Annotated in this window: 57 protein-coding genes (1 of these 57 cut by a window edge); 26 read left to right on the forward strand and 31 right to left on the reverse strand. The window is 67.3% G+C overall.

Going from position 1 to position 54,480, the window contains the following annotated elements:
- From BGO20_RS19870 to BGO20_RS19890, 5 genes are all read right to left on the reverse strand, one after another.
- On the reverse strand, positions 1–679 hold the 5' portion of the coding sequence (locus BGO20_RS19870; protein WP_291659202.1) for an OmpW/AlkL family protein. The gene continues 11 nt to the left of window position 1, outside the view; only the first 679 of its 690 coding nucleotides appear in the window; it begins with the start codon at positions 677–679; its stop codon lies beyond the left edge, outside the window.
- 153 nt (positions 680–832) lie between these two features.
- Positions 833–2,452: a peptide chain release factor 3 gene (locus BGO20_RS19875; protein ID WP_291659203.1), complete on the reverse strand. Its 1,620-nt coding sequence runs from the start codon at positions 2,450–2,452 to the stop codon at positions 833–835.
- Between the two features lie 50 nt (positions 2,453–2,502).
- On the reverse strand, positions 2,503–3,309 hold the full coding sequence (locus BGO20_RS19880) for an ABC transporter permease (protein ID WP_291659204.1): 807 nt from the start codon (positions 3,307–3,309) through the stop codon (positions 2,503–2,505).
- On the reverse strand, positions 3,306–4,268 hold the full coding sequence (locus BGO20_RS19885) for an ABC transporter ATP-binding protein (RefSeq protein WP_291659205.1): 963 nt from the start codon (positions 4,266–4,268) through the stop codon (positions 3,306–3,308). The genes BGO20_RS19880 and BGO20_RS19885 overlap by 4 nt, the downstream gene beginning before the upstream one ends.
- Before the next feature lie 269 nt (positions 4,269–4,537).
- Positions 4,538–5,188, reverse strand: a complete 651-nt coding sequence (locus BGO20_RS19890; protein ID WP_291659206.1) for a hypothetical protein — start codon at positions 5,186–5,188, stop codon at positions 4,538–4,540.
- A 203-nt stretch (positions 5,189–5,391) separates the two neighbouring features.
- Between BGO20_RS19890 and BGO20_RS19895 the strand changes: the two genes are divergently transcribed.
- The 3 genes from BGO20_RS19895 to BGO20_RS19905 all read left to right on the forward strand — a co-directional run bounded on the left by BGO20_RS19895 (position 5,392) and on the right by BGO20_RS19905 (position 8,342).
- Positions 5,392–5,760, forward strand: coding sequence for a DMT family transporter (locus BGO20_RS19895; RefSeq protein WP_291659207.1), 369 nt, complete (start codon positions 5,392–5,394; stop codon positions 5,758–5,760).
- Positions 5,761–5,892: 132 nt separating this feature from the next.
- Positions 5,893–6,897 (forward strand): NAD-dependent epimerase/dehydratase family protein, encoded by a 1,005-nt coding sequence (locus BGO20_RS19900; protein ID WP_291659208.1) that lies wholly within the window; start codon positions 5,893–5,895, stop codon positions 6,895–6,897.
- Positions 6,894–8,342, forward strand: a complete 1,449-nt coding sequence (locus BGO20_RS19905) for an aspartate aminotransferase family protein (protein ID WP_291659209.1) — start codon at positions 6,894–6,896, stop codon at positions 8,340–8,342. The genes BGO20_RS19900 and BGO20_RS19905 overlap by 4 nt, the downstream gene beginning before the upstream one ends.
- A 77-nt stretch (positions 8,343–8,419) precedes the next feature.
- Here the strand turns inward: BGO20_RS19905 and BGO20_RS19910 are convergent, their stop codons facing one another.
- The 7 genes from BGO20_RS19910 to BGO20_RS19940 form a co-directional block, all read right to left on the reverse strand.
- Positions 8,420–8,722: a hypothetical protein gene (locus BGO20_RS19910; protein ID WP_291659210.1), complete on the reverse strand. Its 303-nt coding sequence runs from the start codon at positions 8,720–8,722 to the stop codon at positions 8,420–8,422.
- A gap of 110 nt (positions 8,723–8,832) precedes the next feature.
- Positions 8,833–10,146 (reverse strand): FAD-binding oxidoreductase, encoded by a 1,314-nt coding sequence (locus tag BGO20_RS19915; RefSeq protein ID WP_291659211.1) that lies wholly within the window; start codon positions 10,144–10,146, stop codon positions 8,833–8,835.
- Positions 10,143–11,033 carry a UbiA family prenyltransferase gene (locus tag BGO20_RS19920; RefSeq protein WP_291659212.1) on the reverse strand — a complete coding sequence of 297 codons (891 nt, stop codon included), beginning with the start codon at positions 11,031–11,033 and terminating at the stop codon, positions 10,143–10,145. The genes BGO20_RS19915 and BGO20_RS19920 overlap by 4 nt, the downstream gene beginning before the upstream one ends.
- A gap of 225 nt (positions 11,034–11,258) precedes the next feature.
- Entirely contained in the window at positions 11,259–12,143 is an 885-nt protein-coding gene (locus BGO20_RS19925) for a tellurite resistance TerB family protein (RefSeq protein ID WP_291659213.1), read from the reverse strand.
- A 236-nt stretch (positions 12,144–12,379) separates the two neighbouring features.
- Complete coding sequence (locus BGO20_RS19930; RefSeq protein WP_291659214.1) at positions 12,380–13,174, reverse strand: AprI/Inh family metalloprotease inhibitor; 795 nt, start codon at positions 13,172–13,174, stop codon at positions 12,380–12,382.
- The gene (locus BGO20_RS19935) at positions 13,159–14,133 is read right to left on the reverse strand and encodes a 2-hydroxyacid dehydrogenase (protein WP_291659215.1); all 975 of its coding nucleotides are present in this window, start codon (positions 14,131–14,133) and stop codon (positions 13,159–13,161) included. The genes BGO20_RS19930 and BGO20_RS19935 overlap by 16 nt, the downstream gene beginning before the upstream one ends.
- Before the next feature lie 129 nt (positions 14,134–14,262).
- Positions 14,263–15,036: a FadR/GntR family transcriptional regulator gene (locus BGO20_RS19940; protein WP_291659216.1), complete on the reverse strand. Its 774-nt coding sequence runs from the start codon at positions 15,034–15,036 to the stop codon at positions 14,263–14,265.
- A 230-nt stretch (positions 15,037–15,266) separates the two neighbouring features.
- On the opposite strand from BGO20_RS19940, the gene BGO20_RS19945 reads away from it, so the two are divergent.
- The 5 genes from BGO20_RS19945 (at position 15,267) to BGO20_RS19965 (ending at position 20,707) form a co-directional block, all read left to right on the forward strand.
- On the forward strand, positions 15,267–16,334 hold the full coding sequence (locus tag BGO20_RS19945) for an ABC transporter ATP-binding protein (RefSeq protein WP_291659217.1): 1,068 nt from the start codon (positions 15,267–15,269) through the stop codon (positions 16,332–16,334).
- Positions 16,335–16,441: 107 nt separating this feature from the next.
- Positions 16,442–17,746: an ABC transporter substrate-binding protein gene (locus BGO20_RS19950; RefSeq protein WP_291659218.1), complete on the forward strand. Its 1,305-nt coding sequence runs from the start codon at positions 16,442–16,444 to the stop codon at positions 17,744–17,746.
- A 67-nt stretch (positions 17,747–17,813) separates the two neighbouring features.
- Positions 17,814–18,770 (forward strand): carbohydrate ABC transporter permease, encoded by a 957-nt coding sequence (locus BGO20_RS19955; protein WP_291659219.1) that lies wholly within the window; start codon positions 17,814–17,816, stop codon positions 18,768–18,770.
- Positions 18,763–19,665 (forward strand): carbohydrate ABC transporter permease, encoded by a 903-nt coding sequence (locus BGO20_RS19960; RefSeq protein ID WP_291659220.1) that lies wholly within the window; start codon positions 18,763–18,765, stop codon positions 19,663–19,665. Before BGO20_RS19955 ends, BGO20_RS19960 begins: the two co-directional genes overlap by 8 nt.
- Before the next feature lie 136 nt (positions 19,666–19,801).
- Positions 19,802–20,707, forward strand: coding sequence for an NAD(P)-dependent oxidoreductase (locus BGO20_RS19965; RefSeq protein ID WP_291659221.1), 906 nt, complete (start codon positions 19,802–19,804; stop codon positions 20,705–20,707).
- A gap of 4 nt (positions 20,708–20,711) precedes the next feature.
- Here BGO20_RS19965 and BGO20_RS19970 read toward each other — a convergent pair whose 3' ends face one another.
- Complete coding sequence (locus BGO20_RS19970) at positions 20,712–21,770, reverse strand: LacI family DNA-binding transcriptional regulator (protein WP_291659222.1); 1,059 nt, start codon at positions 21,768–21,770, stop codon at positions 20,712–20,714.
- 77 nt (positions 21,771–21,847) lie between these two features.
- Between BGO20_RS19970 and BGO20_RS19975 the strand changes: the two genes are divergently transcribed.
- Positions 21,848–22,783 carry an NAD(P)-dependent oxidoreductase gene (locus tag BGO20_RS19975; protein WP_362890808.1) on the forward strand — a complete coding sequence of 312 codons (936 nt, stop codon included), beginning with the start codon at positions 21,848–21,850 and terminating at the stop codon, positions 22,781–22,783.
- Here the strand turns inward: BGO20_RS19975 and BGO20_RS19980 are convergent.
- Entirely contained in the window at positions 22,773–23,528 is a 756-nt protein-coding gene (locus BGO20_RS19980; RefSeq protein ID WP_291659224.1) for an aspartate/glutamate racemase family protein, read from the reverse strand. The two genes, BGO20_RS19975 and BGO20_RS19980, sit on opposite strands and share 11 nt — an antisense overlap.
- A gap of 151 nt (positions 23,529–23,679) precedes the next feature.
- Between BGO20_RS19980 and BGO20_RS19985 the strand changes: the two genes are divergently transcribed.
- From BGO20_RS19985 to BGO20_RS19995, 3 genes are all read left to right on the forward strand, one after another.
- On the forward strand, positions 23,680–23,991 hold the full coding sequence (locus tag BGO20_RS19985) for a hypothetical protein (protein WP_291659225.1): 312 nt from the start codon (positions 23,680–23,682) through the stop codon (positions 23,989–23,991).
- Between the two features lie 166 nt (positions 23,992–24,157).
- Positions 24,158–24,421, forward strand: coding sequence for a hypothetical protein (locus BGO20_RS19990; protein WP_291659226.1), 264 nt, complete (start codon positions 24,158–24,160; stop codon positions 24,419–24,421).
- A 149-nt stretch (positions 24,422–24,570) separates the two neighbouring features.
- On the forward strand, positions 24,571–25,077 hold the full coding sequence (locus BGO20_RS19995) for a TspO/MBR family protein (protein WP_291659227.1): 507 nt from the start codon (positions 24,571–24,573) through the stop codon (positions 25,075–25,077).
- Between the two features lie 4 nt (positions 25,078–25,081).
- On the opposite strand, the gene BGO20_RS20000 is transcribed toward BGO20_RS19995, so the two are convergent.
- The 3 genes from BGO20_RS20000 to BGO20_RS20010 all read right to left on the reverse strand — a co-directional run bounded on the left by BGO20_RS20000 (position 25,082) and on the right by BGO20_RS20010 (position 26,972).
- Entirely contained in the window at positions 25,082–25,456 is a 375-nt protein-coding gene (locus tag BGO20_RS20000; protein ID WP_291659228.1) for a response regulator, read from the reverse strand.
- A gap of 9 nt (positions 25,457–25,465) precedes the next feature.
- Entirely contained in the window at positions 25,466–26,023 is a 558-nt protein-coding gene (hpt, locus tag BGO20_RS20005) for a hypoxanthine phosphoribosyltransferase (protein ID WP_291659229.1), read from the reverse strand.
- 130 nt (positions 26,024–26,153) lie between these two features.
- Complete coding sequence (locus tag BGO20_RS20010) at positions 26,154–26,972, reverse strand: zinc-ribbon domain-containing protein (RefSeq protein ID WP_291659230.1); 819 nt, start codon at positions 26,970–26,972, stop codon at positions 26,154–26,156.
- Between the two features lie 309 nt (positions 26,973–27,281).
- On the opposite strand from BGO20_RS20010, the gene ftsE reads away from it, so the two are divergent.
- The 5 genes from ftsE to BGO20_RS20035 all read left to right on the forward strand — a co-directional run bounded on the left by ftsE (position 27,282) and on the right by BGO20_RS20035 (position 31,039).
- Positions 27,282–27,905, forward strand: coding sequence for a cell division ATP-binding protein FtsE (gene ftsE / locus BGO20_RS20015; RefSeq protein ID WP_440143155.1), 624 nt, complete (start codon positions 27,282–27,284; stop codon positions 27,903–27,905).
- Positions 27,892–28,857: a cell division protein FtsX gene (locus BGO20_RS20020; protein WP_291659232.1), complete on the forward strand. Its 966-nt coding sequence runs from the start codon at positions 27,892–27,894 to the stop codon at positions 28,855–28,857. The genes ftsE and BGO20_RS20020 overlap by 14 nt, the downstream gene beginning before the upstream one ends.
- Before the next feature lie 70 nt (positions 28,858–28,927).
- Positions 28,928–29,722, forward strand: coding sequence for a YdcF family protein (locus BGO20_RS20025; RefSeq protein WP_291659233.1), 795 nt, complete (start codon positions 28,928–28,930; stop codon positions 29,720–29,722).
- Between the two features lie 47 nt (positions 29,723–29,769).
- Positions 29,770–30,540, forward strand: coding sequence for a lysophospholipid acyltransferase family protein (locus BGO20_RS20030; protein ID WP_291659234.1), 771 nt, complete (start codon positions 29,770–29,772; stop codon positions 30,538–30,540).
- 85 nt (positions 30,541–30,625) lie between these two features.
- On the forward strand, positions 30,626–31,039 hold the full coding sequence (locus BGO20_RS20035; protein ID WP_291659235.1) for a hypothetical protein: 414 nt from the start codon (positions 30,626–30,628) through the stop codon (positions 31,037–31,039).
- Here BGO20_RS20035 and BGO20_RS20040 read toward each other — a convergent pair whose 3' ends face one another.
- Positions 31,040–31,609 carry a gamma-glutamylcyclotransferase gene (locus tag BGO20_RS20040; RefSeq protein WP_291659236.1) on the reverse strand — a complete coding sequence of 190 codons (570 nt, stop codon included), beginning with the start codon at positions 31,607–31,609 and terminating at the stop codon, positions 31,040–31,042.
- Between the two features lie 221 nt (positions 31,610–31,830).
- On the opposite strand from BGO20_RS20040, the gene BGO20_RS20045 reads away from it, so the two are divergent.
- Positions 31,831–32,868: a DUF2125 domain-containing protein gene (locus BGO20_RS20045; protein ID WP_291659237.1), complete on the forward strand. Its 1,038-nt coding sequence runs from the start codon at positions 31,831–31,833 to the stop codon at positions 32,866–32,868.
- A gap of 58 nt (positions 32,869–32,926) precedes the next feature.
- On the opposite strand, the gene rpoH is transcribed toward BGO20_RS20045, so the two are convergent.
- From rpoH to BGO20_RS20065, 4 genes are all read right to left on the reverse strand, one after another.
- Positions 32,927–33,823, reverse strand: coding sequence for an RNA polymerase sigma factor RpoH (gene rpoH, locus BGO20_RS20050; protein WP_291659238.1), 897 nt, complete (start codon positions 33,821–33,823; stop codon positions 32,927–32,929).
- A 218-nt stretch (positions 33,824–34,041) separates the two neighbouring features.
- On the reverse strand, positions 34,042–35,070 hold the full coding sequence (locus tag BGO20_RS20055; RefSeq protein ID WP_291659239.1) for an RluA family pseudouridine synthase: 1,029 nt from the start codon (positions 35,068–35,070) through the stop codon (positions 34,042–34,044).
- A gap of 97 nt (positions 35,071–35,167) precedes the next feature.
- Positions 35,168–36,850, reverse strand: coding sequence for a heme biosynthesis protein HemY (locus BGO20_RS20060; protein ID WP_299858672.1), 1,683 nt, complete (start codon positions 36,848–36,850; stop codon positions 35,168–35,170).
- Between the two features lie 19 nt (positions 36,851–36,869).
- On the reverse strand, positions 36,870–38,732 hold the full coding sequence (locus BGO20_RS20065; RefSeq protein WP_291659241.1) for a uroporphyrinogen-III synthase: 1,863 nt from the start codon (positions 38,730–38,732) through the stop codon (positions 36,870–36,872).
- 269 nt (positions 38,733–39,001) lie between these two features.
- Here BGO20_RS20065 and tsaD point away from each other — a divergent pair, with 269 nt between their 5' ends.
- The 5 genes from tsaD (at position 39,002) to acs (ending at position 43,937) form a co-directional block, all read left to right on the forward strand.
- On the forward strand, positions 39,002–40,057 hold the full coding sequence (tsaD, locus tag BGO20_RS20070; RefSeq protein WP_291659242.1) for a tRNA (adenosine(37)-N6)-threonylcarbamoyltransferase complex transferase subunit TsaD: 1,056 nt from the start codon (positions 39,002–39,004) through the stop codon (positions 40,055–40,057).
- Complete coding sequence (locus tag BGO20_RS20075; protein WP_291659243.1) at positions 40,054–41,049, forward strand: NAD(P)H-dependent glycerol-3-phosphate dehydrogenase; 996 nt, start codon at positions 40,054–40,056, stop codon at positions 41,047–41,049. Before tsaD ends, BGO20_RS20075 begins: the two co-directional genes overlap by 4 nt.
- A gap of 12 nt (positions 41,050–41,061) precedes the next feature.
- Positions 41,062–41,388, forward strand: a complete 327-nt coding sequence (locus tag BGO20_RS20080; protein ID WP_291659244.1) for a hypothetical protein — start codon at positions 41,062–41,064, stop codon at positions 41,386–41,388.
- A complete protein-coding gene (locus tag BGO20_RS20085; RefSeq protein ID WP_291659245.1) occupies positions 41,388–41,798 on the forward strand; it encodes an EVE domain-containing protein in 411 nt (136 codons plus the stop codon). The genes BGO20_RS20080 and BGO20_RS20085 overlap by 1 nt, the downstream gene beginning before the upstream one ends.
- Positions 41,799–41,984: 186 nt before the next feature.
- Complete coding sequence (gene acs / locus BGO20_RS20090; protein ID WP_291659246.1) at positions 41,985–43,937, forward strand: acetate--CoA ligase; 1,953 nt, start codon at positions 41,985–41,987, stop codon at positions 43,935–43,937.
- Positions 43,938–43,959: 22 nt separating this feature from the next.
- Here the strand turns inward: acs and BGO20_RS20095 are convergent, their stop codons facing one another.
- A complete protein-coding gene (locus BGO20_RS20095) occupies positions 43,960–44,352 on the reverse strand; it encodes a RidA family protein (RefSeq protein ID WP_465246060.1) in 393 nt (130 codons plus the stop codon).
- Positions 44,353–44,581: 229 nt separating this feature from the next.
- On the opposite strand from BGO20_RS20095, the gene BGO20_RS20100 reads away from it, so the two are divergent.
- Positions 44,582–45,268 (forward strand): AprI/Inh family metalloprotease inhibitor, encoded by a 687-nt coding sequence (locus BGO20_RS20100; protein ID WP_291659247.1) that lies wholly within the window; start codon positions 44,582–44,584, stop codon positions 45,266–45,268.
- A 9-nt stretch (positions 45,269–45,277) separates the two neighbouring features.
- Here the strand turns inward: BGO20_RS20100 and BGO20_RS20105 are convergent, their stop codons facing one another.
- Positions 45,278–45,892 (reverse strand): GNAT family N-acetyltransferase, encoded by a 615-nt coding sequence (locus tag BGO20_RS20105; protein ID WP_291659248.1) that lies wholly within the window; start codon positions 45,890–45,892, stop codon positions 45,278–45,280.
- A 322-nt stretch (positions 45,893–46,214) separates the two neighbouring features.
- Here BGO20_RS20105 and BGO20_RS20110 point away from each other — a divergent pair, with 322 nt between their 5' ends.
- Positions 46,215–46,823: a cold-shock protein gene (locus BGO20_RS20110; RefSeq protein WP_291659249.1), complete on the forward strand. Its 609-nt coding sequence runs from the start codon at positions 46,215–46,217 to the stop codon at positions 46,821–46,823.
- A 97-nt stretch (positions 46,824–46,920) separates the two neighbouring features.
- Here BGO20_RS20110 and bfr read toward each other — a convergent pair whose 3' ends face one another.
- The 5 genes from bfr to BGO20_RS20135 all read right to left on the reverse strand — a co-directional run bounded on the left by bfr (position 46,921) and on the right by BGO20_RS20135 (position 51,313).
- A complete protein-coding gene (gene bfr / locus BGO20_RS20115) occupies positions 46,921–47,415 on the reverse strand; it encodes a bacterioferritin (protein ID WP_291659250.1) in 495 nt (164 codons plus the stop codon).
- Between the two features lie 113 nt (positions 47,416–47,528).
- Complete coding sequence (locus BGO20_RS20120; protein ID WP_291659251.1) at positions 47,529–47,819, reverse strand: (2Fe-2S)-binding protein; 291 nt, start codon at positions 47,817–47,819, stop codon at positions 47,529–47,531.
- Complete coding sequence (irrA, locus tag BGO20_RS20125; protein WP_291659252.1) at positions 47,816–48,349, reverse strand: iron response transcriptional regulator IrrA; 534 nt, start codon at positions 48,347–48,349, stop codon at positions 47,816–47,818. The genes BGO20_RS20120 and irrA overlap by 4 nt, the downstream gene beginning before the upstream one ends.
- 177 nt (positions 48,350–48,526) lie before the next feature.
- On the reverse strand, positions 48,527–50,107 hold the full coding sequence (locus BGO20_RS20130) for a DHA2 family efflux MFS transporter permease subunit (protein ID WP_291659253.1): 1,581 nt from the start codon (positions 50,105–50,107) through the stop codon (positions 48,527–48,529).
- Between the two features lie 18 nt (positions 50,108–50,125).
- Positions 50,126–51,313, reverse strand: a complete 1,188-nt coding sequence (locus BGO20_RS20135) for an HlyD family secretion protein (RefSeq protein ID WP_291659254.1) — start codon at positions 51,311–51,313, stop codon at positions 50,126–50,128.
- Between the two features lie 150 nt (positions 51,314–51,463).
- Here BGO20_RS20135 and BGO20_RS20140 point away from each other — a divergent pair, with 150 nt between their 5' ends.
- Positions 51,464–52,159: a TetR/AcrR family transcriptional regulator gene (locus BGO20_RS20140; RefSeq protein ID WP_291659255.1), complete on the forward strand. Its 696-nt coding sequence runs from the start codon at positions 51,464–51,466 to the stop codon at positions 52,157–52,159.
- Here the strand turns inward: BGO20_RS20140 and BGO20_RS20145 are convergent.
- Together BGO20_RS20145 and BGO20_RS20150 are read right to left on the reverse strand one after the other, a co-directional pair.
- Positions 52,140–53,090 carry a DMT family transporter gene (locus BGO20_RS20145; protein ID WP_291659256.1) on the reverse strand — a complete coding sequence of 317 codons (951 nt, stop codon included), beginning with the start codon at positions 53,088–53,090 and terminating at the stop codon, positions 52,140–52,142. The two genes, BGO20_RS20140 and BGO20_RS20145, sit on opposite strands and share 20 nt — an antisense overlap.
- 159 nt (positions 53,091–53,249) lie before the next feature.
- Positions 53,250–54,284: an aspartate-semialdehyde dehydrogenase gene (locus BGO20_RS20150; RefSeq protein ID WP_291659257.1), complete on the reverse strand. Its 1,035-nt coding sequence runs from the start codon at positions 54,282–54,284 to the stop codon at positions 53,250–53,252.
- Between the last annotated feature and the right edge of the window lie 196 nt (positions 54,285–54,480).

Here is a 54,480-nt window from a genome sequence, read left to right on the forward strand (position 1 = left end):
AGGTGACGCCGGCGCCGATGAGCCAGGGGTCGATCTTGACCTTGCCGGACACCAGCCCGTTGTTGACCTTGACCTTCGGCTCCAGGAAAATCTTCTTCACGTCGAAGTTCAGGCCCCAGTGCTCGTCGAGCATGTAGTCGAAGCCGGCCTGGAGCGCGACACCGAAGCTGTCCTTGAGATCGAAATCGGTGAAGCCGCCCTTCGCCTTCTCGTTGAAGAAGACGGTGTAGTTTACGCCCACGCCGACATAGGGCTTGAAGGGTCCGAGGTCGGTAAAATGATACTGCAGCATCAGGGTGGGCGGCAGCAGCCAGGCCGAGCCGATGCGCGCGCCGGCGAGCGAGCCCGCACCCTTCACGTTATGGGGGGTCACGCCGAGGACCAGCTCGGCCGCGATGTTCTTTGTGAAGAAGTAGGTGATGTCGAGCTCGGGCACGACCGAGTTGGAGATGTCGACCTTTCCGCCGACCACCGGCGCGCCGCCGAGCCTGAGGCTCGCCTCTTCCTGCGGCACCACGGCCAGCGCGCGGCCGCGGATCATCCAGGGGCTCCACGGCGTGAGAATCGGAGCGGCCGGCGCCGCCTTGCTCGACGGCATGTCGGCTGCAAGCGCGGGCGAGAGAGCGGTCGCACCAAGCAGCGCGGCAGCGAGGGAAAGGCGAAGCGAATGCGAGATCATGGCGGCAGCCCCCGAAGTGGCGAGCCGCAATCCGCTCTGTGCTTGGCGACCGGGCTCGTAGGGCTATCAGCGCCGATTCCGCGCCGGGCGATTTGATCCGGATCAACCCTCCGCCCTGCGGCGAGGCGCTGTCACATTCCTGCCACAGGCCCCTTAGCCCTTGGTGACCTTCTGATAGTCCTTCACGTCGGAGAACGTCACGTCCGGCGCGCGTTCCGAGTCGTATTTCAAGGTGAACTGGCTCGACGCCATGAACACCGGATCGCCGTCGAGGTCATCGGCCATCGCCGAGGGCTTCAGGCCCACGAACTTCTGCAGCGCGGCCTTGTCGTCGGACGAGACCCAGCGCGCGATCGAGAACTGGCACGGCTCGAAGTCGATCGGCAGCGCATACTCCGCCTGCATGCGCTCCTTCAGCACGTCGAGCTGGAGGGCGCCGACGACGCCGACGATGGCGGGCGCGCCGTCATGCGGCAGGAACAGTTGGACGACGCCTTCCTCGGCCATCTGCTGCAGGGCCTCGCGCAGCTTCTTGGCCTTCATCGCGTCCTTCAGCTTGACGCGGCGCAGGATCTCCGGCGCGAAGCTCGGCACGCCCTTGAAGACGATGTCCTCGCCCTCGGTCAGCGTGTCGCCGATGCGCAAGGTGCCGTGGTTCGGCAGGCCGACGATGTCGCCGGCGAAGGCCTCTTCGGCGATCGAGCGGTCGCGCGCGAAGAAGAACTGCGGCGCATTGAGCGGCATCGGCTTGCCGGTGCGGACCAGCTTCGCCTTCATGCCGCGGGTCAGCTTGCCCGAGCAGACGCGCATGAAGGCGATGCGGTCGCGGTGGTTGGGGTCCATGTTCGCCTGGATCTTGAAGACGAAGCCGGTCATCTTCGGCTCGCCCGCCTCGACCGCGCGCTTGTCGGCGACCTGGGCGCGCGGGCTCGGCGCATAGGCGCCGAGCGCGTCGATGAGGTCGCGCACGCCATAGTCGCGCAGCGCCGCGCCCCAGTAGAGCGGAGTCAGATGCCCTTCGCGGAAGGCCTGGAGATCGAAGCGCTTCAGGCCCTCGGTCGCGAGGAAGACCTCCTCGCGCCAGGTCTCCGCACCACCATCGGGCAGCATCTCGTCGAAGAAGGGATCGTCCCAGCCGTTGACGCGCTTGTCCTGGACCGTTTCGTCGCCCTTCTGGTTGCGGCGGAAGGTGTTGGCCTTGAGATCGTAGGTGCCGACGAAATCGCGGCCGCGCCCGACGGGCCAGGTCATCGGCGCCACGTCCAGCGCCAGCGTCGTCTCGATCTCGTTGATCAGGTCGAAGGGGTCGCGCGTCTCGCGGTCGACCTTGTTGATGAAGGTCACGATCGGGATGTCGCGCAGACGGCAGACCTCGAACAGCTTCTTGGTGCGGTCCTCGATGCCCTTGGCCGCGTCGATCACCATGACGGCGGAATCGACGGCAGTCAGGGTGCGGTAGGTATCCTCCGAGAAGTCCTCATGGCCGGGCGTGTCGAGCAGGTTGAAGACATGCCCGCCATATTCGAAGGTCATCACCGAGGTGACGACAGAGATGCCGCGCTGGCGCTCGATCTTCATCCAGTCCGACGAGGTCTGGCGGCGCCCCTGCTTGGCGCGCACCTCGCCGGCGAGCTGAATGGCGCCGCCGAAATAGAGCAGCTTCTCGGTCAGCGTCGTCTTGCCCGCGTCCGGGTGCGAGATGATCGCGAAGGTGCGCCGGCGCGCGTGCGGGGCCTCGGACGCCGGGGCCTGGAGGGACGAGAGATCGGTCATCGCCGGTGTGAAGACAGGATGCGCCCGGCGAAGTCAATCGGCATGCCGCCTCAGTTCTTCAGCCGGTAGCCTGTCTTGAAGATCCAGCCGACGATGCCGATGCACAGCGCGAGGAAGAAGAGCGTCATGCCGAGACTGACGCCGAGGCTGACATCGGCGAGACCGTAGAAGCTCCAGCGGAAGCCGCTGATCAGATAGACGACCGGGTTGAACAGCGTCACCTTCTGCCAGAAGGGCGGCAGCATCGCGATCGAGTAGAACGAGCCGCCGAGGAAGGCGAGCGGCGTCACGATCAGAAGCGGGATCACCTGAAGCTTCTCGAAGCCGTCGGCCCAGATGCCGATGATGAAGCCGAACAGGCTGAAGGTCGTCGCCGTCAGCACCAGGAAGAGCAGCATCATCGCCGGATGCTCGATGCGCAACGGCACGAAGAAGGTCGCCGTCAGCAGGATGATAAGCCCGAGCAGCATCGATTTCGACGCGGCGGCGCCGACATAGCCGATCACCGCCTCCCACCAGGCGACAGGGGCGGAGAGCAATTCGTAGATCGTGCCGGTGAACTTCGGGAAGTAGATCGCGAAGGAGGCGTTGGCGATGCTCTGCGTCAAGAGCGACATCATGATCAGGCCGGGCACGATGAAGGCGCCGTAGGGCACGCCCTCGATCGACTGCATGCGCGAGCCGATGGCGCCGCCGAAGACGATGAAATAGAGCGCGGTCGAGAGCACGGGCGAGACGATGCTCTGCAGCGGCGTGCGCCAGGTGCGTGCCATCTCGAAGCGGTAGATCGCGGCAATCGCGCGCAGATTGAGGCGCATGCCGGTTTCGGCCTCGCGTTCGGTGGTGAGGATGGTCATGCGCGCTCCTTGTCGCCGGCATGCACCAGGCTGACGAAGATGTCCTCGAGCGAGCTCTGGCTGGTGCTGAGGTCGCGGAAGCGGATGCCCGCTTCCGAAAGACCCTGAAGCAAGGTGGTGATGCCGGTGCGGTCGGCCTGGGTGTCGTAGGTGTAGACGATCTCGTCGCCGGCCGGCGACAGGCTGAGGTCGAAAGCCGAAAGTGCGGCCGGCAACGCCGTGATCGGCTGCTGCAGCTGGAGCGAAAGCTGCTTCTTGCCGAGCTTGCGCATCAGCTCGGCCTTCTCCTCGACGAGGATGATCTCGCCGTTGGAGATGACGCCGATCCGGTCGGCCATCTCCTCGGCCTCTTCGATATAGTGCGTCGTCAGGATGATGGTGACGCCGTTGTCCCGCAGCCGGCGCACCATCTGCCACATGTCCTGGCGCAGCTCGACATCGACGCCCGCGGTCGGCTCGTCGAGGAAGAGGATGCGCGGCTCGTGGGCCAATGCCTTGGCGATCAGGACGCGCCGCTTCATGCCGCCGGAAAGCCGGCGGATCTGGGTGTCCTTCTTGTCCCAGAGCGAGAGCTCTCTCAGGATCCGCTCGATGAAGGCGGGGTTCTTCGGCCTGCCGAACAGGCCGCGACTGAAGCTGACCGTGCTCCACACCGTCTCGAAGGCGTCGGTGGTCAGTTCCTGCGGCACGAGACCGATGGTCGAGCGCGCCGCGCGGTAGTCGCGGATGATGTCGTGGCCGTCGGCGAGGACGGTGCCGGTGCTCGGTCGCACCAGCCCGCAGATGATGCTGATCAGCGTGGTCTTGCCGGCGCCGTTGGGACCGAGCAGGGCGAAGATCTCGCCGCGCCGGATCTCGAGATCGACGGATTTGAGCGCACTGAAACCGGTGGAATAGGTCTTGGAGAGCCCCGAGACTGAGATGATGGGCGAGGTCGAGGTCATGAGCATCAGCGCCATATAGGCTCGTTCGATGACGGTTGCGATGGCTGACCGGCCCCGACAGTGAGGATTCCTGCCAGCCCCTGTCGGGACCGACAACGGAAAAGGCCGGGCGACGGGCCCGGCCTCGTGACGCGACGATGCGGTCCAAGCCTATCTCATGAAGAACCACAACAGGATGATGACCGGGATCGGAACGCCCAGAAGCCACAATAAGATCGAACGCATTGGCAGCCCCTCAGTGGAAGGTTGATGCTGCCGCAACGCCCGCCGATGCGGGAAGGTTCCTAGCCGCCGCGCGCCGCGGACGGCTCGAGCGCTTCGGCGCTGGGATGCCAGAGCGGCCGATAGCCATGCGCCAGGGCGGCCAGCGTGGCCGGTGGCGTCAAGACGGTCACGATGCCCGACGGGCGGGCGCACCGGCCTGCATAGCCCGATGGAGACCAGAGCAACGCCGTATCTCCACGCAGCGCGAGAAAGGCGTCTCCCTGCTCGGAAAGCAGCATCGCGCCGTCAGGCAGCTCCGCCGCCGGCAGGCGATGCGTGCGTTTCTCCCGGTCAGAGCGGCGCTCGCCGTCGAGGATGCGATCGATGTCGGGGAAGCGCGGGGTGCGGGCGAGGCCGAGGCCCTGCACCAGCGCATCGCGATAGGCCAGTGCGTCGCGCCGCCGGCATTCCATGCAGGGGCGATGTCCGGCGGCGAAGGCGGTGACCTCGTCGCAGAAAAACAGGTCGGTATAGCCACGCCCCCAGACCTGGTGTCGGCGGCCCTTGAAGGAGAGGACACAGCAGATCCATTGGCGGCTGGCCTGGATCCGGTGCGGCAGCGCCCGCGTCAGCGGATCGTGGAAGCGCCCGCCGCGGTTGCCGAAAAGGATACCGCGCGCAGGGTCGGCGAAGAGCATGCCATCCGGCCGGACGCGATTGGGCAGGGGCATGGGCTCTCCTCGCGCTGGAACGAGGCCAGCATAGGCGGCTACCTGTCAGGCAGCGGCAGGGGCGAGCGTTCCGGGGTTTCGGTGATCCTGGCAGGCTCTTCTTAACGTTAGGAGCAAGTCGGGACCGGTCCCTAAGGCAATTGAAGTATTTTGGGGCGCACTCCGGCAGGCGCAGAAGGCGAGCGGAGTCGGTCGGCGTCACGATGAGTTCCTATATTCCCCTGATCCTGTTCACGGTGCTGACCAATGCGGCGGCACAACTCATGCTGAAGCGCGGCATGAGCGGCCTCGGCGGCTTCGACCTCGCCGGAGACGGCTTCATCGGGACGGTGTTCCGTGTCGTCTTCAATCCCTTCGTCTTCGCCGGGCTGTGCACCTTCGTCATCAGCATGGCCTCTCATCTGGTCGTGCTCTCCAAGGTGCAGATCAGCTACGCCTATCCGTTCCTGAGCCTCGCCTATGTGGTGGTCGCGGCCTATGCCTACTTCGTCTTCCACGAGGATCTGAGCCCGAGCCGGCTCGCCGGCATCGCCTTCATCGTCCTCGGTACCGTTTTCATCGCACAAAGCTGAGGAAGATCATGGACCTGATCGTTCGCCTGTTCCTGCGCCTGGGTGCGTTGCTCGAGCCGAAGCCGGAAGTCCTGCTCAAGCCCGTTCCGGTCAGGGTGCGGCCGCCGCACCGCCCGCAGTGAGGCCGCCGCGATGAAACACGTGATCATCGGCGGCGACGGTTTCGTCGGCTCGCATCTGGCGGCCGATCTCGCCGCACTGGGCGAGGCCGTGCTCGTCGCGGACATCCGGAAGAGCGATCACGCGCATTACGCGACGGTGCCCTTTCACAAGATCGACGTGACGAAGGCGGACAGCGTCGAGAGCCTGCCGCTGGCGCCGGAGGACGTGGTCTACAACCTCTCCGCCAAGATGCTCTCGCCGATCGTGACGCGAGCCGAGCGGCACGACTTCTTCTGGCCGGTCAATTACCATGGCACGCAGAACATCCTGAGCTGGATGGAGAAGAACGGCGCCGACCGGCTGGTCCATTTCACCACCGACATGATCTACGGCCATTCGGTGACGGTGCCGCAGGACGAGACCCATCCCGCCCATCCCCTCGGCGAGTACGGCGAGAGCAAGCTGGCGACGGAGCGCCTGGCCGAGGAGTACCGCGCCAAGGGCTTCAAGATCCCGATCTTCCGGCCGCGCCTCATTATCGGGCCGGGTCGCCTCGGCATCCTGGTCAAGCTGTTCAGGCTGATCGACCTCAACCTGCCGGTCCCGATGATCGGCGGCGGCAACAATCCCTACCAGTTCATCTCCGTCTTCGACTGCGCCAGCGCCTGCATCGCGGCCTGGAAGGCGGGCTTCCCCAACGAGGCCTATAATCTCGGCTCCGACGATCCACCGCCGGTTAGGAAGCTGCTCGGCGACCTTATCCGCCATGCCGGGTCGAAGTCGATCCTGCTGCCGACGCCGGCCTCGCTGGTGAAGCTCACCCTCGATGCGCTCGACGCGGTCAACATGCCGATCATGGACCCGGAGCAGTACAAGATCGCCGACGAGGTCTGTATCCTCGATACCTCCAAGGCCAAGCGCGAGCTCGGCTGGCAGCCGCAACACCGCGACGAAGACATGCTGCTCGCCGCCTATACCGAATACCGCAAGGCCAGGGATGGCCGGAAGCAGGGTGAGAGGAGCCTCGCCGCATGAGCCTGCCCGCCTTCAAGCCCGAGGATGCCCCCATGACCGCCGCCCGGCCGCAGCTGATCAGCGTCGAAGCCGCAAAGCAGCTCGATGCCGGCCAGGTGAAGGAGCTCTTCGCCACCCATATCAATCCGGGCCAGCTGCATTTCCTGAAGCTGCTCGGCTTCGATAGGATCCTCGTCGATCGCGCCGAGGGCATGCATTACGTCACCAAGGATGGCCGCAGGATCCTCGACTTCTTCGGAGGCTTCTGCTCGGTCGCCTTCGGCCACAACCATCCGCGCATCGTCGCGGCCCGGCAGAAATTCCAGGACGAGCAGCGCCATGAGATCTGCATGGCCTTCATGTCGCAATATGCGGCAGCGCTGGCGAAGAACCTCGCCACCATTGCGCCGGGCGACCTCGACATGGTCTTCCTCGGCTCGACCGGCTCGGAGGCGATGGAGGCGGCGCTGAAGGTCGCCGAACAGGCGCAGGGGCCGGGCAAGTCGAAGATCCTGCACGCGGCGAACTCCTTCCACGGCAAGACCAAGGGCGTGCTCTCGATCACGGATTCGACGCTCTACCAGTCCGGATTCAAGCTGGTCGAGAACCGGGTCAAGGTGCCCTTCGGCGATATCGACGCTGTGCGGCAGGCGCTGGAAAGCGACCCGTCGATCGGCATCGTGGTGATGGAGACGATCCAGGGCGGCGGCGGCATCGTCGAGGCGCCGGAGGGCTTCTGGCGTGAATTGCGCGCGCTCTGCGACAAGCACGGCGTGCTCTGGGTCGCCGACGAGGTGCAGTGCGGGCTCGGCCGCACCGGGCAGTTCTTCGCCTTCGAGCGCGACGGGGTGGTGCCGGACGTCACCGCTCTCGCCAAGGCGCTCGGCGGCTCGAAGGCGGCGATGGGTGCGATGATCGCCCGCCGCGAGATCTACATGAAGGCCTATGGCAAGCCGAAGACGGCGCTGATCCATGCGCAGGCGACCTTCGGCGGCATGGGCGAGGCCTGCGTCTCGGCGATCGAGGCCCTCAACGTCCTCTATGACGAGGACCTGATGGGCAATGCCAAGCGGCAGGGCGACTATCTGATCGAGCGGCTGAACGCGCTGCGCGCCAAATATCCGACGCTGCTCAAGGAGATCCGCGGACGCGGGCTGATGATCGGCGTCGAGTTCCAGGACATCAGCGAGACCATGCCCTTCGGCGTGAAGCACATGGTCGCGCTGCTTGACGACAAGCTGAAGGGCTCGCTCTGCGGATTCGTCGGCGCGCTGCTGCTGAAGGAGCACGACGTGCTCGTCGCCTTCACCGAGTACAACCGCAACGTCATCCGGCTGGAGCCGCCGCTGATCGTCACGCGCGAGCAGTGCGACCAGTTCGTCGCCGCTCTCGACGACGTGCTGTCACGCGGTGTCACCGGCATCGTCACCGGCTATCTGCGCAAGGTCGCGACGGCCAAAGGCTGAGCGGCGCCGCGACAGGCAGAAGAGGCCGGCTTGCGCCGGCCTTTCCGTATCGAAACGCGAAACGCTGTCCTCGGAACTCAGTAGTAGCCGCAGACGCGACGATAGCCGACCACGTTGCCCCAGCGGTCGAGGCGTTCGACGAGATCGCAGGAGCGGACCGGGGCGGCGTAATAGCCGTAGCCATAGGCCGGACGGGCGGCGCCGGCGATGAGGGCGCCCGCGGCGATCGCACCGGCCACGCCGGCCCCGACACCCCAGCCGCGATGGCCGTAATAGCCATAGCCCCAGCGCGGGCGGGCTTCCGCACCCGTGGCCATCAGGCTCGCGGCCAGCGTCAGGGCGGCGAGGGCGGCGGTCGTCGTCTTGCGAAACGTCGTCATGATCGGCTCTCCCGAGACTGTCGAGAGCGAACTGCTCGCCCTCCATGCCGGATTGGTCGCGACGAGTGTCCGAAGGGTTCAAGAAGGCCGTGACATTCTTCGCGGCTTTCTCAGCCCTCGGTCACCCGCCGCCAGAAATCCGAGGAGAAGCCGGGGTCGACATGCCTGGCGAAATCGCGCCATTGCGGGAAGGAAGCCCGGAAGGTCTCGGCCGACATGCGAGCATCCTTGTAGGGATTCACGCGGCCGCCTGCCTCGATCGTGATCCGGTCGAGCTCCGCCAGCAGAACCTCCGTGCGTGCGCCGCGATTGGGAAAGTCGAGCGTCAGCGTCGCGCCTTCGATCGGAAACGACATCAGCCCCGGCGAGCGCCTGGCGCCGAAAAGCTTGAGCACCGTCAGGAAGGAGGCTTCCCCGGCGTCGAGCGTCCGGCGCAGCATGTCCTCTACGGCCCGGCGCGCTTCGGCCATGGGAATGGCGCATTGGAACTGCCTCAGCCCCATCGGACCATAGGCGCGGTTCCAATCCCGGATTCGGTCGAGCGGGTAGAAGAAGGGGCGGTACGGCACCCGCCGCGGCGCGGCTCCGCGCGGTTGGCTATGGCGGTAGAGCCAGTTGAAGGCGCGCATCGTCGTCCGGTTGATCAGCGCAAAGGGCGGCGTCACCGGAAAGCGCAGGCTGCGCCCGGCCGATGGCGGCAGGAAGCCGAAATCGGGCGCGTGGTTGGCCCGGAAGAAGACGCCGCGGCCGAGATGACGGCCGCTCGCCAGCGCATCGATCCACGCCACCGTATAGTCGTAGGCCGCGTCGGAGGCGGCGGCGAGCGCGAAGAAGCCGTCGAGATCGTCGAAATGCAGGATCTCCTGCTCCATCGCGGCCGAGCCGATCGGCATCAACTGCAGCGTGACCTGCGTCACCAGCCCGGTCAGCCCGTAGCCTCCGATCGTCGCGGCGAAGAGATCGGCATTGATGTCGGGCGCGCAGAGCAGGCTGCGGCCGTCGGAGCGCATCAGCTCGAAGGCGCGCACGTGAGAACCAAAGGTGCCGGCCCGGTGATGGTTCTTGCCGTGGACATCGTTGGCAAGCGCACCGCCGATCGTCACGAAGCTGGTCCCCGGCGTGACCGGAGGGAACCAGCCGGCAGGCACGACGATGTCCAGCAGGCGGTCGAGCATCAGCCCGGCCTCGCAGGTCAACAGGCCGGTCTCGCGGTCGAAGGCGAGCACCTGGTCGAGACCGCGGGTGTCGAGCAGCGTGCCGCCGCTGTTCAGGCAGGAATCCCCGTAGGAGCGCCCGTTGCCGTAGGCGAGCACCGGACCGCGAGAGGCCGCGCCCTGCTCGATCCATGCCGTCGCATCGACGATCTCGCTGCCCTGTGCAGCGAGGCCTCCCCATGAACGATAGGCGCCCGGCGGCAACGTCACGGCAGGACCGTCGCCGCGACCATGATCAGCACGACGATCACCCCCATGACCTGGCTGCGCCAATCGCGGATCATGAAGACGAGCGGATCGTCAGGCATGCCGCCCCGGCGGGCCAGAAACCAGATTCGCGCCATCTGATAGAGGATGATCGGACAGACCAGCCAGATCAGCTTTGGCTGGCTGTAGAGCTGCTTGACATTGGCGCTGTCGACATAAAGCGCCATGATCAGCGCGCAGGTGCAGCCCGATGCCATGCCCAGCTGCGAGAGAGCCTCGATGTCCTCGGCGTGATAGCCCCGCCCCGCCTTCTTCAGCCCGGAATGATCCTGCGTCAGGCGCAGCTCGGCATAGCGCTTCACCAGGGCGAGGCTGAAGAACAGGAACATCGCGAAGGCGAGCAGCCAGGAGGACAGCGGGATCGCGGCGGCGGCGTTGCCGGCGAGAATGCGCAGCGTATGCATCGCGGCAAGTCCGAGGACGTCGACCAGCAGCTTGCGCTTCAGGACCAGCAGATAGGCCAGTGCGAGAAAGAGATAGGCCAGCAGAGCGAGCAGGAAGTTCGTCGGCTGCGGCACGAGCGGCACGGTCGAGAACGCGGCGATCAGCAGAATGGGAACGGCGGCGTAGGCCTGCCCCGCGGTGATCTCGCCGGCAGCGAGCGGGCGCCGGCATTTCGTCGGATGGCGGCGGTCGGCATCGACGTCCTTGATATCGTTGAGCAGGTAGACCGCCGAGGCGATCAGGCTGAAGGCGATAAAGGCGATGAAGCCGTGCCAGAGGGCGGCCGGGTCGAAAACATCGTGGTTGAGCAGGATCGGGACGAAGACGAGCCCGTTCTTGAGCCAATGATGGGGGCGCATCGCCCTGATCATTGCGGTGACGGACATGTCGAGGCTCCCCCGCGCTCCTGCGGTTTCCATGCGCTCCTTGCCGGCAAGGAGTGACGGCCAGAGATATCGGCGGGGGGCGTTGTCGGCGAAGAACTCCTAAGCAGGGGTGCACATGCCGCGAAAACAGGCAACGAATTCAAAGCCATGCTTAACGAGAGGCTTCCCGCCTCCCGTGGCCTCCGCAGGCTGGACGCGGAGCAGCTGGTTGGCCTTGCCGGCGCGTCAGGCCTTCGCGGCCGCAGCGGCGGCGTCGATATTGGCGACGAGCTCTGCGTCGAGGCCGAGCGAACCGGCCAGGCCCGCCAGGAAATCCTTCTCGGCAGCCGTGTCGGGGTTGATGGCGAGCCGAGCCGCCGCATAGATCTGCGTCGCCATTTCCGGTGTTTCGGCAGCTTCGGCGAGCTGGTCGATGGAAGCCGGCGCGGCGAGTTCCCTGGCCAGCCAGTCATGCGCCTCGGCGTCGAGGCCGGCTTCCTTGAGCCCGCCGAGAATGGCACCGCGCTCCTCGGCGTCGATCGTACCGTCGGCGGCGGCAGCGGCGATCATCGCGCGAATGAAGGTCAGCGCGGTAGCCTCGGTGGCCGCCTGCGGCTCGAAGCCGGTACCGGCCGGTGCCGGCAGGACCTGTTGCTGGTTGCCGTCGAGCAGAGGCTTGCCCGCCTGGTAGTTCTGGTAGGCCTTGTAGGCGAGGCCGCCGATCAGAGCGAGGCCGCCGAGCTTGGCGGCCGAGGCCGCGACGGAGCGGCCGGCGCTCGAGCCGAAGACGAGCGCGCCGAGGCCGCCGAGCACAGCCGTCGCCAGGGCCGGATTGTTGCTCAAGGCGCCTTTCGCCTGCGCCATCAGGTCGCCCACGCTCTGGCCGCCGCTCACCTGCCCGAGTGCATCGGCGGCGCCTTGCTGCACGCCGGTCTGCCGAGCCGCGTCGCCCAGGCCCTGCGTGGCCTGGGTCAGGATCTGGCCGGCAAGCCCCCCGAGTCCGCCCGAACGCTGAACCTGTTCGGCCAGGCCGCCGAGCACGCCGCTCAGACCGCCCTGCTGGCCCGACTGGGCAGCGGCCTGGCTGCCCGCGTTGACCAGGGCGTCGAGCAGCGATTTGGCGTTGAACATGTCGGTTCTCCTCAGGGGTTCCGGCGGATGGCGGACGCGCTCCGGCCGGATCAGCCATGTCATGATGACGCGACGAGGGCGCAGTTTGCACAGCCGCCACGCAATGTCATCGTTAACAATCGGTCACCCGGTTCGCTCGCCGCGAGCTCTCCGGGCCGCTTTCATCGGCATGTCGGTGCGCCATCCCCGCGCTCTCGAGGGCAACGCTGGACGCGCTGCTGGCGCGGCTCTCGCGGCTAGGGACCGAGCTTTCGCATGAGCAACGGTGCTCCGACCGCGGGATCCTTGCGCCACTGTCCCTGCTCGAAGATCAGCTCGACGCTATGTCCGCGCCTGGCGATCAGCGAAAGGCGCCCTGCGGCATAATGCCAGCCGGCGGGGTCGAAGATCGCCAGCCCCGTGTCCCGGCACGGGCCGTCGAATCCGGCCGTTCCGTCGCGTCCACCGGCCGACGGGGACAGGACCAGGCGGCACGCCTCGCGGTTCTGCTGCCGCATCAGCTGGTAGCGGCCGGGCAGCGTGGCCGCAGCCGGGGCGCGTGCCGGATCGACCGGCGTCGGCCTTTGGGCCGCATCGGCGGCCCGGTCCTGCAGAACGCGGACCGTAGCACGGGGACGGCCCTTGCCGGTCAGCCGATAGGGCTTTCCGTCGCTGCCCTTGCCGTCGAGGCCGGCTGCCGGCGTGCCGCTCCCGAAGCTGACGAGCGCCATGCCGCCGGTTTCCAGCAATTGCGGCAGGCCGGCCGGCGACAGGTTCCAGGCCGTCGCCGTATCGAGGATCGGCAGGGCGCGCCGGCATGTCGCTGGAAAGCGAAGCTGACGCAGGTTGCCCTTGGCCTCCGCGCCAAAGGTCACCGTGCAACTGCGCGGCGCATCGGCAAGCGAAAGCTCCCAGGCACCGAGCCAGCGCCTGATCGCCTCCGGCTCCCTGTTCGCGCCGCGCGAAGGCGGCACCGCCTGCCCGGCTGCCGGCAGAACGCCGGCGCCGAGCAGCAGAAGCGGCAGCAGCCGGCGGATCAGCCCTGCTTCCATGGCGTCTCCGACACGGGCGTCAGCGGCCCCTTGCCATCGAACCATGAAGCCAGGTTGTCGACCAGAAGCTGGCCCATCGCCTCGCGGGTGTGGACCGAGGCCGAGCCGACATGGGGCAGCAGCACGGCGTGCTCGATCGCGATCAGCTCGGCCGGGACCCGCGGCTCGTCCTCGAACACGTCGAGACCGGCCGAAAGGATCGTCCCGTCCTGCAGGGCCTTGATCAGCGCCTGCTCGTCGACCACCGTGCCGCGGCCGACATTGACGAGAATGCCCTTGGGGCCGAGCGCCTTCAGCACCTCGGCATTGATGATGTGATGGGTCGAGGCGCCGCCGGGCGCGACCGAGATCAGCGTGTCGACATCGGCGGCCATGTCCACCAGCGAAGGGTAGTAGCGATAGGCCACATCTTCCTGGCGGGTGCGACCATGATAGACCACCGGCAGGCCGAAAGCCTCGATGCGCTGCGCCACTGCCTTGCCGATGCGGCCGAGACCGACGATGCCGACCTTGCGGCCGCGCAGCGAGGTGGTGAGCGGATAATTGCCCTGCAGCCACTTGCCCGCGCGCAGATAGCGATCGACCTGCGGCAGCTGGCGCACCGTGGCGATCAGCAGGCCCAGCGCCAGGTCCGCGACCTCGTCCGTCAGCACGTCCGGCGTATTGGTGACGACGAGGCCACGCCGTCCGGCTTCGGCCGCATCGACATGATCGTAGCCGACGCCGAAGCTGGAGACGATCTCGAGCTTCGGCAGCGCATCGAACAACGCGGCGTCCACCCGGTTATGCCCGCCGCCGGCGGCGACGCCGCGCACGCGGGCAGAGACATCGCGCAGCAGGGCGCTGCGATCCGGCGCCTTCCAGAGTTCGTGGACGACGAAGCGGGCCTTCAGCTGATCGGCGGCGTACGCCATCAGCGGGCCGGTCATAATGATCTCGGTTCGGTCGGAGGCTGTCATCCTGGTCCTGTCCATATCCGTCGTTGCGATGATTCGTGTCTTATGAAACGATTGAAACCATATGCCGTATAGGGCGCGAAACAGCGATCCGCCTTGAAAACGGCACCGCTGCTTCGCGCGGCAGCCTCGTCATTTAGTATGATTTATTCGGGCAATTTTGTCGGGCTCGCCTTGAACGACATTCACCGATGCCAGCGTGGTGTTCAAGCTGTCGATGACCAGACCCGTCATGCGGACCGCAGCGAGATCGCCGTCCCGATCGATGATCGCGAGCAGGATGTTCTCATGGTCGGGCAGCGAATCCGCGAAGGCTTCGTCATCGCCCTTCTTCAGCACGAGCGACCATTGCAGCGTCGCGATGACGGCGCTCGCCAGACATTGCAGCGGCGCGTTCTGGGAGGCGGCGAAGATCGCTTCGTGAAAGGCGAGATCGCCGCGCACGCAAGGGTCCGAATAGGGGGGATTGTCGGTCATCGCGCGCAGGGCGGCCTCGATGCGGGCGATGTCGGCCGCGGTGCGGCGCTGGGCCGCCAGGCGCGCGACGCTGGGCTCGACGAAACGACGTAACTCGAAGAGATCACGGATGAATTTCTCGTTCGGATCGGCCTCGAAATGCCAGGCGAGAACATCGGTGTCGAGCAGGTTCCAGCGCTCGCGCGGCGCGGCCCGCGTACCGCTCTTGGGGCGGGCCTCGACAAGCCCCTTGGCCGTCAGGATTTTGACGGCCTCGCGATAGGCGGTGCGCGAGACCGAGATGTCGGCGCGCAGATCGTCCTCGTTCGGCAGCAAGGCGCCGGCTCCGATATCGCCGCTGATAATGGCGACCGCCAGCTTCTGGGCGACCTGGCCGAAGAGACGGTCGGGATTCAATGTCGTCGGCCGCGAGAAATCGCGCACCCGCATGGATCGCCCCTTCCTCTCGCCGTGCGGCAATTGCGCGTTTCCCTGGTCCCGTTCCCGGCTTGCTCCTGCTTGACAGCTCTCCGGGTATCGTATGACTTTATCGCAGACGCACGGGGATACAACCGCCGGCATGGCGGCGCCCCGGCATCAGTCGGTCACGAGAAGCCGATATCAAGACAGGCGCCCGCGCGACGGCGGGCGTCCGAGGGAACGGTAGCAGGGAGGATGGGATGGCATCAGTCCAGATCGCCGATGTCCGCAAGGCCTATGGTTCGACGCAGGTCATTCATGGCGTCGACATCGACATCGACGACGGCGAATTCGTCATCCTCGTCGGCCCTTCCGGCTGCGGGAAGTCGACGCTGCTGCGCATGATCGCAGGGCTGGAGAACATCTCCGGCGGCGAAATCCGCATCGGACCGAAGGTCGTGAACGACGTTCCGCCGAAGGAACGCGACATCGCCATGGTCTTCCAGAACTATGCGCTCTATCCGCATATGACGGTCGCCGACAACATGGCCTTCTCGATGAAGTTGAGGAAGGCGCCGAAGGCGGAAATCGAGGAGCGGGTCTCGAAGGCGGCGCAGATCCTCGGCCTGTCCAACCTGCTCGAGCGCTATCCGCGCCAGCTCTCCGGCGGCCAGCGCCAGCGCGTCGCGATGGGTCGCGCCATCGTGCGCGATCCCCAGGTCTTCCTGTTCGACGAGCCGCTCTCCAATCTCGACGCCAAGCTGCGCGTGCAGATGCGCACGGAGATCAAGGAACTGCACCAGCGCCTGAAGACGACGACCGTCTACGTCACGCACGATCAGATCGAGGCCATGACCATGGCCGACAAGATCGTGGTGATGCATGACGGCATCGTCGAACAGATGGGTGCGCCGCTCGACCTCTACGACAATCCCGCGAACCTCTTCGTCGCGGCCTTCATCGGCTCGCCCTCGATGAACCTGCTGAAGGGCAGGATCACCGCCGCCGGGTTCGAGGCCGAGAACCCGAAGGGCGGTGCGCCGCTCGTCTGGCCGATCGGCAATCCGCCGGCCGGCTCCGAGGGCAAGGCCGCGGTCTACGGTGTCCGGCCTGAACATTTCCGGCTGGACCCCAACGGCATCAAGGCCGAGGTCGTGGTGATCGAGCCGACCGGCTCGGAAACGCAGGTCGTCGTCCGTTGCGGCGGGCAGGATCTCACTTGCGTCTTCCGCGAGCGGATCATGGCCCAGCCGGGAGAGGCGATCGGGATCTCGCCCGACACCGGCGTGACCCATCTCTTCGACGCTGCCACCGGCAAGCGTCTCTGAGTCGACGCATCGCCCGCTGGCCGGGCGATGCCCCAGTTGCGGCGACAACCACGCATGACGGGGGTCCGATGCAGGCCCGCGCAGCTTTTACGGAGGAGATCACGATCATGGGTATTTCGAGACGCGATGTACTGATCGGCGGCGCAGGGCTTGCCGCCGGCGCAGGCCTGCCCCTCGGCTCCGCCTTCGCGCAGGCCAATATCGAGAAGGGCGCGACGCTGCGCGTGCTGCGCCCGACGAAGTTCGTCGACCTCGACCAGAAGGTCTTCGACGAGAACACGGAAGCATTCACCAAGGCGACCGGCGTCCAGGTCAAGGTCGACTATGCGGGCTGGGAAGATCTTCGCCCGCAGACGGCGGTGACGGCCAATACCGGTGCGGGCCCCGACGTCGTCGTCGGATGGGCGGACGATCCGCACATCTTCTCGGACAAGCTCATCGATCTGACGGAGCTGGCCGAGGATCTCGGCAAGAAGGGCGGCGGCTGGTACCCGATCGCCGAGAAATACGGCAAGAAGGACAAGACCAACCAGTGGGTCTCGATCCCGATGGGTGCCTCGGGCGGACCTGCAGTCTACCGCGAGTCCTGGGTCAAGGAGGCCGGCTTCGACACCTTCCCGAAGGATCTCGACGGCTTCCTGAAGCTCTGCCGCAAGCTCAAGGAGAACGGCCACCCCGCCGGCTTCGCGCTCGGCAACGCGGTGGGCGACGGCAACTCCTTCTGCAACTGGCTCGTCTGGACCCATGGCGGCTACATGGTCGACGAGAACAACAAGGTCGCGATCAACTCCAAGGAGACGATCGAGGCGCTCAAATACGGCAAGGCGCTCTACGAGACCTTCATCCCCGGCACGCTCTCCTGGCTCGACATCAGCAACAACAAGGCGCTGACGGCGGGCGAGATCGGCGTCACGCAGAACGGCGTCTCGCTCTACTTCTCGATCAAGAACTCGAAGGACGAGAAGATCGCGGCGATCGGCAAGGACCTGAACCATTCCACCATGCCGATCGGCCCGCTCGGGCGGCCCTCGGAGCCGGCGCTGATCATCAACGCCATGATCTTCAAGCACACCAAGTTCCCGAACGCCGCCAAGGCCTATCTGCGCTTCATGATGGAGCGGGAGAACTACGACAAGTGGCTGACCGCGAGTTCCGGCTACTGGACACAGCCCCTGAAGGGCTATGCCGACAGCAAGGTCTGGTCCAGCGATCCCAAGATCACGATCTATCGCGATACCTGGGAGCGGGCGCTCTGGAGCGGGTACAAGGGCTCGATCAACGAGGCCGCCGGCACCGTGAACGCCGAATATGTCGTGGTCCAGATGGTCGCCTCCGTCTGCTCCGGCCAGGCGACGGCGGAGGAAGCGGCCAAGGAAGCCGAGCGCCGCGCCAAGCGCTACTACCGGACCTGATCCGGACTCCACATGGCCGCCGGCTTGCCCGGCGGCCACCGACAGCCGACCCCAACGCGAGGGCGCCATGGCCGTTGCTGCCGCCGAATCGCGAACCGTCCACAGCCCGCAGCAAAGCTGGCTGGTGCGCCTGTTCGACCATAAGCCGTTCCTGATCTTTGTGTGCCTGCTGCCCGCAGCAGCCTTCCTGCTGATCTTCCTCAGCTATCCGCTGGGCCTGGGGATCTGGCTCGCCTTCACCGATACGCGTATCGGCCGGGTCGGGCATTTCATCGGCCTCGAGAACTTCGAGTCGCTCTGGTACGATCGGGTGTTCATCACCTCGGTCTGGAACACGCTGCTCTACACGGCCGCGGCGACGGCGGGGAAGTTCGCGCTCGGCCTGTGGCTGGCGCTGCTGCTCAATAACCATCTGCCGTTCAAGTCGCTGCTGCGGGCGATCATCCTGGTCCCGTGGATCGTGCCGACGGTGCTCTCGGCCATCGCCTTCTGGTGGATCTACGACCCGCAGTTCTCGATCATCTCCTACGTGCTGGTCGACGTGCTCGGCTGGCGCGACACCTATATCGACTTCCTGGGCCAGCCCTGGGCGGCGCGCTGGTCGCTGATCGCAGCCAACATCTGGCGCGGCATCCCCTTCGTCGCGATCAGCCTGCTTGCCGGCCTGCAGACGATCTCACCCTCGCTCTATGAGGCTGCGATGCTCGACGGCGCCAATGCCTGGCAGCGCTTCCGGCATGTGACGCTGCCGATGCTGATGCCGATCCTGGCGGTGGTGCTGACCTTCTCGGTGCTGTTCACCTTCACCGACTTCCAGCTCGTCTATGCCATCACCCGCGGCGGCCCGGTCAACGCCACCCATCTGATGGCGACGCTCGCCTTCCAGCGCGGCATCCCCGGCGGGCAGCTCGGCGAGGGCGCGGCGATCGCCGTGGCGATGATCCCGTTCCTCGTGATGGCGACGCTGTTCAGCTATTTCGGCCTCGCCCGTCGCAAATGGCAGCAGGGGGAAGACAATGACTGACCAGACCCTCGCCGCCCGGCCGCAGCTCAAGGACAAGGAGCGCGACGGCGTCATCGACTGGTCGTCCGGTCCGCGCCGCTTCCTGACGCTCTACCTGCCGCTGTCGATCTTCGTCTTCGTGCTGCTGTTCCCGTTCTACTGGATGGCGATCACCGCCATCAAACCGAATGGGGAATTGCTCGACTACAAGAACAACAACCCGTTCTGGGTGAAGTCGCCGACGCTGGAGAACATCAACAAGCTGCTGTTCGAGACCGACTACCCGCAGTGGCTGTGGACCACGATGATGGTCGCGGCGGTCGCCACGGTGCTGTCGCTGTTCGCCAGCGTGCTGGCCGCCTATGCGATCCAGCGCCTCAAGTTCAAGGGCTCGCAATATGTCGGCCTGGCGATCTACCTCGCCTATCTGGTGCCGCCCTCCATCCTGTTCATCCCGCTGGCGACGCTGATCTTCCAGCTCGGCCTGTTCGACTCGCCGCTGGCCCTGATCCTGACCTACCCGACCTTCCTGATCCCGTTCTGCACCTGGCTCCTGATCGGCTATTTCAAGTCGATTCCCTACGAGCTCGAGGAGTGCGCCATGATCGACGGGGCGACGCGGCTCCAGACACTCAGGCGCATCACCCTGCCGCTCGCCATGCCCGGGCTGATCTCGGCCGGCATCTTCGCCTTCACCCTGTCCTGGAACGAGTTCATCTATGCGCTCGCGTTCATCCAGTCGGCTGAGAAGAAGACGGTCCCGGTCGCGGTGCTGACCCAGCTCGTCGAGGGCGACGTCTATCACTGGGGCTCGCTGATGGCGGGCGCGCTGCTGGGCTCGATCCCGGTCGCGATCCTCTACTCCTTCTTCGTCGACTACTATGTCGCGTCGCTGACGGGTGCGGTGAAGGAATAAGGCCGATGCGCCGGCGGCGCTTGTCCGGCGCCGCCCATCCGCGCTCAACTGGGTTCGTTCCGTTTTCGACCGCCTCGCGCGCTGGCGAAGCCAGGCCCGTCGCGCGATTGCTCCAGCTCGCGAAAGTTGCCGGCATATGGCTGACGCCCCGATTTCCACCATCGCCTTCGTCGGGCTCGGCGCCATGGGCGCGCCGATGGCCGAGAACCTCGTGAAGAAGCAGTTCCGCGTCACCGGCTTCGACATGCGCGAGGCGGCGCGTGAGGCGCTCGTTGCTGCGGGCGGACATGCTGCTGCGAGCGCGAAGGAAGCGGCGGCGGGAGCCGAGGCGCTATTACTCATGGTGGTCAATGCGGCGCAGGCCCGCGCCGTGCTGTTCGAGGCCGGCGCGCTCGCGGCGCTCGCGCCGGGCGCGACGGTGATCCTGATGGCGACCTGCCCGCCGGGCGAGGCCGAGGCGATCGCGGCCGAAGTCACGCAGACCGGACGGCAGTTCATCGATGCGCCGGTCTCCGGCGGCGTCAACGGCGCGCGCAGCGGCACCCTGACGATCATGGTCGGCGCGCCTGCCGCAAGTTTCGCACGCGCCAGGCCGGTGCTCGACGCGCTCGGCGACAAGGTCTTCCACGTCGGCGAGAAACCGGGACAGGGCGCCACGGTGAAGACCGTCAACCAGCTGCTTTGCGGCGTCCACATCGCGGTGGCGGCCGAGGCCCTGTCGCTGGCCGAGAAGGCCGGCATCGACGGCCGCCTGCTCTTCGAAATCATGGGCGGCTCGGCCGCCTCTTCCTGGATGCTCAGGGATCGCGGCCCGCGCATGCATGAGCCGGACCCGGTCGTGGCCAGCGCCGTCGACATCTTCGTCAAGGATCTCGGCATCGTGCTCGATGCCGGGCGCGCCGCGAAGACCGCACTGCCGCTGGCGGCTGCGGCGCATCAGATGTTTCTCGCCGCCTCGGGGCTGGGCCATGGCGGGCGCGACGATTCGCAGGTGGTCCGGGCCTATCGCGCCCTCAACGCCAAGCCGGCGAACGATGCCTGAAGGCTCAACGGGGCGGGCAGGTCGTCCCGCGGAGCACGAGCTCGGGCGTCAGCAGCAGGCGCTTCTGGGGCGCGGACGGGTCGGCGATGCGCTGGAGCAGGAATTCCGCCGACTTCGCGCCCATCTGATTCTGGAAGTTGTGGATCGTGGTCAGAGCCGGGAACCATTGCGCGGCCTCCTTGACGTCGTCGCAACCGACGATGGAGAAATCGACGCCAGCCTCCCGCCCGCGATGACGCAGCCCGAGCATGGCGCCGAAGGCGGCGAGGTCGTTCATGCAGATCGCGGCCGTCGGCGGCTCGGCCGCGTCGAGCACCTGCTGGATGCCCTTGAGCCCGTTCTCGCGCGTCCCGTAGGCGAAGTAGATCAGCGCCGTATCGATCGGCAGGCCGTGGGCCGCCAGGCCCTCGCGATAGGCGTGGTAGCGGTTGCGCCCGGTGGAAATGCCCTCGTTGGCGCAGAGGAACGCGATCCGCCGGTGACCGAGGCCGATCAGGTGTTCCATCGCCTGGAGAATGCCGTGACGATCGTCGGCGCCGACGAAATCGAGACCGAGGCCCGGAATCTCGCGCGAAAGCTGGACGATGGGGACCCCGGCATCGACGAAGCGCCTCAGGCTTTCGGCCGTGCTGCCGCCGGCGGGGCAGAGGATCATGCCGTCGGGCCGGTACTCCGCCAGCGAGTCGAGCACGCGCTCCTGCCTTTTCAGGTCCTCGGCATAGGTGCCGAGCAGGATCGAGCGCCCGAAGGATGCGGTCGTCTCCTCGATCGCCGCCAGCAGCTCGGCGAAATACGGGTTGGTGATATCGTGAAAGCCGACGCCGATGATGTTTGTGCGGTCGGTGCGCAGGGCGGCGGCGCTGCGATTGTAGCTGTAGCCCATCTCGCGCGCGATCTCGCGTACGCGGCTGCGCGTCGCCTCCGCCACGAGCGGCGAGTCCCGCAGGGCAAGGGAGACCGTCGCGGTCGAGACCGACAGATGGTCCGCAATGATCTGGAGGGTGACGCGGCTGCGGCCGGCGGCGCTCGCAGGTCCGGCCGGGAGCGGGCTGTCGGCGGTCATCTCTGGTCCCTGTCGCGGGCAGGCGTCGGCATGAGGTCCCGGATCATTCGTTTCGAAGACATCTCTCCCCTTCGCATATTCATACAGACAAGCAGGAGAATATGAAAATGAGCACAACCAAGGAGGCAATCGGCTTCATCGGCGTCGGGCTGATGGGCCAGGGCATGGCCGCCAATCTCCTCGCCAAGGGCTTCCCGCTGACGGTGATGGGGCATCGCAACCGCAAGCCGGTCGAGGAACTGGTCGCAGCCGGTGCCGTCGAGGCAGGGACTCCGGCGGAGCTGGCGCGCCGCTCGGCGATCATCTTCCTGTGCGTGACCGGCTCGGCGCAGGTCGAGGCAGTTCTCAAGGGCGAGAACGGCATCATCGCCGGGGCCGAGCCCGGCACGATCGTCGTCGATTGCTCGACCTCGGACCCGACCGTCACCGTCCGGCTGGCTGCCGAGCTCGAGGCCAGGGGGCTGCATCTGGCGGACGCTCCGCTCGGCGGCACGCCGGCGCAGGCGGCCCAGGGCCAGCTCTCCGCCATGATCGGAGCCTCGCCCGAGGTCTACGCACGGATCAAGCCGGCCTGCGAGGCCTGGGCCCAGAAGATCGTCCATCTCGGCCCCGTCGGCGACGGCCACAAGATGAAGCTGATCAACAACTTCCTGTCGATGGGCTATGCGGCGATCTATGCCGAGGCGCTGACGCTCGGCCAGAAGATCGGCATCACGCCGCAGACCTTCGACAGCGTCATCCGCGGCAGCCGCATGGATTGCGGCTTCTACCAGACCTTCATGAAATACGTGCTGGAGCGGGACCGCGACGCGCACAAATTCACCCTGGTCAATGCGCTCAAGGACGTGCGCTATCTGGAGGGCGTCGCCAACGCAGCCGGCGTCGCCAACCCGATCGGAAATGCCGTGAAGAACACTTACGCCACAGCCGTCGCCAGCGGCAAAGGGCAGGATTACGTGCCGATGATCTCCGACTGGATCGCCGGGCTCAACGGCGTCTCGCTCAAGGACTGAGCTCTCCAGGGTGCGCGAGAAGGCTGGATAGCCGGCTCGACAGGCCGATGCTGCCGACCGGTGCCGGCAAGGCGAGATCGCCGCTCGCGGGCTTCGCCGAAGGCAGACGCAGCGCCTCGATCAGCATTCTCGCACCTGCCTCGGCCGAGCAGATCACCGGCACGGAGACATGGGGCTGGACGCGGGCAGCCAGGCCGGCAAGCCCCGCGCCGCCGAGGATGACGGCACCTGCCCCGTCCCGTGCCGCCGTCCGGTTGCAGGCTTCCGCCAGAAGCGCGATCGCCCCGTCGGGATCGCGCGCGATATCGGCGCCGGTCGGCGCCACCGTCTCCACGGCGGCGAGCCGGTCGCCCAAGCCGAGCGAACCGAGGAACTCCCTCAGCATCGGTCCCCAGCGCTCGCCGCCGGTCACGATCGAGAAACGCTGCGCCTGGCGGGCCGCCAGCCGGCTGCTAGCCTCCGCCATTCCGACGACCGGCACATGGGACAGTTCCTTCAGTGCGAGCAGCCCCGGATCGCCGAAGCAGGCGAGATAGACGCCGTCGCAACCCGCCCCATGTTCCGCGAAGGCCTCCAGTGCGGCATGCGCGGCAACGACGCCGGCACTCCGGCTGGCGATGTAGTGGGCTCCGAAGCGGCCGGTGACCGGCAGCAGCGTCGCGGCCGGCAGATGCGGCCGGATCGCCCGCAGGACGAGCGCGGTCATCTCCGGCATCGTGTTGGGATTGATGACGAGAAGGCGCATGGAAACGTCCCGATCTTCGCCAAGAATGTGTGCGAGGCCTGAGTTGCTGGCGTTGTCTTGCGGCTGGCATGGACCAGCCCGCACCACAGCGCAAGATGCTCTGTCGCGGTGTCGCTGCGGCCCGACGCTGCCGGGAAGACAAAGGAAACGGATGACGCACGGCAAACACGAACTCCGGCTGGCGTTTCGGCGCCTCGAGCAAGAGGTTCCGGCCTGGCTCGGGGCTGGCCTGCGCTGGTTGCGCCATCCACGCTCGGTCTGGGTTCGGTGGCCTGCCGGACTGCTGCTGGTGCTCGGCGGCGTCTTCGCCATCCTTCCCGGCCTCGGTCTCTGGATGCTGCCGGTAGGCCTCCTCCTGCTCGCCGGCGACGTCCCGTTTCTGCGTCGACCGGTCGCTCGCTTCACGATCTGGTCCACGGAGAAATGGGCTGCCTTGAGGCTGCGCCTTGCCCGCAGGCCATGATGGCTGACGAAGCCGCGGTCGGCGTGGAACCGAAGGCAGCGGGAGGCGGACGCGGACCTGTGGAAGAGCCCGGCCATCCCTCGGATTTGAGCGGTTGAAGAAGCCCTTCCTTAAGTGGCCACGCCATCTCAAGGATGATCATCCGGATTTGGCAGGCAGTGAGCAGATGGATGCTTTGGACGAAGCCGGTCTCGACCTCGAACTCGAGGCGTTCGGCAAGCGGCTGGATTCGCGGCTGATCTCGCGGGGCTGGCGCCGGCGCGCGCCGGGCGGCGGCACGGATTTCGAGCTGTCCGCCAGGCGCTGCGATCCCGGTCGGTTGCGGCTGAGGCTCGATGCCGCGCTTCCCGAGGCGGTGGCGCGCCAGATCATGACGCTCGCGGTCAGGCACGGGCTGAAGGAGACGCAAGGCGAAACCGGCCAGGGATGACCGCACCGTCGCGGCCTGCGATATCGGGACGCTAGGCCTTCTTTGCCTCCGCGATCGGCAAGGTTCCATGACGAACCGTCATGCCGTCGGCAGCGCAGCGCATGCCCGCCCGCCTTGCCGGCCGATCGGACCGACCTCATCTTCGACGGATGACAACGCTTCCGGGTTTCTCCCACCAGCGCCCGCCGCTATGGGCCGCATTGCCCGTCGCCATCCTTCCCGTCGTCGCGGCCTCGCTGCTGGGCAGCGCGGTGACCGTGCCGCAGATCGCCGGCTGGTACGCGGCTCTGGCCAAGCCGTCCTTCAATCCGCCCAACTGGATTTTCGCCCCCGTCTGGACGGCGCTGTTCGCGATGATGGCATTGGCGGTCTTCCGGGTTCTGCGGGTCCCGGTCGGCACGCCCGGGCGGCGCCGCGCCCTCGTGGTCTACCACCTGCAGCTTCTGCTGAATGTCGGCTGGTCCTTCGCCTTCTTCGGCGCCAACAGCCCGGCCGCCGGGCTCGCGGTCATCCTGCCGCTGATCGTCCTGATCCTTGCGACCATCGCCGCGTTCAGGCCGCTCGACCGGCTGTCCGCCAATCTGCTCTGGCCATATCTCGCCTGGGTCGGCTTTGCGACCGCGCTCAACGCCTCGATCTGGTGGCTGAACCGCTGACCGCTCAGCCGATCGAACGTTCGATCACCTTCATCACGGTGGCGCGCAGCTCGGCGATGGTGAAGGGCTTGCTCATGACCTCCGCCACGATCGCTTCGAGGCTCTTGGCCCGCTCGCGCTGCTCGGCATAGCCGGTCATCAGCATGATGGTGAGATCGGGGAATTGCTGCTTCGCGGCAAGCGCCAGCGCGATCCCGTCCATCAGCGGCATGCGGATATCGGTCAGCAGCAGGTCGAAACGCCCGGCCTCGGCGACAAGGATATCGAGCGCTTCCGCTCCATCCGCCGCCGTGACACAGGCGTGGCCGTCCATTCCGAGGCCACGCGCCACCAGCAGGCGCAGGGGCTCTTCGTCGTCGACGACCAGAATGCGCGACATGGCAGTTCCTCAGATACCCGGCAGCCCGGCCTGATCCTCGGTCTCGACGACGCCGACGAAAGGCAGCTGCCTGTAGGAATGGGCAACATCCATGCCGTAGCCGACCACGAAATAGTCGGGGCATTCGAAGCCGACATGATCGGCCTTGATGTTGACGGCTCGCTTGCCGGGCTTCTCGAGCAGCACGGCCGTCGACACCGACCGGGCTCCCCGCGCAGCCAGCAGGTCCTTGGCGAAAGCCAGCGTGCGCCCCGATTCGAGAATGTCGTCGATCAGCAGCACGTCGCGATCGCGCACTTCGCTCTGCACGTCGCGCAGGATCTCGACCTGGCCGGTGGAGACCGTTCCGGTCCGGTAGCTCGACAAGTGGATGAACTCGACCTGCGGCGCCAGGCCGACGCGATGCATGGCCCGGATCAGGTCCGCGGCGAACATGAAGCTGCCCTTGAGGACGGCGACGACGAGCAGATCCTTCGGCTGGCTGGCGGCCACCGCCTGCGCGATCGCCTCGTTGCGCTGCGCGATCGCAGCCTCGTCGTAAAGAACCCTGATCCGCCGTTCCGGCATGATGACTCCGCTTCTGTAATCAGCTGGCCGCAGCGGCCCGGCGCGAGCCGCCGCGCCGTGAGCCCCTGCGACGGGTTGATATCGCACGACGGCCCCGGGGCAAAACGCTCCGCTCGCGCCTCGTCCCAAGCTAATGCGTGCTCGCGATATTGGTAGCGGGAGCGGCAGAAACAAAGCGCACCTGCACGGTACGTCCCTTCTCCGGCGGCGAGGCGAGCCGCGCCCGGAAACGAATCAGCTCGGCCGGCTCCAGCACGTTGCGGGGCGGTTCCGTGGTCCAGCTGTAGAGGGTCTGCCCGGCCTCGTCCTTCACCGAGACCTGGATCGGCGGCACCTGCGTCTTGGCCTTCGTGATGTTGGTTACGTCGCCCTCGACGACGAGGAAACGGCTCGGCCCATCCTCGATCAGGCCGCTTTCGACGGCGGTGAGGCTGAGCCCGCGGATATTGACGGGCAGGCCGAGGCGTTCGAACACGCCTGCGAGCTGGGGAGCCACCCGAACCACGATGTTGCGCTGCCAGGCAAGCCCGCCGAGCATCGCGATGCCGGCCAGCGCTGCAGCGGCAGGCAAGGCAGCACCGCCGGGCATTGCGAATCCGGTCTTGCCGGTCTGCCGCTTGCCTGCGCGCGCGGCTCGTCCGCGCCCGCTTCGCTTCTCCGGCGCCGCCACCGCGGGGGCGGGCTCGGGCTCGGCGTCCGCCGCCGCGATCGACGTATCCGCCTCTGCGGCAACCGCCGTGATCTCGGCGTCGATCGCGGCCGCACGCTCGAGCTCCTCGGCGAGCAAGGCCTGCGTCTCCTCCGGGCTCGGCGCTTCCGGCATCGCGCTTGCCGCATCGACATGCCAGAGCGTCTTGCATTGGGCGCATCGCACCTTGCGCCCTTCCGGCCCCAGTTTGGCCGCGTCGAGTTCATACTGACTGGCGCAGGAGGGACAGACGATCAGCATGGCGAAGGTGCGGTTCCCATCGTGGCTTCGATCGCGGGCGAACGCCGAACTCTTTCCCGGTCGCCCCGCTGCCGGCAAGCGGGGCCGACGCCCGGCATCGGCAAGTCGAAGCGACCATCGTCATTGACGTCGTTTATGGTTAACGCCGCGTGAAGAATTCTGGGGGCATCATCGCCGCCACGCAGCCCGCGGCACTGTCGCCGCCTACGCTGCGGCGTCGGCGCGCGGATTCGCGCTCAAGCGAACCGCGGCGCGTGGGATGAGGAAGACGAGTTGGTCCGCTTCGAGAATGTCGGCCTGCGATATGGCATGGGCCCGGAGGTGCTGAAGGACATCAACTTCAGTATCGAGCCGCGCTCGTTCCAGTATCTGACCGGCCCTTCCGGCGCCGGAAAGACGACGCTGATGCGCCTCATCCTGATGGCGCTGAAGCCGACGCGCGGCCTCGTCAACCTGTTCGGGCAGGATGTCTCCAGGCTCGACGGATCGACGCTGACGACCTTCCGCCGCCGCATGGGCGTCGTCTTCCAGGATTTCCGCCTGCTCGACCATCTCACCGTCTACGAGAACGTCGCACTGCCGCTACGCGTGCTCGGCAAGGAAGAGGCCGGCTATCGCGCCGAAGTCGTCGAATTGCTACGCTGGGTCGGTCTCGGCGAGCGCATGCACGCCGTACCCGCCGTGCTCTCCGGCGGCGAAAAGCAGCGCGCCGCCATCGCCCGCGCCCTGATCGGCCGGCCGGAGCTGCTGCTAGCCGACGAACCGACCGGCAATGTCGACCCCGGGCTCGGCCGTCGGCTTCTGCGTCTGTTCATGGAGCTGCAGCAGCTCGGAACCGCCGTCATCATCGCCACCCACGACCTCAACCTGATGGACATCTACGACGCGCCGCGTCTCGTCCTCGCCGACGGGCACCTGCATGTCGATGCCTGAGGCGATCGAGCACGATCACGAGCCGCAGAGGGAAAAGCCGCTGCCGGTCAATCTCCGGCGTGACCAGCCGCTGGTGCCGGTCGATACGGTGGCCGGCCGCGCGCTGATGGCCGTGATCGCGATCCTCACCTTCCTCGCGGCGCTGAGCGCGGGGGCGGCCGTGCTCGCCGCGCGGGCCTCAGACCAGTGGCGCGGCGCGGTTTCCGACGAGATGACCATCCAGATCCGCCCGGACTCGCACCGCAACCTCGACGAGGATGTCGCCAGGGCGGTGGCAATGGCACGGGCTCTCGACGGCATCGAGAGCGTCCGCGCCGTGCCCAAGGCCGAGTCGGACAAGCTGCTCGAACCCTGGCTCGGAACGGGGCTGGACCTTGTCGAGCTTCCGGTGCCGCGGCTGATCGTCCTGAAGCTCAAGCCGGGCGCTTCGCCGGATGTCGCCCGCTTCGGCCCGGCCTTGCGCAACGATGTGCCGACGGCGATCCTCGACGATCATCGGCTCTGGCTCAGGCGGCTTTCGGCCATGGCGAGCACGATCATCGTTTCCGGCTTCGTCATCGTGCTGCTGGTCCTGACGGCGGCGGCACTGGCGGTCGCCTTCGCCACGCGCGGCGCCATGGCCGGCAGCCGCGAAAGCGTCGAAGTGCTGCATTTCGTCGGTGCGGACGACGATTTCATCGCCCGTGAATTTCAGAGCCGCTTCATCCGGCTCGGGCTGCGCGGCGGCGCGTTCGGCGGTCTCGCCGCGATCGTGGCCATCGCCCTGCTCGGCCTCGTCTCCTCGCTCTGGTCGACGGCACCCGAGGCGGAGCAGCTGCAGGCGCTGTTCGGCGCCTTCGAGATCGGCTGGACCGGCTATGCCGCCGTGGTGCTCGTCGCGATCGTCGTTGCAGCCATCGCGGGGCTGGTCTCGCGTTTCACGGTGCGTCATTACCTGAGGATGCTGGCATGACGGGACGACACGCCCGCTGCCGGCGGCCTGCCGCCGTTATGCCCGATTGGCCGGATACGGTTGGCGTGTCATGGCCATGATCGGCAGCGGCAACGACCATCTCACAGCCGGCACGGCGGGCTCTTCGGTTCGGCGCGGCCGGATTTCGCGGCGGCGCGTCCTGGCGCTGGCCGGCATCGCCGCGGCCGGAGTCGCGACGGTTCTGTTCGCGTGCGGCTATGCCCGTTTCGCCGCGGGCATTGAGGCGCGCGAGCCGGCCGTGACCCCGCGAACCGACGCCATCGTCGTCGTGACCGGCGGCTCGCAGCGCGTCGGCGACGCGATCGGCCTCCTCGGCGCCGAGCGCGGCGCGCGGCTTCTCATCAGCGGCGTCAACGAGAAGACCAGCCGCGAGGAACTCGCCCGGCTCAACCCCGCCTCCCGCGATCTGCTGGGCTGCTGCGTGGACCTCGACTACCGGGCCCGCAACACCATCGGCAATGCGATCGAGACCCGCCGCTGGGCGCGCCAGCACGGCTTCCGCTCGCTGCTGGTCGTGACCTCGAACTATCACATGCCGCGGACGCTGGCCGAGTTCGGACACGCCATGCCGGGTGTCCGCTTCGTCGCCCATCCCGTCGTCACGGACCAACTCGATACCTCGGGCTGGTGGCACCGCTGGGCCACCGTCAAGGTGCTCGTTCCGGAATATATCAAATATCTGGTCGCCCGGCTGCGCAGCCTCGTCGAGGACGACCCGGAAAGCTCGCATCTGTCGGTCATCATTGGCGGGCGGAAGCCGGTTTCACCGAAGCCGGCCGAGCTTATCGGCCCGGAAGCCGAGCGACGCTCGCATCTGCGCGGCGGCCCCTCCCGTGAAGGCTGAACGGCATAGCGCTTGACCGCCGCGATGCACGGCTTCATTGCGGTCGCATGCTCGTCCTGCGCTCGCTCGCCTTCAACGTCCTGTTCTATGCCAATCTCGTCTTCTGGCTGATCTTCGTGGCGCTGCCGGCGCTGCTGCTGCCGCAGGCTGCGCTGCGGCACGTCGCCGCGGGCTGGGCGCGCAGCTCGCTCTGGCTGATGCGGGTCGTCGCCGGCACCCGCTACGAGGTGATCGGCCGCGAGAACATCCCGGCCGGCGGGCTGATGGTCGCGGCCAAGCACCAGTCCTTCTGGGAGACTTTCACGCTCTTCACGCTGTTCCCGGATCCGGTCTTCATCCTGAAGCGGGAGCTGATGCGGATCCCGCTTTTCGGCTGGTGCCTCGCCAAGCTCAGGATGATCCCGGTCGACCGGGGGGCCCGCGCGCGGGCCCTGAAGGACGTCACCCGGCGCGCCACCGTCGAGCTCGGCCAGAAGGGCCGCCAGCTCCTGATCTTCCCGGAAGGCACGCGCCGCCCGCCGGGTGCGCCTCCGGCCTACAAGTTCGGCGTGGCGCATCTCTACGCCGAACTCCAGGTCCCCTGCCTGCCCGTCGCCCTGAATTCCGGCCTGTACTGGCCCCGCCGGCAGTTTCTGCGACGCCCGGGCACGATCCGGCTCGAGATCCTGCCGCCGATCCTGCCTGGCCTTGACAAGACCAGCTTCCAGCACGAATTGCAGCAGCGGATCGAGACCGCTTGCGACCGCCTTCTGGCGCAGGGCCGGGCCGAACTCGCTGCCCAAGGCCTCGACCCGCTCGCCCATCCTGACAAGTCCTGACAGCAGCCCGCCATGCGGCGGCTGACGACGGTTGACTTATCCCCGTCATGTTCCCATTTTGTTCCTTATTGCAGGAGGAACGGATATGGCTGCCCTCGCCTATCGCTTCACCCCGGATCTGTTTGACGAGCCGGCGCCCGCGCCGGAGCGTGCCGCGCGCGAAATGCCGTTGCGGAGCACCGCATCGCTCGGCGAACGTCGTTTCACCGCCTGGCGCGGTCGCTCGGGCCGGCGTTACGTGGCCTCGGTCTTCCCCAGCGATGATCCTCATGCCTTGAGCTTTACCGACGCAGTCCTGCTTGCCGTCTCCGCAGACCGCCGGATCCTGGCCGCGCGCGATTCCGGACCGTTCGGCATCGAGGCCGCGCTGGGGCGCTGGCAGCGCTCCGTGACCGAAGCCGGCGCGACGGAGATTCACGTGCACCTTCTCGCGGAGGATGGCGCCAGCCGCCGTGCTGCGCTGCTCGACCTGATGCCGCAGGCCGAAACAGTCGACTGATCAGCCCCTGAGCGGGGGGTGCGTCGCGCGCAGGCCAGGCGCCAGTTCCTGCGCCAACGCAGCCAGGACCGGGTCGTAGACTCCCATCTTGCGCAAGTGCTCATGGGTCTGGAGCACGTAATCCGGGTTTTCTCCGGATTGGCCCCTTCCCTGCCGGACAAGTTTCAGGAGCTCCGCCGGCGGCAGCTTGCCGGCATATTGCAGATGCTTGCGGTCGGCGACATAGACCAGTCCGCGAACCTGCCGGCGATCGTCGAGTCGCAGCGAGACATGGCGTTCGAGATAGACTGATGTCGCCTGCTCGCGCGCCCGCAGATAGGCCACGGTTTCCTCCGCCTGGCTGGCCGCGACCCGGAAGGCCAATCCCCGGCAGACGCCGCCACGATCGAGCCCGAGGACGAGGCCCGGCCGCTCGGGAGTGCCGCGATGGACGTGGGAGAACACGCAGAGCGAGCGGTGATAGCCGTGGAGGCGTGCGGCGACGCTTTCCTCGAAGGCGAAGCCGGGGCGCCAGATCAGCGATCCGTAGCCGAACACCCAGAGATCCGCCGCTTTGTCCCCGTTGCTCATCGCAGTCTCATAATTTGGCCGCGCAGCCCTGCTTCATGCTGCGGGGATGTTCGACTCTCCGCGGGAGCGCACATGCTGGCGCCCGCCCTCTTTGCGAGCTAAGGCATCCACGCGAAAAGGGGAATCTTCTTTTCGCAGAATCCGATGCCGCAAACCAAGCGACGGACCACCGCCACCGGCGTCCCGTCGAGCCGTCCACCTGCGCAAGGAACGCCTGCTGCATGACCGACACCGCACCGACGCCCCGCCGCAGCCGCTTCTGGCTCTACGGCCCCGTGACCCTGCTGGCGATCCTGGCGGCTGCATGGTCGGGCTTCTGGTTTTATGCTCATGGCCGGACCGTTGCCGAGATCGACAAGGCCCTGGCCCGCGAGGCTGGGCGTGGGCGGACCTGGACCTGCAACAACCGCTCGGTCGGCGGCTTTCCCTTCCGTATCGAGGTGCGCTGCGATTCGCTGGCGCTCACCTCGACGCGCTGGGGCGAGGCCGTGCGCGTCGAGACCGGCCCCGCGCTCGCCGTGGGGCAGATCTATTCGCCGGGTCTGGTGATCTTCGAGGCCCGCAGCCCGGCGCGGGTCACCCTGCCGGAAGGCCGCCGCCTCGACCTGAGCTGGAAGCAGCTCGATGCCAGCCTTGCCTGGCGCGATCCGCAACGCTTCGCCCTGGTGGCGGCGGAGCCGAGCGCCACGCTGACCACGCCCGAGCAACCTCCCGAGACCTGGCGCGCCGCAGCGCTCGAGGCGCATCTGCGCCGCAACCCCGATCACCCGGCCGCCGACCAGGCGGTCGATCTCGCACTATCCGCGACGGGCACCGTCCTGCCGGCGATCGACGCATTGCTGGGCACGACCGACGCCGGCACCATCGACCTGCAGGCGACTCTGACGCAGGCGGATGCCTTCCGCCAGGGCTTCAATCCGGACGCACTGGAAGCCTGGCGTAGCGGCAACGGCGTTCTCGATCTCACGCGCCTGTCCGCGACCAAGGGCGCCGCGCGCATCGACGGCAGCGGCCAATTGCGGCTCGATCCGACCCATCAAGTCGGCGGCGATCTGCAACTGGCCGCCGCCGGCATCGATCAGATCGGCGGCATCCGCGTCGGCAACCTGCTCGGCGGTCTCGGCGGGCTGCTCGGCGGCCGCGCCAGCACCTCCGCTCCGCCAGGCCTGACGCCGCTGCCGCCGGTCTCACTGCGGGAAGGCCGCGTCTTCCTCGGCCCGATCCGCCTTCCGTTGAAGCCGTTGCTGCCGCTGTATTGAGATCACCACGAAAAAGGGGCGCCGAAGCGCCCCTTCAGACATGCGACGAGGGCCGGGCTCAGGCCGCCGGCAGCGCGGCGGCGGGCGCCTCGATGCGGGTGATCGCCTTCTTCACCGCCTCCTGCACCTTCTCGAAGGCGCGCACCTCGATCTGGCGGACACGCTCGCGCGAAACTCCGAACTCCTCGGAAAGCTGCTCGAGCGTGATCGGATCCTCGGCAAGGCGACGCGCCTCGAAGATGCGGCGCTCGCGCGGGTTGAGGACGTCGAGCGCCTCGCGCAGCGCCGTATGCCGGTTGCTGCTCTCCTCGGACTCGGCGAGCCGGCTTTCCTGGCTGTCGGAATCGTCGACCAGCCAATCCTGCCATTCGCCCTCGCCGTCCTCGCGCAGCGGCGTGTTCAGCGAGGCGTCGCCGCCGAGCCGGCGGTTCATGTCGACGACATCCTGCTCGTTGACGCCGAGCTTGGTGGCGATCTGCTTGACCTGGTCGGGACGCAGGTCACCTTCGCCCAGCGCCGAGATCTTGCTCTTGGCCTTGCGCAGGTTGAAGAACAACTTCTTCTGATTGGCCGTGGTGCCCATCTTCACCAGCGACCAGGAACGCAGGATGTATTCCTGGATCGAGGCCTTGATCCACCACATCGCATAGGTCGCGAGCCGGAAGCCCTTGTCCGGCTCGAAGCGCTTCACAGCCTGCATCAGGCCGACATTGCCTTCCGATACGACTTCGCCGATCGGCAGGCCATAGCCGCGATAGCCCATCGCGATCTTGGCGACGAGGCGCAGATGCGAGGTGACGAGCTTGTGCGCCGCGTCGCGGTCGCCATGCTCGCGCCAGCGCTTGGCCAGCATGTATTCCTCGCTCGGTTCCAGCATCGGGAACTTGCGGATTTCATCGAGATAACGTGAGAGTCCGCCTTCAGCGGACAGGACAGGCAGCGAAGCACTCGCCATGCGCGTGTCTCCTCCTTCAGGCCCCCGCCGGGCGGCAGGCCCACCGCGCGATCAACCTTCGCGCAGGTTTCGGACAATGCGAATTGATCCAACGCAGAAACCGGACAGGAGTTCGGCTGGATCGGTCGCGTGCGGCGCCCCCTTGGCCATCCGCATCCGATAACCCCAGTATATGCGAACTCACTCTGGCGGAAAGGTGGCAGCGCAGCCAGATTCGCTCACAGGCGCGCGAGCGCTGCTTGCAATTCTGCAAAATCAGCCGGCGGCGTCGACTCGAACAGCATCTCTTCCCCCGTCGCCGGATGGGCAAAACCCAGCACGGCCGCATGCAGCGCCTGCCGGCCCAGCGCCGCCAGCGCCTCGCGCGCCTCGTCCGGCAAGCGCACAGCCTTCGTGGCGAAGCCGGACCCGTAGAGCTGGTCGCCCAGCAGCGGATGGCCGATATGGCTCATATGGACGCGGATCTGATGGGTGCGCCCGGTCTCCAGCCGGCATTCGATCAGGCTGGCCAATGCGTCGGTCTCGTCCAGCCCCTTCAGCAGCGGCGGATAGCGCTCGATCAGCTCGATATGGGTGATGGCCTCGCGCCCGCGCCCCTCCTTCACCACCGTCATCTTCTCGCGATTGCGGTTCGAGCGCTCGAGCGGCGCATCGATCGTGCCCTCGCGCAGGCGCGGGGCGCCCCAGACGAGCGCAAGATAGGCCCGTTGCAGCGGGCCGGTGCGGCCATGGTCGGCAAACTGCTTGGCGAGCTTCTGGTGGGCGCGGTCGTTCTTGGCGACGACCAGGAGGCCGCTGGTGTCCTTGTCCAGCCGGTGCACGATGCCGGGCCGCCGCACGCCGCCGATACCGGAGAGGCTCTCGCCGCAATGGGCGATCAGCGCGTTGACGAGCGTGCCGTCCTCGTGGCCCCCGGCCGGATGGACGACGAGCCCTGCAGGCTTGTCGATGACGATCAGGTGCTCGTCCTCGTAGACGACGTCGAGCGGAATGTCCTGCCCCACCGGATCGGCGGGCTTGGCCGCAGGCATGACGAGAGCGATCTCGTCGCCCTCGACCACCTTCCGGCTGCCGTCGCTGGCGATGGCGCCGTTGAGCCGGACTCCCCCCTCCTTGATGACCTGCTGGAGGCGCGCGCGCGAGATCTCGCCGGCCAGCAGCGCCAGCGCCTTGTCGAGGCGCTGGCCGGCCTGGTCGGCGCCGACCGTCAGGGTGACGCTGGCATCTGGATCGGAAATGGCTGTCATTGCGCCGCTATACGCGGCGAGCCGCGCAATCGCACGCCTTTTCCTCGCCCGCGGTCAAACCGCCGGGGCCGTCCCCGGCGGGCAAGGTGAAACAGACTTAGCTGAACAGGCGAAAGCCGCTCTTCTTCGGCTCCGGCGGCTGCTCCTCATCGGGGCCGGGGTCGTCCGGCGCATGCGAGACCGGAAAGATCACGGGCTTGGGCGGTGCCGCTTCGCGCACGGGCGCCGCGGCAGGGCCGGCGCCAGCTTCGCCGGCCGGAGCCGGCCTTGCAGGGCTCACCTCCGGATCGGACGGCTTCGTCTCGGCTGAAGCCATCGGCTCCCCGGCGGGCTTCGACGCCGGCGGCGCGGGCGGCGGCTCCGGCTTTGGTTCCTCGTTCGATGCAGCCGTCGCGGCCGGCTCGGATAGCGTGACGCTCTCCGGTTTCACCTCGATCAGCTTGGTCGAATCGTCGAGATCGGCGAGCACGTCGTCGAGCGCCTGCGGCGGGCTGCCGAGGGTCGCCGGCGGCACCGTCCAGACGAAGGCGTCGAGCCGGCCCGTGATCGGCGAGACCGGCATCCAATGATCGGAAACGAGCCCGTCGGCCCCCCACGCCGCATCATGCGGCGCGCGCGTCGCCCGCGCCAGCCATTCGCGCACCTTGCCGGCCGCTCCGTGCTCGGCCTCTTCCAGCTCCGCCATCAGCAGGCAGGCTCGGACCGAGGGACCGCCGGCTAGCAGTGGCTTCAACGTCTCGCGTGCCTTCTGGAATTCGCGTGCCTGGATCGCAGCCCCCGCCAGCGCGAGCACGCTCTCGGGGTCGGCCGGGCGCAGCTTCGACAAGGTCTGGGCTCTGTTCAACCGATCGAATGCGCTGTCACCGGGGCGCACGTCGAGATAGGCGGACGCGACATCCGGATGCGGCGCCTCGCGCCAGGCGGTTTCGAGCAGCTTCGACGCCTTGCGGACATCGCCGCGCTCCGAAAGCATCCGCCCGGCAAGAGCCGCCGCCGGCGTCAGCCCCGGGGCGAGCTTGACGGCTTCCAGCGCCGCCGCGAGCGCCCGTTCCGGCTCCCTGTCGCGCGCCTCCAGCGCCTCGGCGGCGAGGAGAACCGCGCGCTGGCGGCGCGCCTCCGCCTTGTCGGCCAGGCGCAAGGCAGCCCGGCGCTCCACGGCGGTGCGGGCCGCCTGCCAGTCGCCGGCATTGGTATGGAAATCGAGCAGCGCGTCGTTGGCCCAGGCGAGCGAAGGCGAGCGCCTCACCGCATCGTCGGCGAAGGCCCGCGCCGCCGGCATGTCGCCACGCCGCTTGGCCTCGACGAACAGGCCGCGCAGGCCGAGCACGCGCGTCTCCGAGCGGTCGAGCATCGCCTTGAAGGCTGCCTCGGCCTGAGCCCGGTTGCCTGTCAGCTGCGCCGTCTGCGCCTCGAGCAGCAGCGTCAGCGGCTCGTTCGGCACGAAACGACGGGCCTCGCCGGTATAGCGCCCGGCCGCGATGGGATCGCCGGCGCCGATCGCCACCATGCCGCGCGAAACCGCCTCGAAGCCTCTCGCCCGCCTGCGCGCTCGCGACGACAGGCTGAAGGCGGACGGCAGGCCGAAGACGAAGCGGATCACCGCCCAGACCAGCAGCACCAGGAAAGCCAGCACCACCACGCCGATCGCGCCGATCGCGACGCTGGTATCGATGCGGTAGCCTTGCCAGATCACCGAGATTTCGCCGGGCCGATCGGCGAGCCAGACCGCGCCGAAGGCGAGGCAGGCAAAGACGGCGAGATAGACGAGAACGCGAACCATGGACTTTTTCTAGCCTCCGTCAGCCCGCCGTGCCTAGCGCCGCAACCGCATCCTGCGCGATTTTGGCAATGGCCGCATCCGCCGCCGCGCGCTTCTGCAGCGCGGCGCCGAACGCCGCACTGGCACGGCGCGCCGGCTCAGGCAACTGGGCCCACAACGCCGCCGCTTTCGGCATATCGCCCGCCGCGATCGCGCTTTCGAGCCTGAGCGGCAGCGTCGCCGGATCGTTCGAACCGTTGTCGCCCAGCGGGCGGACCGTGACGATGCGGCTCGCGAGGCCCCAGAGCTTCTCCGTCCAGCTGTTCGACTGCGGCGTCACTTCGCGCTGGAACATCGCGGCATGCCTGCGGAAATCGGCGAGCAGGGTCTCGCGCGTCGCAGCGCCGCTCGCGGCCACCGCCGACAGCGCCGCGGTATCGGCAGCCGCCGCGCCGCCCTTCTCGAGCGCGGCGACGTCGCCTGCGAAAGGACGTCCGCCCGAGAGCGCCTTCTGGATCCGTTCAGCGAGCACGATCCGCGCAGCCGCCTGCCCTTCCGGGCTGGGGGCGGCGGCGGCCTTGGCCTGGGTCTCCACGGCCGCGACGCGCGCCGCGAGCTTGTCGAAGCGCTCCCCCGACGACGCCAGCGCGGCCTCGGCCCGCTGCAACTGCTCGGCCACCGCGCCGGTGTCGGCCGCGGGCGCCTTCGCGAGCGCACCGACCCGTCCCGCAAGCGCCTGCAGCTCCGAAGTCGCCTTCGCTGCGGCCTCGTTGGCGGAGCCTGCCCTGCGGTCGACGCCTGCGATCGCGGCCTGCAAAGTGTCGATCCGGCCGCCCAGATCGGCAAGCTGCGCGGCGCTGACCGCCGGGCCCGCCGATCGGGACGCATAGAACATCAGGCCAGCGCCGACGACACCGCCGATCACGCCGGCAGCGGCCAATGCCGGCCACGACATCGCGCTGCCGCCGGCAGGGGCGGTCGCCGGAGGCGGCGGCTCGGCCGGAGGCGGCGAGAACTCCTGCGGCAGCGCCTCGGTCGGCGCCACGGCTTCGGGCGAAGGTGCAGTCGCAACGGCGTCGGGTGCATCGGCAGCGGGCATATCGGCGACTTGGGGCTGCGCTTCGGCCTTCAATTCGATCGTCGGCGGCGTTCGCTTGAGGCTGCCGCGCGGTGCCGCGTCGCCGGGCGGCATGCGCTGCGAGACCTGCTCCAGCGCCGCCAGCATCCCCGCCTCTTCCGGATGCTCGGCGACGAGCACCGTGCTGGCACCGGCCGAGATCAGCGGCGCGGCGACATCGGCCGACAAGGTGACATGGGTCAGCTCCAGCGCCGCCTCTTCGACGCCGGCGGCCTGTGCCAGACTGAGAAAGGTCCGCGCGCCACGCGCCGAGTAATGCAGCGCCGCATCGGCCCGGCCATGCCGCAGCGCGGCCTGCGCATCTTCCGGCAAGGTCGAGACGGCCTGAGCCTCGTAGGCCTCCCAGAGCGCGACCTCGTAGCCGGCTTCCCGAAGCCGCTGCGGCACATCCTCCTTGCGGTCGCGCGCCGCGATCATCAGCAATCCCGAGGGTGCGGGCAATGTCCGTTCGATCAGTGCGATCAGGTCGTTGCGGTCGCCATCGGCGCTGCGCGCGTCGTCCAGCCCCGCCTCGCGAACCTTGGCGGCCGTCCGGGCGCCCACGGTGAAGACCGGCAGGTCCCGCCAGCCTGCAGGCCCCTCGGCCAGCATGGGGACGGCGTTGCCGCTGGTCAGAACAATGGCTGCGAAATCCCCTTCCGGGGCCGCTCCGGGCAACCTGACCACTTCGAACAGCGGCGCGACCAGTGGCTCGAAGCCGTGAGCCGCGATGGCTTGCGCCGTCCGTTCGGCATCGGGGCGAGGTCGAAAGACGAAGACGCGCATTCACAGCTCCTGACGGGACGGTAACCGATCACGGGACGAGCCGGACATGGCCCCGGTTCCCGCGATCGTTTCGCATTGAGGCGGAACGATGATGCCGGCCATCCCTTCTCCCTTCCTGTCCGCATTCCGCGGCAACGTTCTTCCGGCCAGCTGCTTTGCTCTTGGCCTTCGACCGTCGCACGCACTATACGAAGGAATTGCCGTCGGGACACCGCCGCCTGCAAGACTCATCACCTGATCCTCCGTATCGCGGGACAAGTCGACCGATCATGCGCGTTCTTGGCATAGAGACGACCTGCGACGAAACGGCAGCCGCGATCGTCTCCGTCGAACGCTCCGGCGAGACGAAGATCCTGTCGAACGAGATCCTCAGCCAGATCGCCGCCCACGCCGCCTATGGCGGGGTCGTCCCCGAGATCGCGGCGCGCGCCCATGTCGAGGCGATCGACCGGATCGTCGAGCGGGCCTTCGCCCATGCCGGCCTGAAACCTGGCGACATCGACGCCGTCGCCGCCGCAGCCGGCCCCGGTCTCGTCGGCGGCGTCATGGTCGGGCTGACCGCCGGCAAGGCGATCGCGCTCGCCACCGGCAAGCCGTTCATCGCCGTCAACCATCTGGAGGCCCATGCGCTGACCGCGCGCCTCACCGACGACGTCGCCTTCCCCTATCTGCTGCTTCTGGTCTCGGGCGGCCACACGCAGTTGCTGGCCGTACGCGGCGTTGGCGACTACCTGAAGCTCGGCGGCACCATCGACGACGCGGTCGGCGAAGCCTTCGACAAGATCGCCAAGATGCTCGCCCTGCCCTATCCCGGCGGCCCCTCGGTCGAGCGCGAGGCTGCCAAGGGCGATCCCGAGCGCTTCGACTTTCCCCGGCCGATGCAGGGGCGCGCGAACCCCGACTTTTCGCTGTCGGGCCTGAAAACCGCGGTACGCCTCGTCGCCGAGCGCATCGCGCCGCTCTCCGACAACGATGTCGCCGATCTCTGCGCCTCCTTCCAGGCCGCTGTCGTCGACGTCATGGTCGACCGCACCCGCGCGGGGCTGCGCGCCTGCCGGGACGCCGGCATCGTCCCGTCGGCGCTGGTCGTCGCCGGCGGCGTCGCCGCCAACCAGTCCATCCGCAGCGGGCTGGCGCGCCTCGCCACCGAGGCGGGCCTGCCGATGATCGCCCCGCCGCTCGCGCTCTGCGGCGACAACGGCGCCATGATCGCCTGGGCCGGGCTGGAGCGGCTCCGGCTCGGCCTGCTCGACGACATGCGGGTCGCGGCCCGCCCGCGCTGGCCGCTGGACGAGCTGACGTCCAAGCCCGCGTCCGTCGCATGAGCCGAAGCCCGAGGTTCGGGGCGATCGGCGTCGTCGGCGCCGGCGCCTATGGCGCGGCGCTGGCGCTTGCAGCCAGCCGTGCCGGCCGTGACGTGCGGTTGTGGGCGCGCGACGCCGCGACGGTCGAGGCAATCCGCCGAACCCGGCAGGCGCCGCGCCTGCCCGGGATCGAATTGCCCGAACCGATCCGGGCCACAGACGCGCTGGCCGATCTGGAGGCCTGCGACGCCCTGATCGTCGCCGTGCCGACCCAGAGCCTGCGCGAAGCCTGCACCGCGATGGCTGCAATCCTGCCGGCCGGCCTGCCGGTGATCTCCGCGGCCAAGGGCATCGAGCAGGCGAGCGGCCTGTTCCCGACGCAGATCATCGCCGCCTCCTGGCCGGCGGCGCCGAGCGCGATCCTCTCCGGCCCGAGCTTCGCCGCCGATATCGGCCGCGGCCTGCCCACGGCCGTGACGCTCGCCGCCGCCGATGCGCGGCTCGCGCAAGCCCTGGCGGAGGCGCTGAGCTCGCCCGCATTCCGGATCTACCATTCCGGCGACCCTCGTGGCGTCGAGATCGGCGGCGCGGCCAAGAACGTGCTCGCCATCGCCGCCGGCATCACGATCGGGCTCGGCTTCGGCGAGAGTGCGCGGGCAGCGCTGGTCGCCCGCGGCTTCGCCGAGCTGCGCCGCTTCGGCGAGGCCCACGGCGCCGATCCGGAGACCTTGATGGGGCTGTCCGGCCTCGGCGACGTGGTGTTGAGCTGCGCCTCGCCGCAATCGCGCAATTTTGCCTATGGTCTGGCCTTGGGCCAGGGCATGAGCCCGGCCGAAGCCGCCGGCGGCAAGCTGGCGGAAGGCGCCTTCACCGCGCCGATTCTCGCCCGCATGGCGCAGGCCGAAGGCATCGAGATGCCGATCGCGGCCGCCGTCGCGGCGGTCATCGCCGGGCGCATCGGCGTGCGCGAGGCGGTTGCGGCATTGCTGGCCCGGCCGCTCAAGGCGGAATGACGGAGGAAGGTGATGGCGGGAGAGCTCAACGACCTCGGCAAGCGCATCGCGCGCGGCATCGCCGAAGTGAAGAAGACGACCGGTTCCGAGCTCGTCGCCGAGAGCGGCCCCGTCCCGCTGGCCGGCCGTATCGCGAGCCCGGTGATCCAGCATCGCAAGCGCCGGGCCGAGGGCACGCATCGCTTCGTTCTCATCCTGCCCTTCGGCGAGGGCGAGGTCCGCGTCGAGCTCGACCCGAAGGACTACGCCGCGCTGACGCGCGAGATGGTGCGTTTCTGGAACGAACAGGGCGAGGCGGCTTCTAGGCCGCCCATGCCGCTGAAGGAGGACGAGGCCTGATGGCTCACTGGCTGATCAAATCGGAACCCTCGGTCTGGTCCTGGGAGGACCAGGTCAAGGCTGGCGCCAAGGGCACGCATTGGGACGGGGTGAAGAACCACACCGCCAAGCTGAACCTCATGGCGATGAAGCAGGGCGAGCAGGTCTTCTTCTACCACTCCAACGAGGGGCTCGAAGTCGTCGGGATCGTCGAGGTCATCCGCGAGGCCTATCCATGGGAGGCCGCCGGCCCGCCCTGGGTGCTGGTCGATTTCAAGGCTCTGAAGCCCTTGCCGAAGCCCGTTTCCCTTGCCGCCGTCAAGGCCGAGCCGAAGCTCGCCAAGATGTCGCTCGTCACCTCCTTCCGCCTCTCGGTGCAGCCGGTGACGGATGAGGAATGGGACATGGTCTGCAAGATGGGCGGGCTCTGAGGCCTGCCGTCGCCGCGACCGGCGAATGTCGCCGAAAGTCTGTGACACGAAAGTGCGAGCGCGAAGCGCTTGCCGCGCCGCACGCGCATCCTATGATGCGGCCAATCCAAAGGAAGCGGGACCGCGCCCGCCGGCAGGCGGAAGCGGGACCGCGACCAAAAACCCTGTCTGGGGAGACGCCCGCCAATGTCCGAGACGATCTACGACGTGCCCGCCGCATGGGCCAAGAAGGCCTGGGCCAACGACGCCAAGTACAAGAAGATGTATGCGGCCTCGATCAAGGATCCGGACAAGTTCTGGGGCGAGCACGGCCAGCGCATCGACTGGTTCAAGCCGTACAGCAAGGTTCGCAACGTCAGCTACAAGCCGGGCAAGGTCTCGATCAAATGGTATGAGGACGGAACGACGAACGTCTCCTACAATTGCGTCGACCGGCACCTCGCCACCCGCGCCAAGCAGACCGCGATCATCTGGGAGGGCGATGACCCCTCCGAGTCGAAGAAGATCACCTACGGCCAGCTTCACGAGGAGGTCTGCCGGTTCGCCAACGTGCTCAAGGCGCACGGCGTCAAGAAGGGCGACCGCGTCACCATCTACCTGCCGATGATCCCGGAGGCGGCCTATGCGATGCTCGCCTGCACACGCATCGGCGCCGTCCACTCGGTCGTCTTCGGCGGCTTCTCGCCCGACTCCCTGTCGAACCGCATCGAGGATGCCGATTCCAAGGTCGTCATCACCGCCGATGAGGGGCTGCGCGGCGGCCGCGCCGTGCCGCTCAAGAAGAACGTCGACGCCGCCGACGACAAGGTGAAGGGCGGCATCGGCACCGTCATCGTCGTCAGGCGCACCGGCGGCCAGGTCCACATGAAGGAGGGCCGCGACGTCTGGTACCATGAGGAGGCGGCGAAGGTTTCGGCCCATTGCCCGCCGGCCGAGATGAAGGCCGAAGATCCCCTCTTCATCCTCTACACCTCGGGCTCGACCGGCAAGCCGAAGGGGGTGCTGCACACCACCGCCGGCTATCTCGTCTATACCGCGATCACCCATCAATACGTCTTCGACTATCATGACGGAGACATCTACTGGTGCACGGCGGATGTCGGCTGGGTGACCGGCCACAGCTACATCCTCTACGGGCCGCTCGCCAACGGCGCGACGACGCTGATGTTCGAGGGCATCCCGACCTACCCGACCATCTCGCGCTTCTGGGAGGTGATCGACAAGCACAAGGTCAACACCTTCTATACCGCGCCGACCGCGATCCGCTCGCTGATGGGCGCCGGCGAGGAGCCGGTGAAGAAGACCAGGCGCAAGTCGCTGCGGCTGCTCGGCTCGGTCGGCGAGCCGATCAATCCGGAGGCCTGGGAGTGGTATCACCGCGTCGTCGGCGAGGGCCGCTGCCCGATCGTCGACACTTGGTGGCAGACCGAGACCGGCGGCATCCTGATCACCCCGCTGCCCGGCGCGACGAAGCTGAAGCCCGGCTCGGCGACACGTCCCTTCTTCGGCGTGAAACCGGAGATCGTCGATGCCGAAGGCAAGGTGCTGGCCGGAGCCTGCGAGGGCAATCTCGTCATCGCCGACAGCTGGCCGGGGCAGATGCGCACCGTCTACGGCGACCATCAGCGTTTCATGGACACCTATTTCTCGACCTATCCGGACAAGTACTTCACCGGCGACGGCTGCCGGCGCGATGCCGATGGCTATTACTGGATCACCGGCCGCGTCGACGACGTCATCAACGTCTCCGGCCATCGCATGGGCACGGCCGAAGTCGAATCGGCCTTGGTCGCGCATCCGTCGGTCTCGGAGGCCGCGGTGGTCGGCTATCCGCACGACATCAAGGGCCAGGGCATCTACGCCTATGTCACGCTGATGACCGGCGAGAAGCCGACGGAGGAGCTGCGCAAGGAGCTCGTCGCCCATGTCCGCAAGGAAATCGGCCCGATCGCGTCGCCCGATCTCATCCAGTTCGCGCCGGGGCTGCCGAAGACCCGTTCGGGCAAGATCATGCGGCGCATCCTGCGCAAGATCGCCGAGGACGAGCACGGCGCGCTCGGCGACACTTCGACGCTGGCGGACCCTGCCGTGGTCGACGACCTCGTCGCCAACCGCCAGAACAAGCGCAAGGGCACCTGAGCCCTTGCCGGGTGGCTGCGCCTCAGGGCGCGGCCGCGATCACCTCGATCTCGACCTTGAACTCCGGCCGGGTGAAGCCCGAGACGATCATCAGGGTCGAGGCCGGAGGCGGCGTGCCGACATGGGCGTCACGCGAGTCCATGTAGCCTTGCATATGGGCGCGGTCGGTCACATAGGCGTTGATCCGCACGATGTCGGTGAGCGTCATCTGCGCCTCGGCGAGGATCGCGGCGATATTGGCGAAGCAGCAATCGGCCTGCTCGCGCGGGCTTTCCGGCACCGTGCCGTCGGAAGCCATGCCGAGCTGCCCGGAGCAGACCGCGAGGCGCCAGCCGGCCGGCACTTCGACACCATGGCTGTAGCGGGCGAAAGGCGCGGCAATCGTCGCGGGCGCGAGTGGTATCATCAGGGTCATTCCGAAGCATCGCCCCCATACCCCGCCGCGGAAGCGGAACCAGAACGAGCTTGGCGGGTTCGCAATCGATCGGGGTTGAGCTAAAGCATTGTCAAGCGAGGTGAGCATCCGATCGCTGAAAGAAGGCCCGCCGAAGCAAGACCGGGCCCGGGGCGGGACCATGCTCATGCCGCGTTCATGATGGCTCTATGATATTGACGCAAAGTTAGATTGATCGGGACCGCGCCGCATGACGACGAAAACCGCTATTCCGGCGCTGAAGGCGAGCGCCTTGCTGCCCTTGCTCGCCTTGACTGCATGCGCCGGCTCGCAGCGCTTCTCCGGGCCGGTGATGAACCCGCCCTCCTATAGCCAGCCCGTCCTGCCCTCTGCGCCGCCGGTCACCTCCGCACCCGTCACCTCGGAGCCGTTGCCGCCGCCCGGCGGCTACCCGGCGGCTTCCGCGCCGCCTCCGGCAGCCGGCGGTGCCCTCCCCGGCCAGGATCCCTTCTTCGAACCCGGTCCCGGCGGTGTCCCGCCGAGCCAGGGCCAGCCGCCGCTCGGCCAGACCGGCCCGGCGCCGGCCGCGCCTGCGGGCAACAATCAGGTCGCCGGACTCGGTGCGAGTTCGACCGCCCCGGCCCGCCCGTCGGCGACGCGCGACAACGTCATCGGCGGCTGGACGGCGCGGGAGGCGACCGGCGGCACCTGCCGCGTTCAGCTATCGAGCGCGCCGACGCTCGATCTCTATCGCGCCAGCTCCTCCGGCTGCACCAATCGCGATCTCCAGAAGATCACGGCCTGGGACTACCGCGACGGCGAGGTTTACCTCTACCAGCAAGGCGGCACGGTCGCGGCGCGGCTGCGCGCCACCAGTGGCAATGCGCTTGACGGCGCCGTCACGAAGTCCGGCGCCGCGCTGTCGCTCAACCGCTGAGCGCGGGCCTCACGCGCGCAGCGCGCGGGCGAGGAAACGGCTCGGCCAGAACGCCTTCTGGAGCGACAGCGCCAGGGTCGCGAAGCCCTGGGCGTTGTCGAGCGCCTCGTCGAGGATGGTGAAGGGCGTCGGGCCGCCGGTGGCGATGACGCCTTCGACGTCTGCATATCCGCCGACCAGATCGGCGGCGTATTTCTGCGCCAGGCGCCGCATCGCCGCGTTCTGCGGCAGGCAGGTCATGTAGAGCGTCCTGATGCCACGGTTGCGCGCAGCCGTGATCAGCCGCCCGAACAGCTCGCCGCCGATCCCGCTCCTGCGCCAATCGGTCTCGACGCTGAAGGCGGCCTCGCCCGTTTGCGCGACGATGTCGTCGAGGCCGCGCAACTCGGCGGCACCGCGAACCACCCCGTCTTCGATATAGGCGTAGACCAGTCCGCCGACGCCGAACGTCGTCGTGGCATAGTTTTCCAGGAAGGCATCGTTGACGGCCGTGCCGAAGCGCTGCTGTCGCGTCAGCGGATCGAGCCTCAGCAGGTGTTCCCTGAAGAGATCGCGTTCCGCGAGCCACAGCCTGCGGACCTCGCCGCGGTTGGCCTGGCCGCGGACCTTCGTCAATCGAGTCATCTTTCATCTCCCGACCGGCGCCTCGCGGCGCCACCGAACAGGAGGCGTTCTTCCCTAGCCGCGCATCACATCGACCTCAATTGCGGCGATTGCAAGAGGCAGCGTGCGGCAAATTTGCCGTATCTATCTGAAAAACGCCGGACAATGCTCGGCATTCATGCACGCAATGCATGGCGAACGGGATCGATCGCCCTGGGGATGGCGCGAAAAAAAGCACTATAATGCCGCAAAATGTCGTGCAATAATTTCGGCCTGACCCCGATGACGGCGCGTCCGGCATGAGCTAAGTTGTGTGCTCCCGGTCACTCATACCTGAAGCTCCATGTTCGATCGTCGCAAGCCTCCTGCTGCCCAGCCTTTCGTCACGCACGAAAATATCGAAGCCAAAGTCAAATGGTTCGACCCCGAAAAGGGGTTCGGTTTCGCCTCGCCCGTCGACGGTTCGGGCGACGTTTTCCTGCATATCTCGGCGATCGGCCCGTTGGACCAGCAGGATCTGCTGCCCGGCGCGACCATCGTCGCCGATCTCGGTGAAGGCCGCCGCGGCCTGCAGGTCGTCGCGGTTCACGAGATCGATCCCTCCACCGCCACGCAGACGGCGGCGCCCGCACCGCGCGGCGGCGGCTTCGGCGCTCGCCCGCCCCGCGACGACTTCGGCGGCGGCTACCAGGACCGTGGCCCGCGCGGTGGCGGCTTCCAGGACCGCGACAGCGGCCCCGTCGAGGGGCCGTTCGACGGCGCGGTCAAGTTCTTCAACTCGGATCGCGGCTTCGGCTTCATCGCGCCCGACAAGGGCGGGCCAGATGTCTTCCTGCACGTCTCCTCGCTGAGCCGCAGCGGCCTGCAGGCGCCGATGGACGGCCAGCGCGTGCGCTTCTCGATTCGCGCCGGTCGCAAGGGACCGGAGGCGTCGAACATCAGCTTCATCTGATCGGAAGCCAATTGTAACGAGAAAGGGCCCGCCTCTGGCGGGCCCTTTTTTGCTTTCCATATCGGGCACCGCAGGGCTCTGCGCGCCTGCCGCGGCCTCAATGGTCGTGGCCGTCGCCTTCCAGGCCGCCGATATGCTTCTGGGTGTAGAGTTCCAGGCCGACGCGGCCGATCAGGTCGAGCTGCGTCTCGAGGAAGTCGATATGGCCTTCCTCGTCCTTCATCAGTGCCTTGAACAGATCCTCGGACGGATAGTCGCCGACATCGCGGCAATACTTGGCGGCCTCCTGATAGAGCGCACGCGCCTCGACCTCGGCCTTGAGATCGCACTCGATCACTTCCTTGACGTTCTCCCCGATGCGGAGCTGGTCGAGCGTCTGGAGATTCGGAAAGCCTTCGAGGAACAGGATGCGGTCGACGAAGCGATCGGCATGGACCATCTCCTCGATCGATTCCTTCTTCCAGGTCTTGGCCATCTCCTTCAGCCCCCAATTGTCGAGCATCCGGTAGTGCAGCCAGTACTGGTTGATCGCGGTGAGCTCCGAACGCAGCCCCTTGTTGAGATATTCGATGACCTTCTTGTCGCCCTTCATGGCGCCGCTCCTCGCAATCTACATTAGAATAATACTAATGTAGAGAGGTCGTTCGGGGAAGGAAAGAGGGAAAACGACGAGACCGCCACCGATCCACGGCCATTGCCGGATGGTCAGGCCGCCTGCGACACGTCCACGGGCGTCGCGATGCCATCGAGCATCCGCCCGACGCTGACATGCACGGCGCATTCGATCTCGCGGCTCGCACAGCTGCCGCACTGCGTCGCGCAGGCCGCGCGGGCTTCAGCCAGAATGGCACGAACCTCACGCGCGCAGCGCCCGCAATCGGGGCTGCAGCCGAGACAGTCATAGGCCTCACCGGCCGTCCGCGGGCCACTGCCGTCAGAGGCGACGGTGCCCTTGATCTGCCGGCAGGACAGGACGTTGCAGGAACAGACGATCACGCGTGCGGGCCCGCCACCCGCTTCGTCGTCGTGACGTCCTCGCCATCGGCGTTGCGCAGGCGCACGATCACCTCGACCGAGGCGATGACCATGCCTTCCGGAGCCTCCGGCAGGCCCGAGACGTGAATCAGCGAGCCCGGGATGTCGGTCACCGTCTCATCCTCTTCGTTGTAGAAGTGATGATGCTCGGAAACATTGGTGTCGAAGAAGGTCTTGGGGCCGGAAACGGAAACCTGGCGAAGCAGCCCGGCCTCGGAGAACTGGCGCAGCGTATTGTACACCGTCGCCAACGAGAGTGGCTCGCGCGCCCGCAGCGCCTCCTCGTAGAGCATCTCGGCGCTGACATGGCGGTCGCCCTTTGCGAAGAGCAGCCAACCCAGCGCCATGCGCTGGCGCGTGGGCCGCAGCCCCGCGGCCCGCAGGCGCGCCTTCACGCCGCTGATCGGGCAGGAGCTCTGGCTCTTCTGGGGCCACGGAATGTGCTCCGCCGCGACGGCCCGCTCCCGATCCTTGCTCGCCAGAACGCTCATCAAAACGCCTTCCACTCTCCAGCCTTGCCGGCCCGTAGTTTAGAAAACATCTAAACTACTGATATTACTGATATATTTGCCTTGCCGGCGGCGAAAAGTCAATCGCGCGGGTTGCGACATCGCGCTGCAGCACGCGCTTCTTCACGGTTCCGAACGGTGGATTTGGCGCGGCGCAGGCTAATGCCCGCCGCCGGCACCGGCAGCGGCAGGCTTCGGCTTGCTCAGGAATACGGACATGACGACGAGGCCTGCAAAGATCGCCGTCAGCCCGAGAAAGACATCGCCGAAGGCCATCACCAGCGCCTGCTTGTGGACCCTCTGGTTGAGCACCGCCATCGCCATGGATTGCGCCGCATCGCCGAAATCGCTGAAGCGCTGCGTCGTGTTGGCGAGCGCCTCCTCGGCCACCTGCCGCCCGGCCGCTACCCATTCGTGCAGCCGGGTGATGTGCAGGTCGGTGCGGGTGTTCAGCATGGTGTTGATGACGGCGAGCCCGACCGCGCCGCCGAGATTGCGGGTGAGGTTGTAAAGGCCCGAGGCGTTCTTGAGCTGCTGCGGCGGCAGGGTCCCGAGCGCGACGTTGTTGATCGGCACCATGCACAGCATCAGGCCGCAGCCGCGCAGCACCTGCGGCCAGAGCAGCTCGTAGAAGTCCCAATCCGAGGTGATGCGGGATGCGATCCAGGTGCCGAAGGCAAAGGCACTGAAGCCGATCATCATCATGACGCGCGGGTCGAGCTTGGCCGATAGCCGGCCTGCGACCGGTGCGGTGAAGAACATGCACAGACCGGTGACGAACATCGTCTCGCCGATCATCAGCGCATCATAGCCCCGAATGCGCCCGAGATAGACCGGATAGAGATAGGTGAGGCCATAGAGGCCGATGCCCATGCAGAAGGAAAACAGCGAGCCGAAGGCGAAGTTGCGATCCCTGAAGGCGTAGAGGTCGACCAGCGGCTCGTCCCGCGTCAGGGCCCTCCAGAAGAACACCACCGCGCCGCAGACCATGACCACGGAGAAGGCGACGATTTCCTCGCTCTGGAACCAGTCGAGCCGCGTTCCCTCCTCCAGCACGTATTCGAGGCTGCCCAGGAACGCGGCCATGGCACCGAGGCCTACCCAGTCGAAGCGCTTGATCAGGCTGTGGTCCGGCTTGTCGAAGTCGATCAGCGTCCAGGCCGCGATCGTCACACCGATCCCGGGCACGACGTTGACTAGGAACAGCCAGTGCCAGGAGAAGGCATGGCTGAGATAGCCGCCGACCGTCGGTCCGATGGTGGGCGCGAGGGTCGCCACGAGGCCGATCAGCGGCGAGACCACCGGCCGCTTCGAAGGCGGGAAGATGCTGAACGCCGCGGCGAACACGCCGGGGATCATGCCGCCGCCGATGAAGCCCTGAATGGCACGCCAGACGATCATCTCGTTGATCGACGAGGCCGTGGCGCAGAGCACGCTGGAGATCGTGAATCCGGCAGCCGCGATCGAGAAGAACACCCGTGTCGACAGGGCGCGGCTGAGATAGCCCGACAGCGGGATCATGATCACTTCCGCGATCAGATAGGCCGTCTGCACCCAGGCGATCTCGTCCGAGGAGGCCGAAAGCCCGGCCTGGATCTCGGCAAGCGAGGCTGAGACGATCTGGATGTCCAGGATCGCCATGAACATGCCGAAGACCATCGCCATGAAGGCGAAGATCCGCCGCATCGGAATGGCGTCATCGGCCGGCTTGGCGCCGGCGGAGAGGGTTGCGGTGGCCATGACGGCCTCCTTGCAGCGTCAGTGCTGGCTGGCGGGACGCGGATCGATCGAGACGACGACCGACATGCCCGGGCGCAGCACATGCTTGCCCGTCGACTCCTTGTCGAGCGCGATGCGCACCGGCACACGCTGCACGATCTTGGTGAAGTTGCCGGTCGCATTGTCTGGCGGCAGCAGCGTGAAGACCGACCCCGTGCCGCCGGCGATGCCGCTGACGGTGCCGTGGAAGACCTCGTCCGGCAGCGCATCGACCGTGATCGAGGCACGGTCGCCGATCTTCAGGGGCGCGATCTGCGTCTCCTTGAAGTTGGCGTCGACATAGACCTGATCGAGCGGCACGATCGACATCAGGCGCTTGCCGGCGCTGACGAGGTCGCCGAGCTGCAGGTTCGTGCTGGCGACGACGCCGTCGATCGGAGCGTTGACCTGGGTGAAGGAGAGATCGCGCTCCGCCTTCTGCTCCGCCACCTTCAGCTCGTCGATCTGGCGTGCGGCCTCGACACGCTGGGCCTCGAGCACCTTGATATTGGCATCCGCCTGCACGACACCGGCCTTGGCGCTGGCGAGAGCCGCCGCGGCCTGGTCGCGCGCCGCGGTCGCCGCATCGAGCGTCGCCTGCGAGCCATAGGACTTCGCCGCCAGGCTGTTGGCGCGGTCGTAATCGGCGCTGGTGCGGGTCACCGCCGCCTCGGCCGAACTCTGTTGCGCCCTGGCCTGTGCCAGCGCGGCGCGCCCGGCCTCGATCTGGCTGTCGATGCGCGCCAGCGTGGCACGCGCCGTCGCCGTCTTGGCGCGGGCGCTCGCGAGAGCGATCTGCCAGTCGCCGGCATCGAGCGTGACGAGCGGTTGCCCGGCCTTGACCTCCTGGTTCTGCACCACGGAGACCTTGGCGATGTTAGCCGCCAGCTTGGCCGAGATCGTCGCCATCTCGGCGCCGACATAGGCGTCGTCGGTGGAGACGATGAAGCGGCCATTGCGCCACCAGTCGATGCCGTACCAGAGACCCGCGCCGAGCGCGACCGTCGCCAGCAGGATCAGGCCGGCGCGGCGGACCGTCTTGCGCTTCGCGGGCGGCTCCCCGACTGCGGCCGGCGGTGCCGCGACCGTCTCGACAGGCTGGCGAGCTTCGGCGGGATTGGAGGTTTCGAGCGCGGGATCGACCAGCTTGAGACGGTCGCGGCGCTTTTCCGTGATCTCGGCGGACATGGGTGATCCTGATGAGAACAATTCGAACCGCACGGTTCGATTGCGGTTGAAATAGCGCCGCTATTGATGCATATCAAGTGAAATCGAACCGGATGGTTCGATTATTTTTGCAAAGCAGCAATGCGCAGCCGGACAGCCCGGCAGGACAGCATGACCGAAAATTCCAAGCCGAAGGTTAAGCCGGCACCGCGCAATCGGCGTATCGCCGGAATGGACCCGGAGAAACGGCACCAGATTCTCGAAGGCGCCCATCAGGTCTTCACCGCGCGGGGCTTCGACGCCGCGAGCATGAACGACATCGCAGCCGCCGCCAATGTCTCCAAGGGGACGCTGTACGTCTATTTCGAGGACAAGGAGCATCTCTTCGTCGCCCTGATCGAGCGCGAACGCGAGGCTCAGAAGCGCGGCGCCTTCGAGGCGCTGGACCAGGACGCCGACCCGGTGCGGGCACTGGCGAATTTCGGCCGCTGCCTGGTGCGGATGATCAATTGCGAGTTCGCCGTCAGCGCGCACCGCATCGTCATCGGAGTGGCCGAGCGCATGCCCGATATCGGTCGCAGCTTCTATGAGAACGGCCCGATGCTGGGCGCCGGGCTGATCGCCCGCCATCTCGAGCGCATGGTCGCCGAGGGCAAGCTCGCGCCGATCGCCGACCCCGAACTCGCGGCGATGCAATTTCTCGACCTGTGTCAGTCGTCTCTGACACGTCCAAGGCTCTTCAATGCCGTCCGCACGCCGCCGAGCGAGGCCGAGATTGCCCATGTCGTGAACGAGGCGATGGCGATGTTCATGGCTCGTTACGGCGTCCGGCGGCAGCTCGAGACGGTCAGCCCGCCCGCCCTGTGACGTCGCGCGCCCTCATCCGCTCGCGATGCGCGGTATAGAGGCCCGAGCCTGCGATGATCGCCGCGCCGACCCAGGTCCACAGATCCGGCAGGGCCGCAAAAAGCACGAAGCCGAAGAGCGAGGCCCAGAAGAGCTGGATGTAGGAGAACGGCGCGAGCAGCGACGCTGCGGCGAAGCGGAACGCGACGATCACCAGCCAGTGGCCGGCGGTCGAGACGGCGCCGATGAAGAGCCCTACCCAGGCGATCGTCCAGCTGGGCTCGACCCAGTGCAGCGGCAGCAGCAGGCTCGACACGACAGCCCCGAACAGGGTCGACCATGTGATGGTCGCGATCGGATTCTCCGTCGCGCTCATCAACCGGGTGACGATCAGCGCGAAGGCCCAGCTCAGCGAGGAGAAGACCGGCAGCAGCGAGGCGGGCTGAAAGCCGCTGCCGCCTGGCCGGACGACGATCAGCACGCCGGCAAGCCCGATGATGGTGGCAAGCCAGCGCCGCCAGCCCACCTTTTCGCCGAGGAAGGGGATCGACAGCGCCGTGACGAACAACGGCGAGACGAAGCTGGTCGCCGTCGCGTCGGCGATCTTCAGGTATTTCAGAGAGGACACGAACAGGATCGAGGAGCCGATCAGGCCGACCCCGCGCAGCAGCTGCAGGCCAGGCCGGCGTGTCCGTAGCGAAATCCGGCCGCGCTGACCGGCGACGATGACGAGCAGTATCAGCCCCGAGGTCGTGTAGCGCAGCCAGACGATATGAAGCGCGGGCACGTTCTCGGCCGCGAGGTATTTCGAAGCGGCATCGCCGGCCGACAGAAAGATCGTCGCCAGCAGCATGACGCCGATGCCGAGCAGCGCGTTGTCGCGCCGCAACGAGGCGCCCGGACTCGCAGGCGTGGTGTCGGAAGCAGGTCCGGACGGAATGGAGCTGGGCACGGCAAAAGATCGTGGGGGGCGATCTTCACCGTACGCGATTCGAAACCTGAGCCGCTGCGCAAAGAACACAGGCAACCCATGCGGAGGTTCCTGCGGGTCAGCAGCGAAAAGGCGGGCCGCAGCCCGCCTTCCAAGACCGTGAGAGGGTAACCCGCCCCCTCAGGCCGCCTGCTTGCGTGGCTGGATCAGCTTGCGGTTGACCAGCACCTCGGCGATCTGCACCGCGTTCAGGGCCGCGCCCTTGCGCAGGTTGTCGGAAACGCACCAGAAGGCCAAGCCGTTCTCGACCGTCGCATCCTCGCGGATGCGCGAAATGTACGTCGCATCCTCGCCCGCCGCCTCGTGCGGGGTGATGTAGCCGCCGGGCTCGTGCTTGTCGATGACGAGGATGCCGGGCGCGCTGCGCAACACCTCGCGCGCCTCGTCGGCGGTGATCGGCTTCTCGCACTCGATGTTCACCGCCTCCGAATGGCCGATGAAGACCGGCACGCGCACGCAGGTCGCGGTGAGCTTGATGTTCTTGTCGAGGATCTTCTTGGTCTCGACCATCATCTTCCACTCTTCCTTGGTGAAGCCGTCCTCCATGAAGACGTCGATCTGTGGAATGAGATTGAAGGAGATGCGCTTGGAGAACTTCTTGGTCGTGACCTCCCCGGCCGAGAACACGGCGCGGGTCTGGTTGAAGAGCTCGTCCATGCCTTCCTTGCCGGCGCCGGAGACCGACTGATAGGTCGAGACGACCACGCGCTTGACGCCGAACTTGTCGTGCAGCGGCTTCAGCGCCACCACGAGTTGCGCGGTCGAGCAGTTCGGGTTGGCGATGATGTTCATCTTGGTGAAGCCGGCAGCAGCCGCGGCGTTCACCTCCGGTACGATCAGCGGCACATCCGGGTGCATGCGGAAGGCCGAGGAATTGTCGATGACGACGCAGCCCTGCGCGCCGATCTTCGGCGACCAGGCCTTGGAGACGTCGCCGCCCGCCGACATCAGGCAGATATCGGTGTCGGAGAAGTCGTAATGCTCCAACGCCTTGCACTTCAGCGTCTTGTCGCCGAAGGAAACCTCGGTGCCGACCGAGCGGGACGAAGCGAGCGCCACGACCTCGCCGACGGGGAAGGCGCGCTCGGCGAGAATGTCCAGCATCTCGCGGCCTACATTGCCGGTGGCTCCGACGACTGCGACCTTGAAGCTCATGATGTGATCCTTTGCGGATAAGGCGGTTCGGATCTCCCTTTGGGGGCCGCCCCGCACCGGTTTCGGGCGGGTTCGGCGATCTCTCCCCGCCGGGGGGAGATGGACCCGGAACCGAGGCGAAGCGTCAGCGCGACAGGCCGGTTTTCCCGGTCGTCGTTTTGGTCGTGAGTTTCGTCGTCGTCAGACGGACAGTCAC

Origin of the sequence: Allobosea sp. 67-29 (assembly GCF_001898115.1) — a bacterium.
Taxonomy (GTDB): Bacteria; Pseudomonadota; Alphaproteobacteria; order Rhizobiales; family Beijerinckiaceae; genus Allobosea.

Bases quoted from the DNA above. Each gene is read 5' to 3' on its own strand.
- BGO20_RS20010 (WP_291659230.1), bottom strand. From the start codon at position 26,972: ATGCTGATCGTCTGTCCCTCCTGCGCCAGTCAGTATGAACTCGACGCG.
- BGO20_RS20075 (WP_291659243.1), top strand. From the start codon at position 40,054: ATGAGCCGAAGCCCGAGGTTCGGGGCGATCGGCGTCGTCGGCGCCGGC.
- BGO20_RS20030 (WP_291659234.1), top strand. From the start codon at position 29,770: ATGCTCGTCCTGCGCTCGCTCGCCTTCAACGTCCTGTTCTATGCCAAT.
- BGO20_RS20060 (WP_299858672.1), bottom strand. From the start codon at position 36,850: ATGGTTCGCGTTCTCGTCTATCTCGCCGTCTTTGCCTGCCTCGCCTTC.
- BGO20_RS19890 (WP_291659206.1), bottom strand. From the start codon at position 5,188: ATGCCCCTGCCCAATCGCGTCCGGCCGGATGGCATGCTCTTCGCCGAC.
- BGO20_RS20150 (WP_291659257.1), bottom strand. From the start codon at position 54,284: ATGAGCTTCAAGGTCGCAGTCGTCGGAGCCACCGGCAATGTAGGCCGC.
- tsaD (WP_291659242.1), top strand. From the start codon at position 39,002: ATGCGCGTTCTTGGCATAGAGACGACCTGCGACGAAACGGCAGCCGCG.
- BGO20_RS19875 (WP_291659203.1), bottom strand. From the start codon at position 2,452: ATGACCGATCTCTCGTCCCTCCAGGCCCCGGCGTCCGAGGCCCCGCAC.
- BGO20_RS20085 (WP_291659245.1), top strand. From the start codon at position 41,388: ATGGCTCACTGGCTGATCAAATCGGAACCCTCGGTCTGGTCCTGGGAG.
- BGO20_RS20000 (WP_291659228.1), bottom strand. From the start codon at position 25,456: ATGTCGCGCATTCTGGTCGTCGACGACGAAGAGCCCCTGCGCCTGCTG.
- BGO20_RS20100 (WP_291659247.1), top strand. From the start codon at position 44,582: ATGACGACGAAAACCGCTATTCCGGCGCTGAAGGCGAGCGCCTTGCTG.
- BGO20_RS19930 (WP_291659214.1), bottom strand. From the start codon at position 13,174: ATGGAAGCAGGGCTGATCCGCCGGCTGCTGCCGCTTCTGCTGCTCGGC.
- BGO20_RS19900 (WP_291659208.1), top strand. From the start codon at position 5,893: ATGAAACACGTGATCATCGGCGGCGACGGTTTCGTCGGCTCGCATCTG.
- BGO20_RS20130 (WP_291659253.1), bottom strand. From the start codon at position 50,107: ATGGCCACCGCAACCCTCTCCGCCGGCGCCAAGCCGGCCGATGACGCC.
- BGO20_RS20045 (WP_291659237.1), top strand. From the start codon at position 31,831: ATGACCGACACCGCACCGACGCCCCGCCGCAGCCGCTTCTGGCTCTAC.
- BGO20_RS19935 (WP_291659215.1), bottom strand. From the start codon at position 14,133: ATGACAGCCTCCGACCGAACCGAGATCATTATGACCGGCCCGCTGATG.
- BGO20_RS19905 (WP_291659209.1), top strand. From the start codon at position 6,894: ATGAGCCTGCCCGCCTTCAAGCCCGAGGATGCCCCCATGACCGCCGCC.
- BGO20_RS20080 (WP_291659244.1), top strand. From the start codon at position 41,062: ATGGCGGGAGAGCTCAACGACCTCGGCAAGCGCATCGCGCGCGGCATC.
- rpoH (WP_291659238.1), bottom strand. From the start codon at position 33,823: ATGGCGAGTGCTTCGCTGCCTGTCCTGTCCGCTGAAGGCGGACTCTCA.
- BGO20_RS20025 (WP_291659233.1), top strand. From the start codon at position 28,928: ATGGCCATGATCGGCAGCGGCAACGACCATCTCACAGCCGGCACGGCG.
- BGO20_RS19955 (WP_291659219.1), top strand. From the start codon at position 17,814: ATGGCCGTTGCTGCCGCCGAATCGCGAACCGTCCACAGCCCGCAGCAA.
- BGO20_RS19970 (WP_291659222.1), bottom strand. From the start codon at position 21,770: ATGACCGCCGACAGCCCGCTCCCGGCCGGACCTGCGAGCGCCGCCGGC.
- BGO20_RS20105 (WP_291659248.1), bottom strand. From the start codon at position 45,892: ATGACTCGATTGACGAAGGTCCGCGGCCAGGCCAACCGCGGCGAGGTC.
- BGO20_RS19985 (WP_291659225.1), top strand. From the start codon at position 23,680: ATGACGCACGGCAAACACGAACTCCGGCTGGCGTTTCGGCGCCTCGAG.
- BGO20_RS20095 (WP_465246060.1), bottom strand. From the start codon at position 44,352: ATGACCCTGATGATACCACTCGCGCCCGCGACGATTGCCGCGCCTTTC.
- BGO20_RS19880 (WP_291659204.1), bottom strand. From the start codon at position 3,309: ATGACCATCCTCACCACCGAACGCGAGGCCGAAACCGGCATGCGCCTC.
- BGO20_RS19925 (WP_291659213.1), bottom strand. From the start codon at position 12,143: ATGTTCAACGCCAAATCGCTGCTCGACGCCCTGGTCAACGCGGGCAGC.
- BGO20_RS19960 (WP_291659220.1), top strand. From the start codon at position 18,763: ATGACTGACCAGACCCTCGCCGCCCGGCCGCAGCTCAAGGACAAGGAG.
- acs (WP_291659246.1), top strand. From the start codon at position 41,985: ATGTCCGAGACGATCTACGACGTGCCCGCCGCATGGGCCAAGAAGGCC.
- BGO20_RS19990 (WP_291659226.1), top strand. From the start codon at position 24,158: ATGGATGCTTTGGACGAAGCCGGTCTCGACCTCGAACTCGAGGCGTTC.
- ftsE (WP_440143155.1), top strand. From the start codon at position 27,282: ATGGGCCCGGAGGTGCTGAAGGACATCAACTTCAGTATCGAGCCGCGC.
- BGO20_RS20110 (WP_291659249.1), top strand. From the start codon at position 46,215: ATGTTCGATCGTCGCAAGCCTCCTGCTGCCCAGCCTTTCGTCACGCAC.
- BGO20_RS19965 (WP_291659221.1), top strand. From the start codon at position 19,802: ATGGCTGACGCCCCGATTTCCACCATCGCCTTCGTCGGGCTCGGCGCC.
- BGO20_RS19945 (WP_291659217.1), top strand. From the start codon at position 15,267: ATGGCATCAGTCCAGATCGCCGATGTCCGCAAGGCCTATGGTTCGACG.
- hpt (WP_291659229.1), bottom strand. From the start codon at position 26,023: ATGCCGGAACGGCGGATCAGGGTTCTTTACGACGAGGCTGCGATCGCG.
- BGO20_RS20020 (WP_291659232.1), top strand. From the start codon at position 27,892: ATGTCGATGCCTGAGGCGATCGAGCACGATCACGAGCCGCAGAGGGAA.
- BGO20_RS20140 (WP_291659255.1), top strand. From the start codon at position 51,464: ATGACCGAAAATTCCAAGCCGAAGGTTAAGCCGGCACCGCGCAATCGG.
- bfr (WP_291659250.1), bottom strand. From the start codon at position 47,415: ATGAAGGGCGACAAGAAGGTCATCGAATATCTCAACAAGGGGCTGCGT.
- BGO20_RS20035 (WP_291659235.1), top strand. From the start codon at position 30,626: ATGGCTGCCCTCGCCTATCGCTTCACCCCGGATCTGTTTGACGAGCCG.
- BGO20_RS19980 (WP_291659224.1), bottom strand. From the start codon at position 23,528: ATGCGCCTTCTCGTCATCAATCCCAACACGATGCCGGAGATGACCGCG.
- BGO20_RS20055 (WP_291659239.1), bottom strand. From the start codon at position 35,070: ATGACAGCCATTTCCGATCCAGATGCCAGCGTCACCCTGACGGTCGGC.
- BGO20_RS19910 (WP_291659210.1), bottom strand. From the start codon at position 8,722: ATGACGACGTTTCGCAAGACGACGACCGCCGCCCTCGCCGCCCTGACG.
- BGO20_RS20135 (WP_291659254.1), bottom strand. From the start codon at position 51,313: ATGTCCGCCGAGATCACGGAAAAGCGCCGCGACCGTCTCAAGCTGGTC.
- BGO20_RS20040 (WP_291659236.1), bottom strand. From the start codon at position 31,609: ATGAGCAACGGGGACAAAGCGGCGGATCTCTGGGTGTTCGGCTACGGA.
- irrA (WP_291659252.1), bottom strand. From the start codon at position 48,349: ATGAGCGTTCTGGCGAGCAAGGATCGGGAGCGGGCCGTCGCGGCGGAG.
- BGO20_RS19920 (WP_291659212.1), bottom strand. From the start codon at position 11,033: ATGTCCGTCACCGCAATGATCAGGGCGATGCGCCCCCATCATTGGCTC.
- BGO20_RS19995 (WP_291659227.1), top strand. From the start codon at position 24,571: ATGACAACGCTTCCGGGTTTCTCCCACCAGCGCCCGCCGCTATGGGCC.
- BGO20_RS19895 (WP_291659207.1), top strand. From the start codon at position 5,392: ATGAGTTCCTATATTCCCCTGATCCTGTTCACGGTGCTGACCAATGCG.
- BGO20_RS19950 (WP_291659218.1), top strand. From the start codon at position 16,442: ATGGGTATTTCGAGACGCGATGTACTGATCGGCGGCGCAGGGCTTGCC.
- BGO20_RS19885 (WP_291659205.1), bottom strand. From the start codon at position 4,268: ATGGCGCTGATGCTCATGACCTCGACCTCGCCCATCATCTCAGTCTCG.
- BGO20_RS19940 (WP_291659216.1), bottom strand. From the start codon at position 15,036: ATGCGGGTGCGCGATTTCTCGCGGCCGACGACATTGAATCCCGACCGT.
- BGO20_RS20065 (WP_291659241.1), bottom strand. From the start codon at position 38,732: ATGCGCGTCTTCGTCTTTCGACCTCGCCCCGATGCCGAACGGACGGCG.